The sequence below is a fragment of the Pseudomonas sp. ZY71 genome, from assembly GCF_036542145.1.
Classification (GTDB): domain Bacteria; phylum Pseudomonadota; class Gammaproteobacteria; order Pseudomonadales; family Pseudomonadaceae; genus Aquipseudomonas; species Aquipseudomonas koreensis_A.
Genome location: NZ_CP144274.1, coordinates 4,816,965 through 4,874,635, shown reverse-complemented (window position 1 = coordinate 4,874,635; position 57,671 = coordinate 4,816,965). Strand labels below are relative to the sequence as shown.

General features: G+C 59.5%; 46 protein-coding genes and 1 pseudogene (2 of these 47 cut by a window edge). 32 read left to right on the top strand and 15 right to left on the bottom strand.

Going from position 1 to position 57,671, the window contains the following annotated elements; translation table 11 throughout:
* Positions 1-534, top strand: the 3' portion of a protein-coding gene (locus VY732_RS21540) for an IclR family transcriptional regulator (RefSeq protein WP_034155326.1). 270 nt of this gene lie to the left of the window's left edge; only the last 534 of its 804 coding nucleotides appear in the window; the start codon falls outside the window, past its left edge; its stop codon occupies positions 532-534.
* 7 nt (positions 535-541) lie between these two features.
* On the opposite strand, the gene VY732_RS21535 is transcribed toward VY732_RS21540, so the two are convergent.
* Positions 542-1,594 (bottom strand): NAD(P)-dependent alcohol dehydrogenase, encoded by a 1,053-nt coding sequence (locus tag VY732_RS21535; protein WP_331691708.1) that lies wholly within the window; start codon positions 1,592-1,594, stop codon positions 542-544.
* A gap of 192 nt (positions 1,595-1,786) precedes the next feature.
* On the opposite strand from VY732_RS21535, the gene VY732_RS21530 reads away from it, so the two are divergent.
* Positions 1,787-2,677 (top strand): AraC family transcriptional regulator, encoded by an 891-nt coding sequence (locus VY732_RS21530; protein ID WP_123595172.1) that lies wholly within the window; start codon positions 1,787-1,789, stop codon positions 2,675-2,677.
* A gap of 183 nt (positions 2,678-2,860) precedes the next feature.
* Here VY732_RS21530 and VY732_RS21525 read toward each other — a convergent pair whose 3' ends face one another.
* Complete coding sequence (locus tag VY732_RS21525) at positions 2,861-4,525, bottom strand: electron transfer flavoprotein-ubiquinone oxidoreductase (protein WP_137217811.1); 1,665 nt, start codon at positions 4,523-4,525, stop codon at positions 2,861-2,863.
* Positions 4,526-5,077: 552 nt separating this feature from the next.
* Between VY732_RS21525 and VY732_RS21520 the strand changes: the two genes are divergently transcribed.
* From VY732_RS21520 to VY732_RS21475, 10 genes are all read left to right on the top strand, one after another.
* Positions 5,078-5,827 (top strand): electron transfer flavoprotein subunit beta/FixA family protein, encoded by a 750-nt coding sequence (locus VY732_RS21520; protein ID WP_007908338.1) that lies wholly within the window; start codon positions 5,078-5,080, stop codon positions 5,825-5,827.
* Positions 5,828-5,829: 2 nt separating this feature from the next.
* Complete coding sequence (locus VY732_RS21515) at positions 5,830-6,759, top strand: electron transfer flavoprotein subunit alpha/FixB family protein (protein WP_007908340.1); 930 nt, start codon at positions 5,830-5,832, stop codon at positions 6,757-6,759.
* Between the two features lie 81 nt (positions 6,760-6,840).
* Complete coding sequence (locus tag VY732_RS21510) at positions 6,841-7,662, top strand: substrate-binding periplasmic protein (RefSeq protein ID WP_331691706.1); 822 nt, start codon at positions 6,841-6,843, stop codon at positions 7,660-7,662.
* A gap of 9 nt (positions 7,663-7,671) precedes the next feature.
* Positions 7,672-8,028 carry a DUF4398 domain-containing protein gene (locus tag VY732_RS21505; protein ID WP_331691705.1) on the top strand — a complete coding sequence of 119 codons (357 nt, stop codon included), beginning with the start codon at positions 7,672-7,674 and terminating at the stop codon, positions 8,026-8,028.
* Complete coding sequence (locus VY732_RS21500; protein WP_116030472.1) at positions 8,025-8,837, top strand: OmpA family protein; 813 nt, start codon at positions 8,025-8,027, stop codon at positions 8,835-8,837. Before VY732_RS21505 ends, VY732_RS21500 begins: the two co-directional genes overlap by 4 nt.
* Positions 8,838-9,039: 202 nt before the next feature.
* A complete protein-coding gene (locus VY732_RS21495) occupies positions 9,040-10,479 on the top strand; it encodes an aminotransferase-like domain-containing protein (RefSeq protein ID WP_007908347.1) in 1,440 nt (479 codons plus the stop codon).
* Positions 10,480-10,557: 78 nt separating this feature from the next.
* Positions 10,558-11,028: a translation initiation factor 2 gene (locus tag VY732_RS21490; RefSeq protein ID WP_077574044.1), complete on the top strand. Its 471-nt coding sequence runs from the start codon at positions 10,558-10,560 to the stop codon at positions 11,026-11,028.
* 166 nt (positions 11,029-11,194) lie between these two features.
* Positions 11,195-11,449, top strand: coding sequence for a YkgJ family cysteine cluster protein (locus VY732_RS21485; protein ID WP_331691704.1), 255 nt, complete (start codon positions 11,195-11,197; stop codon positions 11,447-11,449).
* Between the two features lie 41 nt (positions 11,450-11,490).
* The gene (locus VY732_RS21480) at positions 11,491-12,096 is read left to right on the top strand and encodes an START domain-containing protein (RefSeq protein WP_123595180.1); all 606 of its coding nucleotides are present in this window, start codon (positions 11,491-11,493) and stop codon (positions 12,094-12,096) included.
* A gap of 314 nt (positions 12,097-12,410) precedes the next feature.
* Positions 12,411-14,504: an LTA synthase family protein gene (locus VY732_RS21475; protein ID WP_034155318.1), complete on the top strand. Its 2,094-nt coding sequence runs from the start codon at positions 12,411-12,413 to the stop codon at positions 14,502-14,504.
* A 75-nt stretch (positions 14,505-14,579) separates the two neighbouring features.
* Here VY732_RS21475 and VY732_RS21470 read toward each other — a convergent pair whose 3' ends face one another.
* Positions 14,580-14,738, bottom strand: a complete 159-nt coding sequence (locus tag VY732_RS21470; protein WP_169432680.1) for a DUF3309 family protein — start codon at positions 14,736-14,738, stop codon at positions 14,580-14,582.
* Positions 14,739-15,039: 301 nt separating this feature from the next.
* Between VY732_RS21470 and VY732_RS21465 the strand changes: the two genes are divergently transcribed.
* From VY732_RS21465 to csrA, 3 genes are all read left to right on the top strand, one after another.
* Entirely contained in the window at positions 15,040-15,855 is an 816-nt protein-coding gene (locus VY732_RS21465) for an SDR family oxidoreductase (RefSeq protein WP_331691703.1), read from the top strand.
* A gap of 63 nt (positions 15,856-15,918) precedes the next feature.
* Positions 15,919-16,251, top strand: a complete 333-nt coding sequence (locus VY732_RS21460; RefSeq protein ID WP_008088571.1) for a YnfA family protein — start codon at positions 15,919-15,921, stop codon at positions 16,249-16,251.
* Between the two features lie 135 nt (positions 16,252-16,386).
* A complete protein-coding gene (gene csrA / locus VY732_RS21455; protein ID WP_077574041.1) occupies positions 16,387-16,572 on the top strand; it encodes a carbon storage regulator CsrA in 186 nt (61 codons plus the stop codon).
* Between the two features lie 5 nt (positions 16,573-16,577).
* Here the strand turns inward: csrA and VY732_RS21450 are convergent, their stop codons facing one another.
* From VY732_RS21450 to VY732_RS21435, 4 genes are all read right to left on the bottom strand, one after another.
* The gene (locus VY732_RS21450; protein WP_003192759.1) at positions 16,578-16,805 is read right to left on the bottom strand and encodes a YheU family protein; all 228 of its coding nucleotides are present in this window, start codon (positions 16,803-16,805) and stop codon (positions 16,578-16,580) included.
* A 185-nt stretch (positions 16,806-16,990) separates the two neighbouring features.
* Positions 16,991-18,181 (bottom strand): osmoprotectant NAGGN system M42 family peptidase, encoded by a 1,191-nt coding sequence (locus VY732_RS21445; protein ID WP_077574040.1) that lies wholly within the window; start codon positions 18,179-18,181, stop codon positions 16,991-16,993.
* A 175-nt stretch (positions 18,182-18,356) separates the two neighbouring features.
* Positions 18,357-20,105 carry an N-acetylglutaminylglutamine synthetase gene (ngg, locus tag VY732_RS21440; RefSeq protein ID WP_007908368.1) on the bottom strand — a complete coding sequence of 583 codons (1,749 nt, stop codon included), beginning with the start codon at positions 20,103-20,105 and terminating at the stop codon, positions 18,357-18,359.
* 3 nt (positions 20,106-20,108) lie between these two features.
* Positions 20,109-21,881 carry an N-acetylglutaminylglutamine amidotransferase gene (locus VY732_RS21435; RefSeq protein ID WP_331691701.1) on the bottom strand — a complete coding sequence of 591 codons (1,773 nt, stop codon included), beginning with the start codon at positions 21,879-21,881 and terminating at the stop codon, positions 20,109-20,111.
* 363 nt (positions 21,882-22,244) lie between these two features.
* Here VY732_RS21435 and VY732_RS21430 point away from each other — a divergent pair, with 363 nt between their 5' ends.
* Positions 22,245-27,053: an NEL-type E3 ubiquitin ligase domain-containing protein gene (locus tag VY732_RS21430; RefSeq protein ID WP_331691700.1), complete on the top strand. Its 4,809-nt coding sequence runs from the start codon at positions 22,245-22,247 to the stop codon at positions 27,051-27,053.
* A gap of 3 nt (positions 27,054-27,056) precedes the next feature.
* Here VY732_RS21430 and mnmC read toward each other — a convergent pair whose 3' ends face one another.
* Entirely contained in the window at positions 27,057-29,036 is a 1,980-nt protein-coding gene (gene mnmC / locus VY732_RS21425) for a bifunctional tRNA (5-methylaminomethyl-2-thiouridine)(34)-methyltransferase MnmD/FAD-dependent 5-carboxymethylaminomethyl-2-thiouridine(34) oxidoreductase MnmC (protein ID WP_331691699.1), read from the bottom strand.
* A 172-nt stretch (positions 29,037-29,208) separates the two neighbouring features.
* Between mnmC and pap the strand changes: the two genes are divergently transcribed.
* On the top strand, positions 29,209-30,723 hold the full coding sequence (pap, locus tag VY732_RS21420) for a polyphosphate:AMP phosphotransferase (RefSeq protein WP_331691698.1): 1,515 nt from the start codon (positions 29,209-29,211) through the stop codon (positions 30,721-30,723).
* A 103-nt stretch (positions 30,724-30,826) separates the two neighbouring features.
* Positions 30,827-32,010, top strand: a pseudogene (locus VY732_RS21415) (thiolase family protein).
* A gap of 102 nt (positions 32,011-32,112) precedes the next feature.
* On the opposite strand, the gene VY732_RS21410 reads toward VY732_RS21415, so the two are convergent.
* Positions 32,113-32,316, bottom strand: a complete 204-nt coding sequence (locus VY732_RS21410) for a DUF6316 family protein (RefSeq protein ID WP_077574032.1) — start codon at positions 32,314-32,316, stop codon at positions 32,113-32,115.
* A 210-nt stretch (positions 32,317-32,526) separates the two neighbouring features.
* Between VY732_RS21410 and VY732_RS21405 the strand changes: the two genes are divergently transcribed.
* On the top strand, positions 32,527-33,486 hold the full coding sequence (locus VY732_RS21405) for a DMT family transporter (protein ID WP_331691697.1): 960 nt from the start codon (positions 32,527-32,529) through the stop codon (positions 33,484-33,486).
* Between the two features lie 103 nt (positions 33,487-33,589).
* On the opposite strand, the gene VY732_RS21400 is transcribed toward VY732_RS21405, so the two are convergent.
* Positions 33,590-34,984, bottom strand: coding sequence for a class II fumarate hydratase (locus VY732_RS21400; RefSeq protein WP_331691696.1), 1,395 nt, complete (start codon positions 34,982-34,984; stop codon positions 33,590-33,592).
* Positions 34,985-35,177: 193 nt separating this feature from the next.
* Here VY732_RS21400 and VY732_RS21395 point away from each other — a divergent pair, with 193 nt between their 5' ends.
* The 7 genes from VY732_RS21395 to VY732_RS21365 all read left to right on the top strand — a co-directional run bounded on the left by VY732_RS21395 (position 35,178) and on the right by VY732_RS21365 (position 43,008).
* Positions 35,178-35,693 (top strand): DUF2059 domain-containing protein, encoded by a 516-nt coding sequence (locus VY732_RS21395; RefSeq protein WP_064391456.1) that lies wholly within the window; start codon positions 35,178-35,180, stop codon positions 35,691-35,693.
* Positions 35,694-35,705: 12 nt separating this feature from the next.
* Positions 35,706-36,005: a BolA family protein gene (locus VY732_RS21390; RefSeq protein ID WP_064120325.1), complete on the top strand. Its 300-nt coding sequence runs from the start codon at positions 35,706-35,708 to the stop codon at positions 36,003-36,005.
* Positions 36,006-36,107: 102 nt separating this feature from the next.
* The gene (gene trhO, locus VY732_RS21385) at positions 36,108-37,049 is read left to right on the top strand and encodes an oxygen-dependent tRNA uridine(34) hydroxylase TrhO (protein ID WP_095120530.1); all 942 of its coding nucleotides are present in this window, start codon (positions 36,108-36,110) and stop codon (positions 37,047-37,049) included.
* 35 nt (positions 37,050-37,084) lie between these two features.
* Complete coding sequence (locus VY732_RS21380) at positions 37,085-37,687, top strand: DsbA family protein (RefSeq protein WP_186613962.1); 603 nt, start codon at positions 37,085-37,087, stop codon at positions 37,685-37,687.
* A complete protein-coding gene (locus VY732_RS21375) occupies positions 37,680-39,506 on the top strand; it encodes an ABC transporter ATP-binding protein (RefSeq protein ID WP_331691695.1) in 1,827 nt (608 codons plus the stop codon). The genes VY732_RS21380 and VY732_RS21375 overlap by 8 nt, the downstream gene beginning before the upstream one ends.
* Positions 39,507-39,707: 201 nt before the next feature.
* Positions 39,708-42,167: an EAL domain-containing protein gene (locus VY732_RS21370; RefSeq protein WP_331691694.1), complete on the top strand. Its 2,460-nt coding sequence runs from the start codon at positions 39,708-39,710 to the stop codon at positions 42,165-42,167.
* Between the two features lie 79 nt (positions 42,168-42,246).
* Positions 42,247-43,008, top strand: coding sequence for a TenA family transcriptional regulator (locus tag VY732_RS21365; RefSeq protein WP_371042511.1), 762 nt, complete (start codon positions 42,247-42,249; stop codon positions 43,006-43,008).
* Positions 43,009-43,138: 130 nt separating this feature from the next.
* Here VY732_RS21365 and VY732_RS21360 read toward each other — a convergent pair whose 3' ends face one another.
* From VY732_RS21360 to VY732_RS21340, 5 genes are all read right to left on the bottom strand, one after another.
* Positions 43,139-44,065, bottom strand: coding sequence for a GGDEF domain-containing protein (locus tag VY732_RS21360; RefSeq protein ID WP_064391448.1), 927 nt, complete (start codon positions 44,063-44,065; stop codon positions 43,139-43,141).
* 361 nt (positions 44,066-44,426) lie between these two features.
* A complete protein-coding gene (locus tag VY732_RS21355) occupies positions 44,427-45,167 on the bottom strand; it encodes a YciK family oxidoreductase (protein WP_025113079.1) in 741 nt (246 codons plus the stop codon).
* Positions 45,168-45,239: 72 nt separating this feature from the next.
* Complete coding sequence (mupP, locus tag VY732_RS21350; RefSeq protein WP_016986964.1) at positions 45,240-45,911, bottom strand: N-acetylmuramic acid 6-phosphate phosphatase MupP; 672 nt, start codon at positions 45,909-45,911, stop codon at positions 45,240-45,242.
* A gap of 4 nt (positions 45,912-45,915) precedes the next feature.
* Positions 45,916-46,614, bottom strand: coding sequence for a bifunctional 2-polyprenyl-6-hydroxyphenol methylase/3-demethylubiquinol 3-O-methyltransferase UbiG (gene ubiG, locus VY732_RS21345; RefSeq protein ID WP_007908399.1), 699 nt, complete (start codon positions 46,612-46,614; stop codon positions 45,916-45,918).
* A gap of 56 nt (positions 46,615-46,670) precedes the next feature.
* A complete protein-coding gene (locus tag VY732_RS21340) occupies positions 46,671-48,005 on the bottom strand; it encodes a TRZ/ATZ family hydrolase (RefSeq protein ID WP_331691693.1) in 1,335 nt (444 codons plus the stop codon).
* A 108-nt stretch (positions 48,006-48,113) separates the two neighbouring features.
* On the opposite strand from VY732_RS21340, the gene mtnA reads away from it, so the two are divergent.
* From mtnA to VY732_RS21310, 6 genes are all read left to right on the top strand, one after another.
* Positions 48,114-49,190: an S-methyl-5-thioribose-1-phosphate isomerase gene (gene mtnA / locus VY732_RS21335; protein WP_116030490.1), complete on the top strand. Its 1,077-nt coding sequence runs from the start codon at positions 48,114-48,116 to the stop codon at positions 49,188-49,190.
* Between the two features lie 425 nt (positions 49,191-49,615).
* Positions 49,616-52,390: a DNA gyrase subunit A gene (gene gyrA / locus VY732_RS21330; protein WP_123595204.1), complete on the top strand. Its 2,775-nt coding sequence runs from the start codon at positions 49,616-49,618 to the stop codon at positions 52,388-52,390.
* Positions 52,391-52,642: 252 nt separating this feature from the next.
* A complete protein-coding gene (gene serC / locus VY732_RS21325) occupies positions 52,643-53,728 on the top strand; it encodes a 3-phosphoserine/phosphohydroxythreonine transaminase (RefSeq protein ID WP_331691692.1) in 1,086 nt (361 codons plus the stop codon).
* The gene (gene pheA, locus VY732_RS21320) at positions 53,728-54,822 is read left to right on the top strand and encodes a prephenate dehydratase (protein ID WP_007908404.1); all 1,095 of its coding nucleotides are present in this window, start codon (positions 53,728-53,730) and stop codon (positions 54,820-54,822) included. Before serC ends, pheA begins: the two co-directional genes overlap by 1 nt.
* A gap of 13 nt (positions 54,823-54,835) precedes the next feature.
* Positions 54,836-55,948 carry a histidinol-phosphate transaminase gene (gene hisC / locus VY732_RS21315; protein ID WP_137217797.1) on the top strand — a complete coding sequence of 371 codons (1,113 nt, stop codon included), beginning with the start codon at positions 54,836-54,838 and terminating at the stop codon, positions 55,946-55,948.
* A 28-nt stretch (positions 55,949-55,976) separates the two neighbouring features.
* Positions 55,977-57,671 carry the 5' portion of a bifunctional prephenate dehydrogenase/3-phosphoshikimate 1-carboxyvinyltransferase gene (locus tag VY732_RS21310; RefSeq protein ID WP_331691691.1) on the top strand. Its footprint extends 513 nt past the window's final position, so 1,695 of the gene's 2,208 nt are visible here — the first part of the coding sequence; its start codon is at positions 55,977-55,979; its stop codon lies beyond the right edge, outside the window.

The window sequence follows — 57,671 nt, the reverse complement described above, 5'->3', positions numbered from 1 at the left end:
CTGGTGACCTTGGCCGGGCCGTATCTGGACGAGTTGTCGGCGCTGACCGGCGACACCGTGCACTTGGGCATTCGTGAAGGCGATGAAGTGCTGTATCTGCTGAAGAACCCGGGACGCAATGGCCCGGAAATGCGCTCGCGGGTCGGCCATCGCATGCCGCTGGCGCGCACCGGTATCGGTAAGGCGTTGATGCTCGATGATTCGCCGAAAGATTGGCAACGTCTGTACGACATCAGTCTGCCGGCAGGTGGGAAAAGTCAGTTCTGGCCGCAGCATCCCCAGCAGTCGTGGGAACAGCTGGAGCAGCGCATGACCGAATACGTCGCCGGTGGCTACGCCTTCGATCTGGAGGACAACGAACCGTCGATCCGCTGCGTGGCGGCGCCGATTCGCGATGCGAGCAAGGGCATCGTGGCGGCGATCAGTATCGCCAGTACCGTGCCGTACATGCCGCTGGAAAAAATGGCCGAGCTGATTCCCCTGATCAAAGGGGTCACAGCTCGGCTTTCGGCGGAGCTCGGCTTGAAGGTATAAGGCAGATTTAAACCTTGAGCGTCGCCATGTCGATGACGAAACGGTACTTCACGTCGCCGGCAATCATCCGGGCGTAAGCCTCGTTGATCTGGCGGATGTCGAGCATTTCGATGTCGCAGGTGATGTTGTGTTCGGCGCAGAAATCCAGCACTTCCTGGGTTTCGGCGACGCCACCGATCAACGAGCCGGCCAACACGCGGCGGCTCATCACCAGTTTGCCGGCGTGCACTGGTGGATCAATCGGCTCGATCAGACCGACCAGAATGTGCACGCCGTCGAAGCGCAGGGTGTCGAGGTACGGATTCAGATCGTGCTGCACCGGGATGGTGTCGAGCAGGAAGTCGAAGTAACCGGCAGCCGCTTTCATTTGTTCGGCGTCGGTGGAGACGATCACGTGATCGGCGCCTTGACGACGACCTTCTTCTGCCTTGCTCGCCGAGCGGGTGAACAGTGTGACTTCAGCGCCCATGGCCTTGGCGAATTTGATGCCCATGTGGCCCAGACCACCCATGCCGAGAATCCCGACTTTGTCGCCCGCTTTTACACCGTAATGCTTGAGTGGCGAGTAGGTGGTGATGCCGGCGCAGAGGATCGGCGCGGCGCTGGCCAGTGCGAGTGTTTCCGGAATACGCACGACGAAGTGTTCGCTGACGACGATGCTGTCGGAATAACCGCCCATGGTGTTGCTGCCATCGACCCGATCCGGGGTGGCGTAGGTCATGGTCGGGCCTTCGAGGCAATATTGCTCAAGGTTCGACTGGCAGGCTTCACAGGTGCGGCAAGAGTCGACCATGCAGCCAACCCCGACCAGATCGCCTACTTTATGTTGGGTGACATTCGCACCGATCGCGGTGACTTTTCCGACGATCTCGTGGCCGGGCATCAACGGGTAAACGGCAATGCCCCATTCGTTGCGCGCCTGGTGGATGTCGGAGTGGCAGACGCCACAGTAGAGAATCTCGATGGCAACGTCGTCGGCGCGCGGGCTGCGACGTTCGAATTTCATCGGGGCGAGGGGGGTGGTGGCCGATTGGGCGGCATAACCGATGGCGGTGTACATGTGAAACCTCGCAAAAGCAGGAACAAGTGAGGCGGCGCATTTTGGGCGCCGACTGCCGGTCCGGCCATGACGATTCCTCCGGGTCTCATGCCTAATCCTCCGGCATGCGGGTTTGATCCGTCGAATTGGCAAAAGGATCTGCGATGATGCTTTCATCCCCTGTTTCCGTGATTTTTTGTGAAGAACAATTCGATGCAATTAACCCGTCATCTTGATGCCAATGCGCGGCTGGTTTCGCTGATCGAACCGCTGGCGCTGCGCGATGGTTATTCCCCGACCGGGTTGCCCGGTGTGCAAGTGTTGCGCGCCAGTTGCGACGTCGCCCGTGGCCCGCACATTTACGAGCCGAGCCTGATGATCATCGCCCAAGGCAGCAAATTGGCGTTTCTCGGGCCACGCACCATGGAATACGGCGCCGGGCATTACCTGATTCAGGCGCTGCCGGTGCCGTTCGAGTGCGAGACGTTTGCCTTGCCGGATGCGCCGTTGCTCGGTGTGTCGGTGGCGATTGATCGGGTGTTGCTCGGTGAACTGGTGTTGGCCATGGGGCTGGCGCCGGGGCGGCATATTCCAGCGCAGACGCCGGAGTCGATGACCTCGGTGGTGCTTGACGATGGCATGCGCGGTTGTGTCGAGCGCTTGCTGAGTTGCCTGCACGATCCGCTGGAATGCCAGATTCTCGGGCCGGCGCGGGTGCGTGAATTATTGTTCGTCGCGTTGCGCGGGCCACAAGCGGATGTGTTGCGCGCGTTGGTGGAGCAGCAGGGGCAATTCGCGCGGGTGGCGGCGTCGATCAGTCATCTGCATGCGCATTACACCGAGCCATTGAACGTGGAGACGCTGGCCGGTTGCGCGAACATGAGCGTGTCGACCTTTCATGAGCATTTCAAGCGCAGCACGCTATTGTCGCCGGTGCAGTATCTGAAACGTTTGCGCTTGTTGAAGGCGCAGACGTTGCTGGTGGCGGAAGGGCTGGGTGTGGCGCAGGTGGCGCATCGGGTGGGGTATCAGAGTACGTCGCAGTTCAGCCGCGAATATAAGCGTTACTTTGAGCGTAGTCCTGGAGACGAGCGCGCCGCCTGATCCGACGAAGATCCCCTGTAGGAGTGAGCCTGCTCGCGATAGCGGTGTGTCAGTCAGCATCATCGTCAACTGACACACCGCTATCGCGAGCAGGCTCACTCCTACAGGGTTCGGCGGTGTTGCAGGAATTTTGGGCAACAAAAAGGCCCCCGAATCGGGAGCCTTGTTGTTCAGCGGTTCGACTTACATATTCGGATAAGTCGGGCCGCCAGCGCCTTCCGGCGTGACCCAGGTGATGTTCTGCGAAGGGTCCTTGATGTCACAGGTCTTGCAGTGCACGCAGTTCTGCGCATTGATCTGGAAGCGCTTCTCGCCGTCTTCCTTGGTGATCACTTCGTACACACCGGCCGGGCAGTAGCGCTGCGCCGGTTCGTCGTACAGCGGCAGGTTCTTGCTGATCGGGATGCTCGGGTCGGTCAGCTTCAGGTGGCACGGTTGTTCTTCTTCATGGTTGGTACCGGAGATGAACACCGAGCTGAGCTTGTCGAAGCTGAGTTTGCCGTCTGGTTTCGGATAGTCGATCTTCTTGCAGTCCGCGGCGAGCTTGAGGCAAGCGTAATCCGGCTTGGTGTCGTGCAGGGTGAACGGCAGTTTGCCGCCGAAGATGTTCTGATCCAGCCAGTTGAAACCGCCGCCGACGATGGCGCCGAACTTGTGGATCGCCGGGCCGAAGTTACGGCTGGCGAACAGTTCGTCGTAGAGCCAGCTCTTCTTGAACGCGTCGACGTAAGTGGTCAGCTCTTCAGTGCCGTCCTTTTCCGCGAACAGTGCGTCAGCCACCGATTCAGCGGCGAGCATGCCGGACTTCATCGCAGTGTGGCTGCCTTTGATCTTGGCGAAGTTCAGGGTGCCGAGGTCGCAACCGATCAGCGCGCCGCCCTTGAAGACCATTTTCGGCAGCGAGTTCAGGCCACCTTTGCAGATCGCGCGGGCGCCGTAGCTGATGCGCTTGCCGCCTTCCAGGTACTGAGCCAACACCGGGTGGTGCTTGAGGCGCTGGAACTCGTCGAACGGCGACAGATAGGTGTTGCTGTAGGAAAGATCGACGATCAGACCGACCACCACCTGGTTGTTTTCCAGGTGATAGAGGAACGAGCCACCGGTGTTCTCGGTGCCCATGATGTCCAGCGGCCAACCGGCGGTGTGTACCACCAGGCCTGGCTGGTGCTTGGCCGGGTCGATTTCCCAGATTTCTTTCAGGCCGATGCCGTAGTGCTGAGCGTCGGCCTCGCTGTCGAGGTTGTAGCGCTTGATCAGTTGCTTGCCGATGTGGCCACGGCAGCCTTCGGCGAACAGCGTGTATTTGCCACGCAGTTCCATGCCCGGGGTGTACAGGCCTTCTTTCGGGTTGCCTTCGCGGTCGACGCCGAGATCACCGGTAATGATCCCGCGCACCACGCCTTGTTCGTCGATCAGCGCTTCCTGAGCGGCGAAGCCTGGGTAGATTTCTACGCCAAGGTTCTCGGCTTGCTGAGCGAGCCAGCGGCACAGGTTGCCGAGGGAAATGATGTAGTTGCCTTCGTTGTGCATGGTCTTGGGCACAAAGAAGTCTGGAATTTTTTGCGCGTTTTCGGCGTTTTTCAGCACGAAAATATCGTCGCGGGTGACTGGCGTGTTCAGCGGCGCGCCGAGTTCTTTCCAGTCCGGGAACAGTTCGTTCAGAGCGCGTGGTTCGAACACGGCACCGGAGAGGATGTGTGCGCCGACTTCGGAGCCTTTTTCGACCACGCAGACGCTGATTTCCTTACCGGCTTCGGCGGCCTTCTGCTTCAGACGGCAGGCGGCGGACAGGCCAGCGGGGCCGGCACCGACGATGACCACGTCGAATTCCATGTATTCGCGTTCCACAGGCTATCTCCTACTCAAGGCTCAACAGTTTTTTTTCTAATTTGGAGGTTTGATGTCGCATCCGCTATTCCTTTACGTTAACGTCAAGGGGGAATATTGGAGAACAGACCTTTCTCTCTAGGCGGCGCATTATATCTACACCACTCCTAGCGTCCAATACAAACGTTTGTTTGAATCGGCTCCAGCCCAGAGAAATCAAAGAAGCGCGGCTTATGAATGGTCATTTTGCTGTATTGACCGGAATAGGCGTTCCGGTCAAGATACGGGCGGTTTTGCGCTCGTCGTAGGCAGACTGGCGGTTTCAAGAGCACGTCTAAAGACAGGGCACAGGCGGTTGAGAGTGATGCGCAGCGCAGTCTGGCGCGCAGTTTACACAGCGTGAGGATCAATGACTTGTCGGTCACCACTGACGAACGGTCGCACCCCCTTCACATCGTGCAATCACTTCGCACCCCGGTCGGCGTTTTTAGAGGTGCCCTTTTAGCCTGATGAGCATCAACCGCCAGGTTCGCCTAGGCGACTTTCTTTTCACCGGAGAGTAACGAGGAATCCATGAAGGTTCTTGTAGCTGTCAAACGCGTTGTGGATTACAACGTCAAGGTTCGCGTCAAGGCGGACAATTCCGGCGTCGATCTCGCCAACGTCAAGATGTCGATGAACCCGTTCTGCGAAATCGCAGTGGAAGAAGCCGTACGCCTGAAAGAGAAAGGTGTTGCGACTGAAATCGTCGTCGTCTCCATCGGCCCGACCACCGCTCAGGAGCAGTTGCGTACCGCACTGGCTCTGGGTGCCGACCGTGCCATCCTCGTCGAATCCGCTGAAGATCTGACCTCGCTCGCCGTGGCCAAGCTGCTCAAGGCTGTGGTCGACAAGGAACAGCCGCAGTTGGTGATCCTCGGCAAACAGGCCATCGACAGCGACAACAACCAGACCGGCCAGATGCTCGCTGCACTGAGCGGCTACGGTCAGGGCACGTTCGCCTCGAAAGTCGAAGTCTCGGGCGACAGCGTTGCCGTAACTCGCGAAATCGACGGCGGCGCGCAGACTGTTTCCCTGAAACTGCCAGCGATCGTCACCACCGACCTGCGTTTGAACGAGCCGCGTTATGCGTCCCTGCCAAACATCATGAAAGCCAAGAAGAAGCCTCTCGAAGTGCTGACTCCGGACGCTTTGGGCGTTTCCACCGCCTCTACCAACAAGACCCTGAAAGTCGAAGCGCCGGCTGCACGCAGCGCAGGCATCAAGGTCAAGTCGGTGGCTGAACTGGTCGAGAAACTGAAAAACGAAGCGAAGGTAATCTGATCATGACTATCTTGGTAATCGCTGAACACGACAACAAAGTGCTGGCCCCGGCCACGCTGAACACCGTGGCTGCTGCGGCCAAAATCGGCGGCGACATCCACGTTCTGGTTGCTGGCCAAGGCGCTGGCGCCGTGGCTGAAGCCGCTGCGAAAATCGCAGGCGTGAGCAAAGTCCTCAACGCTGACAACGCCGCTTACGCGCATCAGTTGCCGGAAAACGTTGCTCCGCTGGTTGCAGAGCTTGGCGCTGGCTACAGCCACATCCTGGCTGCCGCTACCTCCAACGGCAAAAACATCCTGCCGCGCGTTGCTGCGCAGTTGGACGTTGACCAGATCTCCGAGATCATCTCGGTTGAAAGCGCTGATACCTTCAAACGTCCGATCTACGCCGGTAACGCCATCGCTACCGTGCAGTCCACCGCTGCGATCAAAGTGATCACCGTGCGTGCCACCGGTTTCGACCCGGTTGCTGCTGAAGGTGGTTCGGCTGCTGTTGAAGCTGTTGGTGCTGCGCACGACGCTGGCACTTCGAGCTTCGTGGGTGAAGAACTGGCCAAGTCCGATCGTCCGGAACTGACCGCTGCCAAGATCGTCGTTTCCGGCGGCCGCGGCATGCAGAACGGCGACAACTTCAAACATCTGTACGCCCTGGCCGACAAGCTCGGCGCTGCTGTCGGTGCTTCGCGCGCTGCGGTCGACGCAGGTTTCGTACCGAACGACATGCAGGTCGGTCAGACCGGCAAGATCGTTGCGCCACAGCTGTACATCGCCGTCGGTATCTCCGGCGCGATCCAGCATCTGGCCGGCATGAAAGACTCCAAAGTGATCGTTGCGATCAACAAGGACGAAGAAGCGCCGATCTTCCAGGTGGCCGATTACGGTCTCGTGGCGGATCTGTTCGAAGCCGTACCTGAGCTGGAGAAGCTGGTCTAATCCAGCGGCTTCACTTATAAAGAGCCCGGCCTGTTGGTCGGGCTTTTTTTTGTCTTGGATTTGAGTGGGGAGCGTTTTGCCATGGATCTGCGCTGCGGATGGTTGTTGGGTTTGGCCCTGTTGCCCGGTTTGGCCATGGCCGCTGGCAAATGCGAGCGCCTCGTCGTCACCGGTAGCCCGGATGCACCGCCGTATCTGTGGCAGGACCCGCAGAATCCCAAGCAGTTGATCGGTGCCAGCGCCGACCTGTTGCAGCAAGTGGCCAAAGATCTCGGCATCAAGGTCGAGTTGCTCTACGCCGGCAAACGCTCGCAAGCCCTCGACGAAGTGCGCAGTGGGCGCATGGACATGCTGGCCGATGCGCCGTTGACATTTACTGAGCTGGAAAACCTCGACTACATCTATCCGCCGCTGCTGCAAAACGACTACCTGGTGTGGACGCGCAAAGGCTCGACCCTGGTCTACGGCGAAGCCAAAGACTTGCACGGCCACGCAGGTGCGCTGTCAGAAAAGTCTCGAATCACCCAGGCATTCGGCACTTTCGCCGAGCAGAATCTGACCCTGACCAAGACAGCCAACCTCACTCAAGCCTTTCAGAAACTGCTCCTCGGTGAGGTGGAATATGTACTCGCCGGCCGTTACTCAGGCATGGCCGCCGCGCAGGCATTGGGCATGGCCAATGACTTGCTGGCGTTCGAGCAACCGATCGACCGCCCGGGTCTGTTTCTCGCGGTTTCGCATAACTCGGCGTGCAACGATCCGTGGTTGCGCGGACAGCTAGCCAAAAAGATGACAGAATTGCCCGCGTCCGGACTGACGGAAGCCGCGCTGCAACGCAATATCGAGCGCTGGAAGGCGCAGCAGCAACAGCCGCAACCACCTGTCAGTGCCCCAAAACAGTAGGGATTCTTAGTGAGTATTCGACCTCTTTTCGCGGCTGTGGCCGTTCTGGCTCTGGCCGGTTGCGCGACCGATCCGGCACCCAATGAGCAAATGCGCCTGACCGAGCAAGCCATCACCCAGGCCAAGGCTGTTGGCGCTACCGCCGACGAAGTGCCGGAAATGAAACTGGCCGAAACCAAATACAACCGCGCCAAAGGCAGCATGGCGGACGAGTCCTACCGCAACGCGCGCATGCGTGCGGAACAGGCCGAACTGGATGCGCGTCTGGCCGAAGCCAAAGTGCTGACGCAAAAAAGTGAAGAACAGGTGAATGTGCTCAACACCCGCATCGTCCGTCTGCGCAAGCAACTGGGAGATGCCCAATGAGTCTCAAGTCCAAAGCTGTCGGCGGCCTGATCCTCGCCGCTTGTGCCAGTCTGTACGGCTGCGCCGGTCAGCACAGCGAATCCGCTCTGCAAGAAGCCAGCGCCGACTTCCAGAAGGTCAAGGAAGACTCCAACGTGCTGCGCATCGCGCCGAAAGACGTGATCCGCGCCGGTGAGTCGCTGGCCCGTGCCGATCGTCTTTCGACCTATTGGGGCAGCGGTTCCGACGTCGTGCATTACGCTTACCTGAGCCAGCGTTACAGCGAAATCGCCCGCGAGCACACCAATCAAGTGCTCAACGAAGAGCGCGCGGCCAAGCTCGAACTGGACCGCCAGCGCCTGCAACTGGCTCTGCGTGAATCGAAACTGTTGAGCGTGCAGCAGCAGGGCAAATGGCTGGAAGAACAGATCGTTGCACTGGCCACCACGCAGACCGACCGAGGTCTGGTGATGACCCTCGGTGATGTGCTGTTCGATACCGGTGAAGCGGAGCTGAAAAACTCGGCCAACCGTGTCGTGCTGAAGATCGTGCAGTTCCTGCAACTGAACCCGAAACGCGTGGTGCGCATCGAGGGCTACACCGACAGCACCGGCGGCAAACAGGAAAACCTCAAGCTGTCTCGTGACCGCGCGCAATCGGTCGCCGACGTGTTGATGGATCTGGGCATCGACGACAAACGCATTCAGGTCGAAGGTTACGGCGACGAATACCCGGTGGACGCCAACGCTTCCGAGCGCGGACGAGCACAGAATCGTCGGGTTGAGATTGTCTTCTCTGATGAAAAAGGCCAGCTCGGCGCCGCCCGTTAAGGGTTGCGTCTCTGGAAAGCCCGGGCTGTCATGCAGTGCCGGGCTTTTTTACGTCTGTCGAATGGCTCGCAAATCAGTACAGTCAGGGGCAGACACCGCACTGTATGGTCGAGTAATGTAGCAACTGTCCCAGTACACTTCCAAACTGTTCCGGTATTGTTTCACACAAGAATAAAATGCCCGTGAAATCGAGTGCTGCGTCATGACCAATCTCTTGCTCTACCAACGTATTGCTCAGCAACTGGCCGAAGACATCCGCCGTGGTGTCTATCAACCGGGGGAGCGCGTGCCTTCGGTGCGCAAGATGAGTTCGCAGCTCAACGTCAGCCATGCGACGGTGTTGCAGGCTTACGCCAATCTTGAAGATCAGGGGCTGATTCGCGCACGGCCACAGTCCGGTTATTACGTACACCAAACGCCTGCGCTCACCGCGCCGACGCCGGACATTGCCCGGGTCGAACGGCCGGGGCTGGTCACTCGCAGCAGCATCATTCAACAGGTGCTGGTCGAATCACGCCGTGAAGGTGTGTTCCCGCTGGGTGCGGCTGTGCCCAGCGTGGATTACTTGCCGGTACGCGCACTGCATCAGCAACTGGCCAAGGTCACTCGTTTCCATAGCCCGCGCGCCTTCAGCTACATGTTCAGCCCCGGTTTTGAACCGCTGCGCCGGCAAGTGGCAATCCGTATGCGCGATGCCGGCGTGGTGGTCGATCCGTCGGAAGTGGTGATCACCCACGGTTGCGTCGATGCCTTGCAGATGTCGTTGCGCGTGCTGACCCGTCCGGGTGATTTGATTGCTGCTGAGTCGCCGACCTATTACGGTCTGCTGCAACTGGCTGACCTACTCGGCCTGAAAGTCATCGAGATTCCCAGCGATCCTGCCACCGGCATGAGCCTCGAAGCCTTGCAACTGGCGGCCAACCAATGGTCGATCAAAGCGCTGGTGCTGACTACGCGCCTGAGCAATCCGCTGGGCGGCACCATGCCCGAAGAGCGGCAGAAACAGTTGCTGCGTCTGGCCTCGGATTTCGATATCCAGATCGTCGAAGACGATATCTATGGCGAACTGATGTTCGAGCAAGGCAAAACCAAAGCGCTCAAGGCTTATGACCGGCTGGATCGGGTGATCTACTGTTCGAGTTTCTCCAAGACCCTGTCACCCGGCGTACGCATCGGCTGGATGATCGCCGGCAAGTACCAGCAGGAAATCCAGCGCTTGCAGACCTTCAGCACACACTCGGCGTGCAGCGTGACGCAGATGGCGATTGCCGCTTATCTGGAAAACGGCGGATATGACCGGCATTTACGGTACATCCGCCAGGAATACCGGAAAAACCTCAGTGCCTTCCAGTTGGCGGTGCAGCAGTACTTCCCCGAAGGCACGCAAATGACCCGGCCCACGGGCGGTTTCATCCTCTGGGTGAGCCTGCCGGGGAGGGTGAACACACAGGAATTGCATGTCCGCGCGTTGCAGCAGGGCATCAGCATTGCGCCGGGACTGATCTTCAGTAATACCGAGCAGTTCAACCACTGTATCCGCCTTAACTGCGGGATTCCGTGGAACCGCGAGGCGGAGCGCGCGCTGATGACCTTAGGCATGCTGGCGACGCAACTGTGTCAGGAAACCGCTGGCGGATTCTGAACGAGCGCTGGCTGATGCTTGTCTTGTGGCGCCCAACAAGCGAGCATATGGCCCTCTGCCGTTAGTGTCGTTGGGTCCATGAAAGCGATTTTTCCTGCCGCTTGGGTTTTGTTGGGTTTGCTGATGATCGGTCATGCGCCTGGAGCCGTGGCCGCTGCGGTTCAGGACAAACCGGCCGCAACGAGTCCCGCTAAAAAAAACACGCCTGCGCCAAAGGCCGCTCCGGCGAAGAAACCCCAGCAAAAAATCATCAAGAAGCGCAAGCCGATCGCCTCCAAATCGAAACCCGCCAGCGAAGTGGTGAAAACCAGATTGCCGTCGGCCAGACTCGATCTGAGCCTGCCCAAGGACATGGTCCAGGAGCTGAAGCCCAAGGGCACGGTTGAGTTGCCCAAGCGCGAGCCGATCCTGCCGCAGATGTTTGGCGAGAAAAACAACGGATTCCAGCTCAACGGCCGCCTGCTCAGCAACGAAATGCAGTTGCAACTGCGCAACGAAGAGCGTCGTGAAGTCGAAGGCGCAGCGCTGGATTTTGAGTTCAAGCAGTAAACCCCGGCCCATCTGTGACCCGCAGACCAGACGCTTTGTCGGAGACTGGTCAGTCACATTCAGTTATCGCTAAAAACCCCGGTTCAGGGAATTTAAAACAGCCGTTTTAGCGGTTACTCTGTCCGCGTCCCTTTTACACATCGCCCGTCGCGAGGAAACGTTCGTCATGAAATGCCGTGAAGGCTGTGGCGCTTGCTGCATTGCCCCTTCCATCAGTTCGCCGATTCCCGGCATGCCTGATGGCAAACCTGCTGGCGAACGTTGCGTGCAACTCTCGGTCGAAAACCTGTGCAGAATTTTCGGCCGCCCGGAGCGCCCGGCAGTCTGTTCGGGCTTTGCTGCGGATGTCGAAGTCTGCGGCAGCAGCTCGGAAGAAGCGATCAGGCTGATCGGCTGGTGGGAGCAGATGACGGCGGCGTGATGTGTCAAACGAACGGAACTTCAACAATAAGGAATAAGACTATGGGTTCGCTGCATCGTATCGCTGTGTTGTGTGGTTTGACCGCTGTGCTGGCCACGTCCGTCGCTCAGGCTGAAGACTGGAAAGTCGCCAAGAACGAGGACGGCATCAAGGTGTCCCTCAGTGAAGTGCCGGGTTCGGACTACAAGTCCTACCAGGGCGTTGCGCTGATGAAGACCACCGTCGCCAAACTGCGCGCACTGCAGGAAGACGTTTCCGGCGCCTGTGCCTGGATTCACGAGTGCAAGACCCAGAAACTGCTCAAGCACGAAGGCGATCAGAGCTGGACTTACACCCAGTTCAACACGCCTTGGCCAGTCACCCCGCGTGATTCTGTGCTGAAAGTCACCACTGTCGAAGGCGCCGATGGCAGCCTGACCCGTAACCTCGAAGGTCTGCCGAAGTACATCCCGGAAGAGAAAGGCTTTGTCCGTGTAGCGCAGGTCAAAGGCTTCTGGAAGTTCGTGCCCAAAGGTGATCAGGTTGAAGTGACCTACCAGGTGCACACCGAGCCAGGTGGCAGCGTGCCGTCGATGATTGCCAACAAGTTTGTTGTCGATGCGCCGTTCAACACCCTCAAGGCTTTGAAAGAACGCGCCGAGAAGTAATCTCGCGCTCAAACAAAACGCCCCGACCGATTCGGGGCGTTTTGTTTTGTATCTATATTGTGTTTCCAGATATGCGTTGCACGAAATTTTCACAAAGTGTTCAAGACAATTCGCCCGCGCTGTTTGCACGCTGTCCCGGTTTGCCGCTGCGCTAAATGAAAGTGTCTGGCGGTGGGGCAGTAATCAATGGCAATGGTGCGGGTGATCGTGCAACATTTGCGCACCGCGCAAGCCCCGGGGTCTGGAATGACCAATAGAGGGCATGGCGCCGCTGTCTTTTTGCAACTTCAACTTCCAATGGGTCCTAAAACGACATGGCAAACCCGGACGCCCTGAATCAGCAGCGATCTTCTGCTCGCCTGCTGCAACCGACCGTCAAATCGCATCTGGCCTACACGCTGCTTTGCGCGCTGGTCATGATGGTGATGTTTTCCGTGCTGCGCCTCGCGCTGCTGGTCTACAACCGCGAGATGATCCTCGACACCCCGGCCTCGACTTTCCTCGAAGCCTTCGCCAACGGCCTGCGTTTCGACCTGCGCCTGGTGGTTTACGTGTGCATTCCGCTGGTGCTGGCACTGTTCAGTGCACGCGCCATGGCCGCGCGCGGCTTCTTCCGCCTGTGGCTGACCATAGCCTCGAGCATCGCGCTGTTCCTCGGCTTGATGGAAATGGACTTCTACCGCGAGTTTCACCAGCGCCTCAATGGTCTGGTCTTCCAGTATGTGAAGGAAGACCCGAAAACCGTGATGAGCATGCTCTGGTACGGTTTCCCGGTGGTGCGTTATCTGCTGGCATGGGTCATCGGCACCGTCATTCTGACCCTCGCGTTCAAAGGCGCCGACCGTGCCACCCGTCCACGCGGACCTTTCAGCGGCGGCAGCGTCAGCAGCCGTCAAGTCGCGCCGTGGTACACCCGTCTTGCGGTGTTCGTGGTCTGCTTGCTGATCTGCGTGGTTGCCGCTCGTGGCACTCTGCGTCAAGGCCCGCCGATGCGTTGGGGTGACGTGTACACCACTGATTCCAACTTCGCCAACCAGCTCGGCCTCAACGGCACGCTGTCGCTGATCGCGGCCGCCAAGGACCGCATGGGCGAAGACCGCGACAACATCTGGAAAGGCACACTGCCGCAAGAACAAGCGCAGAAAGTCGTGCGCGATATGTTGCTGATGCCGGATGACAAACTGGTCGATGCCGATATCGCCGCCGTGCGCCGTGAATACACGCCGCCGGCCGACAAGACCCTGCCGATCAAGAACGTCGTCGTGATCCTGATGGAAAGCATGGCCGGTCACTCGGTCGGTGCGTTGGGCGCGCCGGGCAACATCACGCCTTATCTGGACAAACTGTCGAAGGAAGGCCTGCTGTTCGATCGCTTCTTCTCCAACGGTACGCACACCCACCAGGGCATGTTCGCGACCATGGCCTGCTTCCCCAACCTGCCGGGTTTCGAATACCTGATGCAGACCCCGGAAGGCAGCCACAAACTGTCCGGCCTGCCGCAGCTGCTCAGCGCCCGCAACTACGACGACGTGTACGTCTACAACGGCGATTTCGCCTGGGACAACCAGTCGGGCTTTTTCAGCAATCAGGGCATGACCAACTTCGTTGGCCGTAACGACTTCGTCAACCCGGTGTTCTCCGATCCGACCTGGGGCGTGTCCGACCAGGACATGTTCGACCGTGGCCTGCAGGAGCTCAAGGCGCGCGAAAACGGCAAGCCGTTCTACGCGCTGCTGCAAACCCTGTCCAACCACACGCCGTACGCCTTGCCGACGCCATTGCCGGTTGAGCGTGTGACTGACCGTGGCAGCCTCAACGAACACTTGACCGCCATGCGTTACGCCGACTGGGCACTGGGTCAGTTCTTCGAGAAGGCGCGCAAAGAGCCGTACTTCAAGGAAACGCTGTTCGTCATCGTTGGCGACCACGGTTTCGGCAACGAGCGCCAGATCACCGAAATGGACCTGGGTCGCTTCAACGTGCCGATGCTGATGATCGCGCCGGGCATCCAGGAGAAGTTCGGTACCCGTGACCACACCGTGGGCACGCAGATCGACATCGTGCCGACCATCATGGGGCGTCTGGGTGGCGAAGTGCGCCATCAGTGCTGGGGCCGTGACTTGCTCAACCTGCCGGAAGGCGACACCGGTTTCGGTGTGATCAAGCCGTCGGGCAGCGAGCAGACCACAGCCATCGTCACTGCCGACCAGATTCTGGTCCTGCCGAAAGACAAGGAAATGGGTCCGAAGATCTGGCAATACCAATTGGGTGCCAATCCACATGCCGAGATCGTTCCGAATGCACCGCGCACGGCCGAGTTGAAACTCAAACTCGAGGCGTTCCTGCAAACGGCGACCAAGAGCCTGATGGACAACACTGCCGGTGTAATCAACGGCAAGCCGGACTGATCGCGCAGCGATCATAAAATCCGTGCAATAAAAAAGAGGCCCTGAACAGGGCCTCTTTTTATTGCGCTTGAATCGTTATATCCGACCGAGTAACAGCAGGACCAACAGCACCACCAACACCACGCCGATAATGCCCGAAGGACCGTAACCCCAACTTCTGGAGTGCGGGAAGACCGGCAGACCACCGATCAGCAACAGGATCAGGATAATGATTAGAATTGTGCCCATGTCGATTTCCTTGTTGATAGTGTTCGAGAAGTCTTGGTATTCAAGGGCGACTGGAGACTAAGTAATTCCAGACGGCTTACAAATTCCGACCTGTGCGCATGAAAGAAAATTCAATGTTTTTTTAATGTATTTGGATCGCAGACTTATTTCCTTTTTTCCTCTCGTCTAGTTCAGAACTCAGACCATTTTCGGGAATCCAACGCGCCACGGTTTGCCCTCACCATTCAGCAATCTGATGGAGCGTGGGCGCGCGCCGATCCTTCGCTACACTCGGCGCATCTTCCCCGGAACAACAAGGCTGTCTGCTATGCAAAATCGCATGATGATCACTGGTGCGGGCTCGGGCCTGGGTCGCGAAATCGCGCTGCGCTGGGCGCGTGAAGGCTGGCAACTGGCCTTGTCGGACGTCAGCGAACCCGGCCTGCAGGAAACCCTGAAAATGGTCCGCGAGGCGGGTGGCGACGGCTTCATTCAGCGCTGCGATGTGCGTGATTACAGCCAGCTCACCGCGTTCGCTCAGGCGTGCGAAGAGAAGCTGGGTGGCATCGACATCATCGTCAATAACGCCGGTGTTGCCTCGGGCGGTTTCTTCAGCGAATTGTCGCTGGAAGACTGGGACTGGCAGATCGCGATCAACCTGATGGGCGTGGTCAAGGGTTGCAAAGCGTTTCTGCCGCTGCTTGAACAAAGCAAAGGCAAAATCATCAACATCGCCTCCATGGCCGCATTGATGCAGGGCCCGGCGATGAGTAATTACAACGTGGCCAAGGCTGGCGTGGTAGCACTTTCGGAAAGCCTGTTGATTGAACTGGCGCAACAGGAAGTCGGCGTGCACGTGGTCTGCCCGTCATTCTTCCAGACCAATCTGCTCGACTCTTTCCGTGGCCCGACCCCGGCGATGAAAGCGCAGGTGGGCAAGTTGCTGGAAAGTTCGCCGATCACGGCGGCGGACATCGCCGACTACATCTATCAGCAAGTGGCAGCCGGCGAGTTCATGATCCTGCCCCACGAACAAGGGCGCATGGCTTGGGCGATCAAGCAGAAAAACCCGCAACTGCTCTATAACGAAATGACTTCCATGGCCGAGAAAATGCGCGCCAAGGCGAAACAGAACAACGGCTGAGCTTGCCCGTAACAGACGGCGTCGTTAGGGTGGCCGCAATGGTCACCCTGTCGAGACGCATCAATGCTCAATTACTTGTGGTTCTTCCTCGCGGCGCTGTTTGAAATCGCCGGTTGCTTCGCCTTCTTCATGTGGCTGCGCCAGGGCAAAAGTGCTCTGTGGGTGATTCCTGCGCTGCTCAGTCTGACCTTGTTCGCGTTGTTGTTGACTCGCGTCGAAGCCAATTATGCCGGGCGCGCCTACGCCGCGTACGGCGGGATCTACATCGTCGCGTCGATTGGCTGGCTGATGGTGGTCGAGCGGGTGCGTCCATTGGGTTCGGACTGGATCGGCGTGGCACTGTGCGTGATCGGCGCCAGCGTGATTCTGTTCGGGCCGCGATTTTCTGCGGCGTGAGGGTTGCTTGTCGGAAACGTCTGACGGCTTGATGCGAGCATGGCTGTAAGGCAAAACTGATTTGCCCGCCATGCATTGTAGAGCCGCGGCAAGCCGCGCATCTTCAGGGCTCGCTAACCCTGAAGGACGAATCTCATGCTTGTACTCAGCCGTGTCGTTGGTGAGTTGATTTCAATCGGTGATGACATCACCTTGCGCGTTCTGTCAGTGAACGGCTCCAGCGTGCGCTTTGGCGTCGAGGCCCCGCAAAAGGTCAACGTGCACCGCGCGGAGGTCTATGAGCGGATTCAGCGCAAGCAGGCCACGCAGAAAGTTCGCTGAGGATTTCAGTCGAACAGGTGCTTGGGCACGTCGTGCTTGAGCATCAACTGGCACTGCTCGCTTTCCGGGTCGAAGACGATCAGTGCCTGGCCTTTGGTCAATGCCTGACGCACGCGCAGCACGCGGGTTTCCAGCGGCGTGTCATCGCCGTTGTCGGTGCCGTCGCGGGTGACGAAATCTTCGATCAGGCGGGTGAGGGTGTCGACTTCAAGCGCGTCGTAGGGAATGAGCATGGGCACCTCGGTCAAATCAATGTCGGGATGCTACGGCGATTGCGGGTTGGCTGCCAGTTTTGTGTTGCCTGTACTTACGTCATCGCGAGCAGGCTCACTCCTACAGGGGAACGCATTCCAAATGTGGGAGCGACGGTGCGACGATTCGACCTGCTCGCGAAGGCGATGGTTCTGCCAACAAAGAGTTAACTATCGGAACGCTGCCCCACCAGGCTGTCGACCGACGGCACCCGCGTATCGCTCTCCATCTGCGTGTCATGCTCAATCTGATGACTGAAGCGGTCCAGCGAAGCATTCGCTGGCGCTGCATCGCTGGCGAACACCGGTGGGCTCAAAATGTAAGCCCCGAGCAGTCGGCTCAGTGCCGCCAGACTGTCGATGTGCGTACGCTCATACCCATGCGTCGCATCACAACCAAAAGCCAGCAGGGCAGTGCGGATATCGTGCCCGGCGGTGACCGCCGAATGCGCATCGCTGAAGTAATAGCGGAACAGGTCACGGCGCACCGGCAGTTCGTTTTCACCGGCCAGACGCAACAAATGTCGCGACAGGTGATAGTCATACGGGCCGCCGGAATCCTGCATCGCCACACTCACCGCGTGTTCGCTGGAGTGCTGCCCCGGAGCGACCGGCGCGATGTCGATGCCGACAAACTCACTGACATCCCACGGCAATGCTGCCGCCGCGCCGCTGCCGGTTTCTTCGGTAATGGTGAACAGCGGATGGCAGTCGATCATCAGTTCCTGACCGCTGTCGACGATGGCTTTGAGTGCCGCCAGCAGCGCGGCAACTCCGGCCTTGTCATCGAGGTGGCGGGCGCTGATGTGGCCGCTTTCGGTAAACTCCGGCAGCGGATCGAACGCCACCACGTCACCGATGCTGATACCCAGCGAATCGCAATCGGCCTTGGTCGCACAGTAGGCGTCCAGACGCAGTTCGACGTGATCCCAGCTGATAGGCATTTCATCGACGGCAGTGTTGAACGCATGTCCGGACGCCATCAGCGGCAACACGCTGCCGCGAATCACACCGTTGTCGGTAAACAGGCTGACGCGGCTGCCCTCGGCAAAACGGCTCGACCAGCAGCCGACCGGGGCGAGGGTCAGTCGCCCGTTGTCCTTGATTGCACGAACCGCTGCACCGATGGTGTCGAGGTGCGCCGAGACCGCGCGGTCGGGGCTGTTTTTCTTGCCCTTGAGCGTGGCGCGAATGGTGCCGCGCCGGGTCATTTCAAACGGAATGCCAAGTTCTTCCAGACGCTCGGCGACGTAGCGCACGATGGTGTCGGTGAACCCGGTGGGGCTGGGAATGGCGAGCATTTCCAGGAGGACTTTTTGCAGGTAGTTGAGATCCGGTTCGGGGATTTGCGTGGTCATGGAAACTCCTGATGGGTTGAGCACACCGATGGTTTCGATGAGGAAATATGGGTAGTGGATTTAAGGGCCTCTTCGCGAGCAGGTCGAATCGTCGCACCGTCGCTCCCACATTTGGAATTCATTCCCCTGTGGGAGCGAGCCTGCTCGCGAAGGCGTCAGCCCGTACAAAGCAGATTCAAGAGACAACCGGCTGACTGTGCGGAAACAACAAATCAACAAATCGCTCCGCCGTCGGCTGCGGCTCATGGTTGGCCAGCCCGGCACGTTCGTTGGCCTCGATAAACACGTACTCCGGCTGATCCGCCGCCGGCACCATCAAGTCGAGGCCAACCATCGGAATATCCAGCGCCCGCGCCGCCCGCACCGCGGCATCGACCAGCGTCGGATGGAGAATCGCTGTGACATCTTCCAGCGTGCCGCCGGTGTGCAGATTCGCCGTGCGCCGCACAAACAGATGCTCACCCGCCGGCAAAATGCTGCTGTAGTCGTAACCCGCGGCATGCAAGGTGCGCTGGGTTTCGTGGTCCAGCGGAATCTTGCTTTCGCCGCTGGTGGCTGCTTGCCTGCGACGACTCTGCGCTTCGATCAACGCGCCCACCGAATGCTGACCATCGCCGACCACTTCCGCCGGTTTGCGAATCGCCGCCGCGACCACTTCAAAGCCAATCACCAGAATCCGCAGATCAAGCCCTTCGTGAAAGCTTTCCAGCAGCACGCGGCTATCAAATTGCTTCGCTGTTTCGATGGCTTGCTGCACCTCTTCGATGCTCTGCAAATCCACCGCCACGCCTTGACCCTGTTCACCGTCGAGCGGCTTGACCACCACTCGTTGATGCTCATCGAGGAAGGCCAGATTGTCGTCGGCATTACCGGCCAGTTGCTGCGACGGCAGGTTCAGCCCGGCGCCTTTGAGCACTTTGTGCGTCAGGCTTTTGTCCTGGCACAGGCTCATGCTGATCGCGCTGGTCAGGTCGCTCAACGATTCGCGGCAACGCACGCGGCGCCCGCCGTGGCTAAGGGTGAACAGCCCGGCATCGGCGTCATCCACTTGCACATCGATGCCGCGTCGATGGGCTTCTTCTACGATGATCCGCGCATACGGATTGAACTGTGCCTCCGGCCCCGGGCCGAGAAACAGCGGCTGATTGATACCGTTCTTGCGCTTGATGGCAAAGGTCGACAGGTTGCGGAAACCGAGCTTGGCATAGAGGTTTTTCGCCTGACGGTTGTCGTGCAATACCGACAGGTCGAGATAGCTAAGGCCGCGACTCATGAAGTGCTCGATCAGGTGCCGCACCAGCACTTCGCCGACACCCGGTCGCGAGCACTGCGGATCAACCGCCAGGCACCACAGGCTGCTGCCGTTTTCCGGGTCGTTGAAGGCTTTTTGATGGTTCAGGCCCATGACGCTGCCGATCACCGCGCCGCTGTCTTCATCCTCGGCGAGCCAATACACCGGGCCGCCCTGATGGTGCGGAGTCAGCCGCGTGGCATCGATCGGCAACATGCCGCGTGCCTGATACAACTGATTGATCGCCTGCCAGTCCGCCTCACTTTGCGCGCGGCGGATACGAAAGCCGCGAAACACTCGAGTCGCCTGCCGGTAGTCGCTGAACCACAGGCGCAAGGTGTCGGATGGATCAAGGAACAATTGCGTCGGCTCCAGGCCGAGAATCTGCTGCGGTGCTGCAACGTACAAAGCGATATCGCGCTCGCCGGGCTGCTCTTTGAGCAGCTCCTGCGCCAGAGACGCAGGATCGGGAAAGGTGTGGCCGATCAGCAACCGGCCCCAGCCGCAATGCAGCGCAATCGGCTCGGCGGCCAGCGTGCTGCCGTCTTCGGCCAGGCGCGCCTGCAAGCGTTCATAAGACGGTGTCTGACCGCGTAGCAGCCGTTGGTTGATGGCCGTGGCGTGGGGTTTCATCGATCAGATTCCTTGTTCACTGAGCCACAGGTTCAGGGCTGCCAGTTGCCACAGCTTCGAACCGCGCAACGGCGTCAACTGGCCTTGCGGATCGGTCAGCAACTTGTCGAGCATGGCCGGGTTGAACAGGCCGCGATCCTGACTTGGATCAAGCAGCAGTTCGCGCACCCAGTTCAGCGTATCGCCCTGCAAGTGCTTGAGACCAGGCACCGGGAAGTAGCCTTTTTTGCGGTCGATCACTTCACTTGGAATCACTCGACGCGCGGCTTCTTTCAAGACTTGTTTGCCGCCATCGGGCAGCTTGAATTGGCCCGGCACTCGCGCCGAGAGTTCGACCAGTCGATAGTCGAGAAACGGCGTGCGCGCCTCCAGACCCCAGGCCATGGTCATGTTGTCGACGCGTTTGACCGGGTCGTCGACCAGCATCACCGTGCTGTCCAGACGCAGAGCTTTGTCGACGGCAGCATCAGCACCGGGCTGGGCGAAATGTTCTTTGACGAAGTCGCCGGCAGCGTCATTCGCAGTCAGCCATTTCGGCTGCACGGTGGCGGCGTAGTCGTCATAACTGCGGTCGAAAAACGCGTTGCGATAGGCCGCATACGGATCGGCTGCGCCATCGACTTGCGGGTACCAGTGATAACCGGCGAACAGCTCATCCGCACCCTGGCCGCTCTGTACCACCTTGCAGTGCTTGGCCACTTCGCGCGACAACAGATAGAACGCGATGCAGTCATGGCTGACCATCGGCTCGCTCATCGCACGGAACGCGGCGGGCAGTTGCTCGATGATCTCTTTCTCGTCGATACGCAACTGATGGTGTTGGGTGCCGTAGTGTTTGGCGATCAGATCGGAATACTGAAACTCGTCACCGCGCTCACCGCCGGCATCCTGGAAACCGATGGAGAAGGTCGACAGGTTCTCCACGCCGACTTCACGCAATAGGCCGACGAGCATGCTCGAATCGACACCGCCGGACAGCAGCACGCCGACATCCACCGCCGCACGTTGACGAATTGCCACCGCTTCGCGAGTGCTGTCGAGGACGCGGTCGACCCAGTCTTCCAGCTTCAGGTTTTTCTCGTCTTCGTGCGGGCCGTAGGGCAGGGTCCACCAGGTTTTCTGCTCGGTGGTGCCATCGGCTTCAACGCGCATCCAGGTCGCCGGTGGCAGTTTTTCAATGCCGGCCAGCAGGGTGCGCGGCGCCGGGACCACGGCATGGAAATTCAAGTAGTGATTGAGCGCCACCGGGTCGAGAATCGGGTTGATGTCGCCGCCCTTGAGCAACGCCGGCAACGCCGAGGCAAAGCGCAAACGCTGACCCGTGCGCGACAGGTACAACGGCTTCACGCCGAGACGGTCGCGGGCGATGAACAGGCGTTGGGCGTCGCGTTCCCAGATGGCAAAGGCGAACATGCCATTGAGCTTCGGCAGCAACGCTTCGCCCCAGGCGTGATAGCCCTTGAGCAGTACTTCGGTGTCGCCACCGGAATAGAAGGCATAACCCAGCGCTTCGAGTTCGGCACGCAGTTCCGGGAAGTTGTAGATCGCGCCGTTGAAGGCCAGGGACAGGCCCAGTTGGCTGTCGATCATCGGCTGCGCCGAGCCGTCCGACAGGTCCATGATTTTCAGGCGCCGATGACCTAGGGCAATCGGCCCTTGGGCATGGAAGCCCCACGCGTCGGGGCCGCGAGGGGCCAGGTGATGGGTGATTCTCTCGATCGCTGCAAGGTCTGCAGGTTGTTGATCAAAACGTAACTCGCCAGCTAATCCGCACATAAAATCCTTACCGGTTTTTCCGTTGGGGAGGGGTCAAGCAGTACCTCGCCAGAAGGGCGGGTACTCAGAAACTGACCAGACTCGGTAGGGGGAGTTTTAGATCGATAAGTTATAAAGAGGCGACTCTGCCTTTTGCGCGACAGTTATGAGGGCTGATCGGAAGACGCGGTCTTTGCGCGCGCCGATGCGTTTTTCTGCGTCAGCGCTTCACGGGCACGGTAATGCTCGCCGGGTGGTGCAAGGCTATTTTATTCATGACAAAAAGTGCTTGATTGGCCTGGATTACCCACAGGATTTTGAGTTGTTAATCACTGCGCGTCACCGCTAACGTCAAAGGCTCAACCGCAATAAAGGACTATTGCAATGCTCGCCCAAGACAACAAACCTGCTCAGGCTCAAGGGGCCATCCTGAGCACTTTATTCGACGCAACCGGCGACCTCGACACCGCTGAAACTCTGGAAAAAACGCTCCCGGCGTATTTGCTCCAGGCGTCGGCCACCAGCCTGGCAAGGCTGGATGAAATCAACCGTGAACTTTACGCCCGGCAACTCAAGGTCAATAAGGAGCTCGCCCGGCTAAAACCGTTGGCCGACTTCTGTATCAGCGAACTCAACGCGGCACTGAACCAAAAATGGCCGGCGCTTTATGACGCAGGTGTGGATGTGGTCAGTCTGCCGGGTGTTGATTGTGGCTGCGAAACGACTGCGACCGATCAGGCCGGGATAGACCTCGTCAAACACGCCTCGCAAACGCTTTTGCAGGCTGCCATGCAAAACTTCACCGAAGACGAGGAGCAGGCTGACGCGTTTCCCGATGGCAGTCAGGTGCGCCTGAAAAGCGCGCCGCAGGGTGTGAGCGGCTTGACCCCAGCGGCGTTTGCTTCGTTTTGCCGGCAACTGGATCTGGGCCAGAAATACCAGGAGCATCTGCAGCAAGTGTTCGGCCTGTGTGATGAAAGCGGCAAAATCGTGGCGACCAGTGCCATGACCCGTGATATCGCCGCGTTGAAACAGTCGTTATTGGAACTCGATGCGCACCTGGCCGTGCTCAAAGGCGATATCACAGCGGCAGGCTTGCGCATGTTGCAGGACCTGGTGATGGCCGAGGGCGTGGCGTCGACGCAATCCCTGCGGTACGGCAAAGAACCGCTGATCATGCAGGGCATCAAGCTACTCGACAGCTGCGTGTGGGGCGTCGTCGTTTTTTCCACACGCTCCGTGGAACAACACCCTGAGGACGGATGCATGGTGTACATGGCCGGCGAGCCTGAGCGGGCCGTGTACGAATACCCGAGTTTCAATGCATTCAAGGGCTACCTGGTGCAACAACTGAAAAGCGCGGATTATCGGGACTACTTTGCCCGCAGCCTCGACGAAGATGACAAGGCGGATTTCTTCCAGACGCTCGCTGAAAAAGGCGATCTGGGTCTGGTCAAACAATGGCCGATCAGCGTGCCGCTCTTCGATTTCATGGTGCAAAGCCATGTCGGCAAGTTGCAGATCGACGCACGCAAACTGGCAGTGCCTACTGCTGATATCGATGAAGAGACGCGCCGCAAGCGTCTGCTCGATTTCATTCAGCGCGGAGTGAATATTGCCTCGGTGGCCGGGCTCTTCGTGCCGGTGCTCGGACAATTGATGATGGGCGTCGCGGTGGGGCAATTGCTTGGCGAAGTGTACGAAGGTGTCGAAGACTGGCAGCGCGGTGATCATCAGCAAGCCCTGTCGCATCTGCTCAGCGTGGTCGAGAACATCGCGTTGATGGGCGTCTTCGCCGGCGGGCAAAAAGTGTTGGGGACACTGGGTCGCAAACTGCTGCGCACGCACCCGCAGTTCTTTGGGGAATTCACTGCCATTCTCAATCACGCCGGTAAAGCGCGCCTGTGGAAGCCCGATCTCGCGCCCTACGAGCATTCTCTCCCGGCAGGGTTCACCATCGATGCCGGCTCCAAGGAGTTTTATCAGATTGGCGCGAAAACCTTTGGCAAGGTTGACCATCGTGTGTTCGCCGGCCGCTACGATATCGACGCTAACCTGTGGCGTCTGGAGCACGCCGAACGAACGCAAGCCTATACCCCGGAACTGGTCCGGCACGTCGAAGGCGGTTGGCGGCTACCCGGCGAAGAGCCGGAGGAATGGGGCAGCTCCGCGTACGCACTCAAACGCATCGATCCGCACTTGCGCGAATTCGTCGACAGCGACCTGGACATGATGCGTCGACTCAGCGACACCTCGCATCAGACCGTGCTCGACACCTTCAACGACAATCTGAGCCTGCCTGTGCGCCTGCGCGATACCGTCGAGCGTGTACGCATCGGGCTCCAGTTGCGGGAGTTGACCGTGGAGCTGGAAAACGGCGAGACCCATTCCGGGCAATCTGGCGAGACGCTGATGCATGCCTTGCCGAAACTGCCGGGCTGGCCCACCGACCGCTATATCGAGGTGGTCGGAGAAGAAGGGGCCGTCGAAGCAACCTATCCGGCGAACAGTACGATCGACGAAACGCTGGGTGTGGTTGTTACCCGGGACCAATTGTTGCAAACGGTTATCGATGGTCTGTACCAAAACGAGGTCGATGCATTGCTTGGCGGCAAAGTCGCAAGAAGCACAGAGGAACGCGCACTGGCGAAAAAGCTGGGTGCGGCGCTCAGGTCCGATTATCGCGCGGTGTTCGAGCGTCTGTATCAACGCTACGACGAGAGTCAGGCGGATGAGCTGCTCAATTTGCGCAAGGTTTTCGCCGACATCCCGGCACGCTATGGACAACGCCTGATCGACCGCGCACCCAGTGTCGAGCGCCAGCACCTGCGCGCCACCGCACGGGTGCCATTGCGGCTGGGGCAGCGCGCCCGGGCCGCTGCCGCCAAGGTGCGGCTCGACCGTGGGTTGACGGGATTTCACTGGCCACTGCTGGCGAATTCCGATACCGACAAACTGGCCATTCAGTTGCTGCCACGCCTTGGCGGCTGGGATAAAAAACTGCGCCTGGAGGTGCGCGAAAAGGCGTTGACCGGAGCCGTGCTGGAAGCCATCGGCGATGCGTCCGCGACCGCCGACGATACCTGTTACCTGGTGAAATCCGCTCATGGTTATGAAGCATTTGACGGCGACAAAAAATCCCTTGGCAAGGTGGCGTCGGCGCCCGACGCGTTGTACTCCGCCGTCCTGAAGGCGCTCCCGTCACGTCAGCGTGAGGCGAGCGGATTGATCGATGCCGGACAGAGCAGCAGACAGCGCTTGCGCAGCAAATTGCTCGACGCAGGGTTCGAAGAGCGCGAAGCCACCGGGCGCACACTGGTCAACGGCAAGTACGAACCGCCGGGCATCGAGCCGGCCTGCGTGCAAGGCGATCAGGCCCCGGCGACACACCACTCAGGCAAGTTGCTGCGCAAAGTGCGCAAACTCTATCCCCGCCTGGATGACGCGCAGGCCAGTCAATTGCTTGACGAGCTGGGCGACGATCCGCTGAGCCAAGCGATTCGGGTCAAAGCCTTGCGTCAGGATTTGAAAACCCTGCGTGACGTTCTTTTTATCTGGAGTGAAGATGGCGCCGCCCTGAAGGCGATGGGGGGTGATCTGGCCGAAGCACGGCACAGCCGCAAGATGGCGGCCGAACTGATCGAGAAGGCCTTTCGGCGGTTTGACTGGACCGAGGGTGAACAGGGCAAATCGGTCTGCGCCCTCAATCTCGATCGAATGCGCATCGGCAAGCTGCCGAGCATGCCTGCGGGATTGAGCTTTGACCATATCCAGCGTTTGTCGATGAAGGACGTGGAGCAGAATGATGATGTCACGTACTTCCTCAAATCCTTCAAACAGCTTGAGTCGCTGGAACTCGACAACAATAAAATCACCCGGCTCCCCGAAGTGCTGTCGCATATGCCCAACCTCAAGCGATTGAGCCTGGAGGGCAATCAGCTAAAGCTGACCGAGCAGACATTGACGAAGCTGAACCGGCTGCGCACGCTGACGAATCTTGATCTGAACGACAACCCGTTGGGCGCCACTCCGGATGTCAGTCAAATGAGCAAACTGCGTCTGTTGCAACTGCGCCAAACGGGGATTACCGAACTGCCTCAAGGTCTGCAGAACCTCGCCCATATCGAATGGATGAATCTGAGCAAAAACAAAATCAAGGAATTGCCCGATTGGCTGTTTCAAAAACCGCGACGATTTACCCGGACGCTCAACCTGGGGGGCAATCCCTTTTCTGAAACCAGCAAAACGTATCTGGATAACTATCGCAATAACTACGGTATAGGAATGGGTTTCACCGCAGACGACATTGCCCGGCTCCACGAACAGACCGCACGCTCATTATGGCTCACCAAGACGACCGGTGAGGAATGGCTGACGCAGGTGCGGATCTGGCAGGCGTTTCGCGACGATCCCCGTGCCGAAGGCTTGTTCCAGCTACTCGCGCGACTGGGCGATACCGCCGACGGAACGAAGGGCAGCGCTGACATGCAGCGACGGATCTGGGAAGTATTGAAGGCAGCAGAGGCTGATGGCCCTCTGTGCGATGAGTTGCTCGATATGGCCGCCAACCCGATCAATTGCGATGACACAGCGGCGATCAATTTCAGTCATCTTGAAGTTGCTGTTCACGTCGATCATGTCACCAAGGGAGCCGGCGGCAAGGTCACTGCCAAACCGCTGCTCGAACTCGGCCGCAGTCTGTTCCGGCTGCATCGACTGAACGCGATTGCCCACGACCATGCGGTCAAGGTCGGGAAGTTGGATGAAGTCGAGGTGAACCTGGCTTATCGCATCGGGCTGGCGAAGACCCTGGACCTGCCCGGCCAGCCGCAGAACATGCTGCTCGGACCGGAGAGCGGCGTGACCGCCGCTGATCTGGAAAAGGCGCAACACCGGATCGCTACAGATGAACTCTCCCCCCAATGGCTCGAATTCATGCAGCAGCAGACGTTCTGGCGTGACTACCTGAAACGTACGTTTACGCGCCAGTTCTCGCAGATTGAAGAGTCGTTCGCGCCGCGTATGAGTGCCCTGGATGAGCAGGCGGACACACTGCCCAGTGCTGACTATCTGAGTCAGGGGCTTGCCCTCAAACTTCAAAAGGAGCAGGCGCAAGAGGCAGAGTTCAAGCGCCTTACGCAAGAGTCTATCCGCCTGATGGACCTGGGCCTGTGCGTGATGCCAGACATGTGAGATTCACTTGCCGCGAATCAACTGACGCAGGACGAAGCGGTTAGGGTGACAGGCTTCGGCGACACTGCGTGGCAGCGGCAGCGGCTCGTTGTCCAGCCACGCGGCGAGCAATTCGCCTGACAGCGGCGCGGTGATCAGACCGCGAGAGCCGTGGCCGCTGTTGATGTATAAGCCGTCGAGCCAAGGGCAGGCAATGTCCGGCACCTGACGGGCATCCTTGCTCAGGGCGGCATAGGCCTCGAGGAACGCTTCGCGGTCGGCGAGCGGGCCGACAATCGGCAAATAGTCAGGGCTGGTGCAGCGAAAAGCTGCGCGGCCCTGCAGGTTGTCGACCGGCTGTTCGCTGATGTGCAGACGCGCGACCAGGTCGCTGGAGATCTCTTCGAGCATCGCCAGATTGCCCACATGCTCGGCCGTGGTCGGCGTCAGGTCATCGCTGTTGAAATCGAAACTGGCGCCGAGGGTGTGTTCGCCCAAGCGGGCCGGGGCGACGTAACCTTCGGCGCAGACCACGGTGCTCAGCGCTTGGCTTTCTGTTGTTTCGGCGAGACGAGTGATCTGCCCGCGAATGCGTTTTAGCGGCAGTTCGGCACTTTGCGCAAAGCGTTTGATCTCGGCAGCGCCGGCCAGCACCACGACCGGCGCGCTGGCGAGCAAACGTTCACCGTCCAGCGCCTGCCACTGATCATCGACCTTGCGCAGTTGTAGCGCTTCGCTATGGCTGAGCAGTTCGATGTTCGGCTGCGCCGCTTGTGCCTGACACAACGCCCGCGGATGCACCCAGCCACCTTCGGGATAGTACAAACCGCCATGGCTCACGCCGACCCCGGCGCGGACTTGCGCCTGGGGCTGATCCAGCCACTGCAACAGATCTTCGGGAAAGGCTTCAGCCAGTTGTGCGTGGCGCTCGGCTTCCTTGGCATTGAACGCCAGTTGCAGCACGCCGCAATCGTCCCAATCGGTGCCACGTTGCAGGGTTTCCAGCAGGCGCCGGGTGTAACCGAAACCGCTGACGATCAGTTGCGACAACGCCGTGCCGTGGGCAGACAACTTCAGGTACAGCACACCTTGTGGATTGCCGGAGGCTTCCTGCGCCACGGCTGCATGGCGTTCCAGCAACGTGACCTGCCAGCCGCGTGCGGCCAGGCTGGACGCCGTGGCGCATCCGGCCAGACCGGCGCCGATCACCAGCGCACGCCGCTCACCGACAATCGGGGCAGGGCGCGCGAACCACGGCTTGTCCGGCACTGGCGGCGCAACTTCCGCTGGCCAGCCGAGAAATTCGCCACGGAGGATTTCCCACTTGTGGCCGATGCCCGGCGTGCGCTTCATTTTGAACCCGGCAGCGTTGAGCAAACGCCTTACCCAACCGGTGCTGGTGAAGGTACTGATAGTCGAGCCTGGCGCTGCCAGTCGCGCCAGTTCGACGAACAGTTCGGCGGTCCACATGTCGGGGTTTTTCGCCGGGGCGAAACCGTCGAGAAACCATGCGTCGATCTGCGCGTCGAGCTGCGGCAGCTGTTCCAGTGCATCGCCGATAAGCAGCGTCAGTGTTACGCGGCCGTTGGCTAACGTGATGCGCTGAAAACCCTGATGGATCGCTACGTAGTGCGTCAGCAACTGATCGGCCAACGGCTTGAGTTCCGGCCACAGGGCCAGCGCACGTTTCAGATCGGCAGGGCTCAGCGGGTATTTTTCGACGCTGACGAAATGCAGCCGCGCACCGGCCACCGCATGCTGCTCGAACAACTGCCAGGCGCAGAGAAAATTCAGTCCGGTGCCAAAACCGGTTTCGCCGATGACCAGCCGCCCATCCGCCGGCAGCGCGGTAAAACGTTCGGCCAAACGGTTCTGTTCAAGGAACACGTAACGGGTTTCATCCAGACCTGATTGGTCGGAAAAATACACGTCATCGAACACCCGCGAACGCGGGCGTCCCTGGTCATCCCAGTCGAGTTGGGCGTGGGGCAATACAGGTTTCATGGCAGGCTCGGCAACGACAAGGCGGCCATTCTAGCCGATCGCGCAGGGGCTGCTTGATCCATGGCAAGGCTTGCGGTCACTGACTCACGGACAATCCGCCACCTGCGGGAATTTCTGCGCCGCTGCTATGCCCAATCCGCTAGTCTTGCTGAATCCTGGAAGGAGCCGTCCCATGTTTGAATCCGCTGAAATCGGTCACGCCATCGACAAAGACACCTTTGATGCGGCCGTCCCGGCATTGCGTGAAGCCTTGCTCGAAGCTCAGTTTGAATTGCAGCAGCAGAAGCGTTTCCCAGTGATCATCCTGATCAACGGTATTGAAGGTGCGGGCAAGGGCGAGACGGTCAAGTTGCTCAACGAGTGGATGGATCCGCGCCTGATCGAAGTGCGCACCTTCGATCAGCAGACTGATGAAGAGTTGTCGCGGCCACCGGCGTGGCGCTACTGGCGGATGCTCCCGGCCAAGGGGCGCATGGGGATCTTCTTCGGTAACTGGTACAGCCAGATGCTCCAGGGGCGGGTGCATGGCTTGTTCAAGGATCCGCGTCTGGATCAGGCAATCGCCGGTGCCGAGCGTTTGGAAAAGATGCTCTGCGATGAAGGCGCGCTGATCTTCAAGTTCTGGTTTCATCTCTCGAAGAAACAGATGAAGGCCCGGCTCAAAGCACTGGCCGATGATCCGCTGCACAGCTGGCGCATCAGCCCGCTGGACTGGCAGCAATCAGAAACCTACGACAAGTTCGTCAAATACGGCGAGCGCGTGCTGCGCCGTACCAGCCGTGATTACGCGCCGTGGCATGTGATTGAAGGCGCCGACGCCAACTACCGCAGCCTGGCGGTCGGCAAGATTCTCCTCGAAGGTTTGCAAAATGCGCTGAAACGTCCGGACGTGCATCCGCACGATGTCAGCGCCGCGCCTTTGGGCACGCCGGTCGATCAGTTGAACCTGCTCGACAGTCTCGACCTGACCCAGCGCCTTGAGAAGAAAGACTACGAAGAGCAACTGATCACCGAGCAGGCGCGCCTGTCCGGGTTGATGCGCGATAAACGCATGCGTCGTCACGCGCTGGTCGCGGTGTTCGAAGGCAATGACGCGGCGGGCAAGGGCGGTGCGATCCGTCGGGTCGCGGCGGCGCTCGATCCACGTCAATACAACATCGTGCCGATTGCCGCGCCGACTGAAGAAGAAAGAGCCCAGCCGTATTTGTGGCGTTTCTGGCGGCACATTCCGGCGCGCGGCAAGTTCACCGTGTTCGACCGTTCCTGGTATGGCCGGGTATTGGTCGAGCGCATCGAAGGTTTCTGCACGCCGGCCGACTGGCTGCGCGCTTATGGCGAGATCAATGATTTCGAGGAGCAACTGGCCGACGCCGGGGTGATCGTGGTCAAGTTCTGGCTGGCCATCGACAAGGACACGCAGATGGAGCGTTTCCAGGCGCGCGAAGAAATCCCCTTCAAGCGCTTCAAGATCACCGAAGACGACTGGCGCAACCGCGACAAGTGGGATGACTACCGCGCCGCCGTGGGCGATATGGTCGACCGCACCAGCTCGGAAATCTCGCCGTGGACGCTGGTCGAGGCCAATGACAAGCGCTGGGCGCGGGTGAAAGTGTTGCGCACGATCAACCGCGCACTGGAAGAAGCCTTCGAGAAATCCGACAAGCGCGCGAAGAAACACAAGGACTGAAGCGATGGGCACGCATACGCGGGGTGAATGATTGTCGCGGTCGGTAATCGGGTGGACTTATGCTCAGGTCCACTCTCAACCGACCACAACAATGAGGTATGCCATGCGTGAAGTGGTGATCGTCGACAGCGTGCGGACTGGCCTGGCCAAATCCTTTCGCGGCAAGTTCAACCAGACCCGTCCCGATGACATGGCGGCTCATTGCGTCAACGCGCTGCTTGAGCGCAACGACATCGACCCGGCCAGCGTCGAGGATTGCATCGTCGGTGCCGGCTCCAACGAGGGTGCGCAGGGTTACAACATCGGCCGCAATGTGGCGGTGCTGTCGCGTCTGGGCACCGGCACCGCCGGCATGACCCTCAACCGTTTCTGCTCGTCGGGTTTGCAGGCGATTGCGATTGCCGCCAACCAGATTGCCTCGGGTTGCAGCGACATCATCGTGGCCGGCGGCGTCGAGTCGATCAGCCTGACGATGAAAAGTGTCAACACCGATCACCTGATCAACCCTGTGCTCAAGCAGCAGTCGCCGGGTATTTATTACACGATGGGCCAGACCGCCGAAGTGGTCGCGCGACGTTATGGCGTCAGTCGTGAAGCGCAGGATCGTTACTCCCTGCAAAGTCAGATTCGCACTGCGGCGGCGCAGGCCGCCGGGTTGTTCAACGATGAAATCGTGCCGATGGCGGTCAAGTATCGCGTCGAGGACAAGAACAGCGGTGAAGTGCAGATTCTCGACGGCGTCGTCGACCGCGACGACTGCAACCGCCCGGACACCACCTATGAAAGTCTCGCTGGACTAAAACCGGTATTCGCCGAGGACGGTTCGGTAACGGCGGGCAACTCGTCGCAACTGTCCGACGGTGCGTCGATGACACTGGTGATGAGCCTGGAGAAAGCCTTGCAACTGGGGCTCAAGCCGAAAGCGTTTTTCCGTGGTTTCACCGTGGCCGGTTGCGAACCGGACGAGATGGGCATCGGCCCGGTGTTCTCGGTGCCGAAACTGCTCAAGGCCAAGGGCTTGCAGGTGGCGGATATCGACTTGTGGGAGCTGAACGAGGCGTTTGCTTCGCAGTGCCTGTACAGCCGCGACCGGCTGGAGATCGACAACGATAAGTACAACGTCAATGGCGGCTCGATTTCGATTGGTCACCCGTTCGGCATGACCGGGTCGCGGCAGGTCGGGCATCTGGTGCGGGAGTTGCAGCGGCGTAATTTGCGTTATGGGATCGTGACGATGTGTGTGGGCGGGGGATGGGCGCGACCGGGTTGTTTGAGGCGGTGCGTTAAGGCAGGAAGAGTTTTGTAGACGGGTGGATTGCTATCGCGAGCAGGCTCACTCCTACAGTTGGAATGCGTTCCCCTGTAGGAGTGAGCCTGCTCGCGATGGCATCAGTTGGGTGTCCGGTTGGAGTCCAGCAGCTGCATCCGCGCGATATAAGCCTTTATTTCCTGCTCAGCCTTCTCGGAATTCTCAAACGGCCCTTCAAGGGTATTCTCCCGAGTGCTGAAAAACAGTTCGCCATTGACCCGGCACACCCGGTCGCTGCGAAAATGCATTTCGGGGGCGCTGTCGCGGGCGCGCATTCCTAACATGATCGGTCTCCTCGGCTGATGTGCTGGAAGGGATCCAATGAGCTTATGCCTGAAGCACTTGGCTCGCCCGGCCAGCCGATCAACGGCGCCGCGTCAATTTAATGCTGCGACCTGCACAGTTTCATTCGCGTCCTGGCCTTAACTGTCCCTGTGTGCCGACCCAGGGCGCGCCTAGAATGAGCGCACTTGTCAGCAGGCTTTGGGGTTTCCATGCACATTTCATCCGGTCGCTGGGTCTACGGTCTGTTCCTGGCGCTGCTGACCGCGTTTCTGTGGGGCATCCTGCCGATCAAACTCAAACAGGTCTTGCTGGTGATGGACCCGATCACGGTGACCTGGTTTCGTCTGCTGGTGTCCGGCGGCTGCCTGTTCATCTATCTGGCGGCGGTGAAGCGCCTGCCGAGCCTTAAAGTGCTCGGGCCCAAGGGCGGCTGGCTGGTGCTGATGGCGGTGCTCGGGCTGGTCGGCAACTACGTGTTGTACCTGATGGGCCTCAATTTGCTCAGCCCCGGCACCGCACAACTGGTGGTGCAAATGGGTCCGATCATGTTGCTGATCGCCAGTCTGTTTGTGTTCAAGGAACGCTTCAGTATCGGTCAGGGCATTGGTCTGGCGGTGCTATTGATCGGTTTTGTGCTGTTCTTCAATCAGCGCTTGGCCGAGCTGCTGACCTCGCTGTCGGATTACACCGCAGGGGTTTTGCTGGTGCTGTTGGCGTCGACGGTGTGGACCTTCTATGCGCTGGGCCAGAAGCAATTGCTGACGGTGTGGAATTCGCTGCAGGTGATGATGGTGATCTATCTGTTCTGTGCGCTGTTGCTGACGCCGTGGGTGCATCCGCTCGAAGCGCTGAACTTGAGTCCGCTGCAGGGCTGGCTGCTGCTGGCGTGCTGCATGAATACGCTGATTGCCTATGGCGCATTTGCTGAGGCACTGGCGCATTGGGAGGCATCGCGGGTCAGCGCGACGTTGGCGATCACGCCGTTGGTGACGTTTGGCGCGGTGGCGATTGCAGCCGGGGTCTGGCCGGAGTATGTGCATGCCGAGCAGATCAATGGGTTGGGTTATGGCGGCGCGGTGCTGGTGGTGTTGGGTTCGGCGCTGGTGGCGTTGGGGCCATCGTTGATTGCCGGGTTGAAGGCGCGGCGAGTGAAGATGGCGGCAGGCTAACCGCGTCAGGGCCATCGCGAGCAGGCTCACTCCTACATTTGGAACGCATTCCCTTGTAGGAGTGAGCCTGCTCGCGATGACTTATTAAGAAACGCTACAAATCTCAGCCCTTGGCGCCAGCCTCGATCATATTCTCCGGCCGCACCCACGCATCAAACTCTTCATCGGTCAGATACCCCAGCGCCAACGCCGCCTCACGCAAGGTCAGTCCTTCGCTGTAGGCCTTCTTGGCAATCTCCGCCGACTTGTCATAGCCGATGTGCGGGTTCAGCGCCGTCACCAGCATCAACCCACGCTCAAGATGTCGCGCCATGACCTCGGCATCCGGCTCTAGCCCGGCAATGCAGTGCTGCTGGAAGTTGCTGCAGCCATCGGCCAGCAGACGAATCGATTGCAGCAGGTTATGGATGATCACCGGTTTGAACACGTTCAACTGCAAGTGGCCCTGACTCGCGGCAATGCCGATGGTCACGTCGTTGCCCAGTACCTGACAGGCGAGCATCGACAATGCCTCGCACTGGGTCGGATTGACCTTGCCCGGCATGATCGAGCTGCCTGGCTCATTCGCCGGCAGGCGTACTTCGGCAAAACCTGCGCGTGGGCCGGAGCCGAGCAGACGCAGGTCGTTGGCGATTTTCATCAGCGCCACGGCGAGGGTTTTCAGCGCGCCGGAAAGACTGGTCAGCGGCTCGTGGCCGGCGAGGGCGGCGAACTTGTTCGGCGCGGTGACGAAGGGCAGTCCGGACAGCGCCGCCAGTTCTGCGGCAATCGCTTCACCAAAACCGTGCGGCGAATTCAGCCCGGTACCGACCGCGGTGCCGCCCTGCGCCAGTTCACACACCGCTGGCAGTGCGGCGCGGATCGCGCGTTCGGCGTAATCCAGCTGTGCGATGAAACCCGACAGCTCCTGACCGAAGGTGATCGGCGTCGCGTCCATCATGTGCGTACGCCCGGTTTTCACCAGTTTCATGTGCCGCGCCGCCAGTTCGGCGAGGCCGCCGGACAGCTCGGCAATCGCCGGCAGCAGCTGTTCCTGCACGGCCTGGGCGGTGGCGATGCTCATGGCGGTGGGGAAGCAGTCGTTGGAGCTTTGCGAGCGGTTGACGTGGTCGTTCGGGTGCACCGGCGTCTTGCCGCCGCGCGGGTTGCCGGCCAGTTCATTGGCGCGACCGGCGATCACCTCGTTGACGTTCATGTTGCTCTGGGTGCCGCTGCCGGTCTGCCAGACCACCAGCGGGAATTGGTCGTCGTGCTGGCCATCGAGGACTTCGTCGGCGGCCTGTTCGATCAGGCGGGCGATATCGGCGGGCAGGTCGCCGTTGCGGTCATTGACGCGGGCGGCGGCTTTCTTGATCAGGGCCAGAGCGTACAATACCGGCAGCGGCATGCGTTCCTGACCAATGGCGAAGTTGATCAGCGAGCGTTGCGTCTGAGCACCCCAGTAAGCGTCGTCCGGGACTTCGATCTGGCCCAGGCTGTCGGTTTCGATACGGCTCATCGTGCACACTCCTGTTGGTCTGTTTGCGCAGTTTAGGCCGGCTTCGGCCGTGGTGGTTCCATCGAGCCGATTGTTGACCGGTAAAACCCGGGCAATCAAGCGCGGCAAGGCTCGGGGGTTGAGCGACGAGGTTTTTTAGGCGCAGAATGGTCGCCCTTGGGGTTTGACCTCGCTTTGCTTAAAAGGAAACTCGATGACTCGTCTTCGTGCCATCTGCACCGCGGTTGCACTGGTTTGCGCCAGCGGCCAGGTGCTTGCCGATACCGCCAGCCACAACGCCAGTGCCGAAGCTTTCCTGACCCTGGCGCACGCTGACAAGCTGGGCACTCCGGTGTACATGCAAGTGCAGCAAATGTTCGCTCAGCGTTTTGAACAGACCAAAGCCCCGGAAGCCAAGAAAGCCGTACTGGAAACCTACCAGGCCAAGGCCAACGCCGCGCTGGACCAAGCCATTGGCTGGAACAAGCTGAAGCCGGACATGGTCAAGCTCTACACCACTAATTTCAGCGAATCCGAGCTGAAAGACCTGGTCGCGTTCTACCAGTCGCCACTGGGCAAGAAAGTCCTGGAAAAAATGCCGCAGCTGACTCAGCAATCGGCCCAGATGACCCAGGCCAAACTGGAAAGTGCCGTACCTGTGGTCAACAAGCTGCTCGACGACATGACCAAAGAGCTGGCCCCTGCAGCTGCGCCGGCCAAGAAGAAGTAAGCGGAGTTCGTGATGACCATGCAACAACGCATCGAATCGACGCTGGCCCTGCTTCAGCCTGAGCACTTGCAAGTGCTGGATGAAAGCCATATGCACAGTCGCGGGTTACAGACGCACTTCAAGGCAGTGGTGGTCAGCGCGCAGTTCGACGGCCTGAACCGGGTCAAGCGCCACCAGAAAGTCTACGGCACGCTCGGCGAGCTGATGGGCGAGTTCCATGCGTTGGCGCTGCACACCTACACCCCGCAGGAATGGGCAGAGATCGACGCCGCCCCGGCGTCGCCGACCTGTGCCGGCGGCAGCAAGCATTAAGCTTCGGTTTTTTGCTAGAATCCGCAACGCGCCGCTTACCCGGCGCGTTTTTTTTTGAATCCGGTTCACCCTTTGCGAGGGTAGCCACCTGGAGAAATACCCATGACACAACCGATTGTCGTGGCGGCACTGTATAAGTTCGTCACCCTCGAAGATTACGTTGACCTGCGCGAGCCCCTGCTGCAAGCGATGGTCGACAACCAGATCAAAGGCACCCTGCTGATCGCCGAAGAAGGCATCAACGGCACGGTCTCCGGCAGCCGCGAAGGCATTGATGGCCTGCTCGCCTGGCTGAAGAACGACCCACGCATGATCGACATCGATCACAAAGAGTCGTACTGCGACGAGCAGCCGTTCTATCGCACCAAGGTCAAATTGAAGAAAGAGATCGTCACCCTCGGTGTCGAAGGCGTCGACCCGAACAAAAAAGTCGGCACTTACGTTGATCCGCAAGACTGGAACGCGTTGATCAGCGACCCCGAAGTGCTGTTGATCGACACGCGCAACGATTACGAAGTGTCGATCGGCACCTTCGAAGGCGCCATCGATCCGAAAACCACCAGTTTTCGCGAATTCCCCGACTACATCAAAGAACACTTCAACCCGGCCGTGCACAAGAAGGTCGCGATGTTCTGCACCGGTGGCATTCGCTGCGAGAAAGCCTCGAGCTACATGCTCAGCGAAGGCTACGAAGAGGTTTACCACCTCAAGGGTGGCATCCTGAAGTACCTTGAAGAGGTGCCGCAGGAAGAAACCAAATGGCAGGGCGACTGCTTCGTGTTCGACAACCGCGTGACCGTGCGTCACGACCTCAGCGAAGGCGACTACGATCAATGTCATGCCTGCCGCACACCGGTCAGTGTTGAAGATCGCGCCTCCGAGCATTACGTCGCTGGCATCAGCTGCCCGCATTGCTGGGACAAGCTGAGCGAGAAGACCCGCCGCAGCGCCATCGATCGGCAGAAGCAGATCGAACTGGCCAAGGCGCGCAACATGCCGCACCCGATCGGCTACAACTACAAGCAAGCATCCACCGAGGCTTAACCATGTCTGCGCGCCTGCTCTATGTGATGGATCCGATGTGTTCGTGGTGCTGGGGATTTGCTCCGGTGGCCAAGGCATTGGTCGAGCAGGCGCAAGCAGCCGGGGTGGAGTTGCATCTGGTGGTCGGCGGTTTGCGCACCGGCAGCGGTTCGGCGCTGGAGCCGACCACGCGTCGCTACATTCTTGAGCATTGGCAAGCGGTCACCGAGGCTACGGGCCAGCCGTTCAAGTTTGACGGCGCGTTGCCCGACGGTTTCGTCTACGACACCGAACCGGCCTGCCGCGCAATCGTCACCGCGCGCAGCCTGGCGCCGGATTGCGCGTGGACACTGGTCGGTCTGATCCAGCAGGCGTTTTACGCTGAAGGGCGCGATGTCACCCAGGCCAGCGTGCTGGTTGAGCTGGCAGAAAAGGCCGGCGTGCCGCGCATCGAGTTCGCTGCATTGTTTGATCATGCCGATCAACATAAAGCGACTCAGGCCGATTTCAGTTGGGTGCAGGATCTTGGCATCGCCGGTTTCCCGACCTTGCTCGCCGAACGCAACGGCCAACTGGCACTGCTGACCAACGGCTATCAACCGCTCAGTGAACTGTCGCCGTTACTGGGTCGATGGCTGGAGCGTGCGGCCTGTGTCTGATCTGGCCGATGACACGCCAGCCGTAAAGCGTGTCGACCGACTGAGCTGGGCAGAAGTCCGGCGACTGGCACTCACTCACAAAAAATCCCTGTGGATCGCCAACGGCGTGGCTGTGCTGGCGACGTTGTGCAGCGTGCCGATTCCGTTGCTCCTGCCGTTGCTGGTCGATGAAGTCCTGCTCGGCCACGGCGATGCAGCGCTGAAAGTCATGAACCATGTGCTGCCGACAACGTGGCAGCAAGCGGCGGGTTACATCGGCTTGATGTTGTTGGTCACCCTGACGTTGCGATGTGGCTCGCTGTGCTTTGGCGTGTTGCAGTCGCGGCTGTTCGCACGGCTGGCCAAAGACATCGTCTACCGCATTCGCGTACGCCTGATCGAACGCCTCAAGCGGATTTCCCTCGGCGAATACGAAAGCCTCGGCAGCGGCACGGTGACGACGCACTTGGTCACCGATCTGGATACCCTCGACAAATTCGTTGGCGAAACCCTCAGTCGCTTTCTGGTGGCGATGCTCACACTGGTCGGCACCGCGAGCATCCTGATGTGGATGCACTGGAAGCTGGCGCTGCTGATTCTGCTGTTCAACCCGCTTGTGATCTACGCCACGGTGCAGTTGGGCAAACGCGTGAAACACCTGAAGAAACTCGAGAACGACAGTACCTCGCGCTTCACTCAGGCGTTGAGCGAAACCCTCGATGCGATTCAGGAAATCCGTGCCGGCAACCGTCAGGGCTTCTTTCTCGGGCGGCTCGGTCTGCGTGCGCAGGAAGTGCGCAATTACGCGGTCAACTCGCAGTGGAAAACCGACGCTTCCAACCGCGCCAGCGGCTTGCTCTTTCAGTTCGGCATCGACATCTTCCGCGCGGCGGCGATGCTCACGGTGTTGTTCTCCGACCTGTCGATCGGCCAGATGCTCGCGGTGTTCAGTTACCTGTGGTTCATGATCGGCCCGGTCGAACAGTTGCTCAATCTGCAATACGCCTATTACGCGGCGGGCGGGGCGTTGACGCGGATCAACGAACTGCTGGCGCGCGCCGATGAGCCGCAATATCCCGGCGGCGTCGATCCGTTCAAGGGCCGTGACACCGTCGGCATTCAGGTGCAAGGCCTTAGCTTTGGCTACGGCGATGAACTGGTGCTGGATCAACTGAATCTGTCGATTGCTCCCGGTGAAAAAGTCGCTATTGTCGGCGCCAGCGGCGGTGGCAAAAGTACCCTCGTGCAATTGCTCCTCGGGCTGTATACGCCAGTGTCCGGCACCATCCGTTTCGGCGGCTCGACCCAGCAGGAGATCGGCCTGGAAACGGTGCGGGAAAACGTTGCCGTGGTGCTGCAACACCCGGCACTGTTCAACGATACCGTGCGCGCCAACCTGACCATGGGCCGCACTCGCAGCGACGAAGCCTGCTGGCAGGCGCTGGAAATCGCTCAGCTCGAAGCGACCATCCGTGCTTTGCCCAATGGCCTGGACAGTATCGTCGGCCGCTCCGGCGTGCGCTTGTCGGGCGGTCAACGGCAACGCCTGGCCATCGCGCGGATGATCCTCGCCGAGCCGAAAGTCGTCATCCTCGACGAAGCCACTTCGGCCCTCGACGCCGCCACCGAATACAACCTGCATCAGGCCATGGCGCGTTTCCTCAATGGCCGCACCACGCTGATCATTGCTCACCGACTGTCGGCGGTGAAACAGGCTGATCGCGTGCTGGTGTTCGATGGCGGTCAGGTCGCTGAAGACGGCGATCACCAGCAGCTGATCGCCGATGGCGGTCTGTATGCCAAGCTCTATGGTCACCTGCAGCAGATCCAGCGCCCTTGAGTTTCGTTCCGGTTTCTGTGCTTAGTGCTTGAATTGCATTGAGTAAAATCAACCGGAACGCTCCAGCAGACCAGCCATTTGCACAATCGACCCAGAGGACGGCAGAGCTGTCCCTTTGACTTGGCGAAAATTAGCCTAGGCTGAGCTGTCAGGAGCGGGATTTTCCGGTGTTCATCTGGCAGTGCTTGCGCAAGGGATCTCATGAAGCAAAAGCGGACTCTCGGAACGCCACGGTTGTTGGGCATCGTCTGGCCATTTATTGCCGTCGTGTTATTTCAAGCGTTATTGGGCGGCGTGAGTCTTTACGTGCTCTCGGCCGTTCGCGGTTATGTCGCTGGTGAAAGCCTTTGGTCCAAAGGCCAGAAAGACGCGATCTATTACCTCAATCTGTACGCCGACAGTCGCGACGAGGCAATTCTCCTCAAATACCGCAACGCGATTGCCGTGCCACAGGGCGGGCATCAGTTGCGTCTGGCGCTGGATCATCAGCCGCCGGATCTGACCGCAGCGCGTGAAGGTATTCTCAAGGGCGGCAACCACCCGGATGACGTCTCCAGCCTGATCTGGCTGTACCTCAACTTCCGCCATTTCAGTTATCTGGAAACTGCCATTGATCGTTGGACGGTCGGTGACGCCTATCTGGTCGAACTGGATGACGTAGCGCAGGAGATGCACCGCAGCATCTCGCAGAACACCGCCAACAGTGCCGATGTCCAGCGCTGGAAGGCGCGGATCTTCGCTATCAACGATGGTGTGACGCCGGCCGCGAAAGCCTTCAGCGATGCCTTGGGCGAAGGTTCGCGGATGATCATGCGTCTGCTGCTGTTCACCAACCTGGCCACGGCACTTGGGCTGATCGTACTGGCCTTGTGGCGCACACACAAATTGCTCAAGCAGCGCCACGCTTTTGCCGAGGCGCTGCAACTGGAGAAGGATCGGGCGCACGTCACGCTGCATTCGATCGGCGATGGCGTCATCACCACCGATGTCAGCGGCGCCATTGATTACATGAACCCGGCCGCCGAAGCCATGACCCACTGGAAGGCTGAGCAGGCGGCCGGCCTGCCGCTGGCCGCGCTGTTCAACTTGCTCGACGACAACGCTCAGGCCGAAGGCCTGACGCTGATCGAGCACATTCTCAGCGGCAAACTCAGTGGCGGCAGCGAGCATTCGAAACTGATCCAGCGCCTGGATGGCACGACATTGTCGGTGACGCTAGTCGGCGCGCCGATCCGCAATGCCGGCAAGGTCAGCGGCACGGTGCTGGTATTGCACGACATGACTCAGGAGCGGCAATACATCGCCAATCTGTCGTGGCAGGCGACCCATGATGCGCTGACCGGGCTGGCCAATCGTCGCGAGTTCGAATACCGGCTGGAGCAGGCACTGCACAACCTCACGCGCCATTCCGGTCGGCATGCGCTGATGTTCCTCGACCTCGATCAATTCAAACTGGTCAACGACACCTGTGGTCACGCCGCCGGCGATGAGTTGTTGCGGCACATTTGTACGCTGCTGCAATCGGGGCTGCGCGAGGGCGATACGCTGGCACGACTTGGCGGCGATGAGTTCGGCATTCTGCTGGAGAACTGCGCGCCGGACGCGGCGGAGAAGATTGCCGAGGCGCTGCGCCAGACTGTGCAGAATCTGCATTTTGTCTGGAAGGGGCGGCCGTTCCTGACCACGGTGAGCATTGGTCTGGTGCATATCACGCAGACCCCGACCACCCTTGAATCCTCATTACGCGCCGCCGATATGGCCTGTTACATGGCCAAGGAGAAGGGCCGCAACCGGGTGCAGGTCTACCACGCCGACGATTCCGAGCTGTCGCTGCGCTTTGGTGAAATGGCTTGGGTGCAACGTCTGCACATGGCGCTGGAAGAAGACCGCTTTTGTCTCTACGCCCAGGAAATCGCCCCGCTCAAGCCGGGCGACAACAAGGGTGGGCACATCGAGATTCTGCTGCGACTGCATGATGAAGCCGGGCGGATGATTCTGCCGGACAGTTTCATTCCTGCTGCCGAGCGTTATGGTTTGATGAGTCAACTGGATCGTTGGGTAGTTCAGAACGTATTCAAGGTTATTGCTCAATGTATTGCGCAAGAACATCAAGAGCCTTTAGCAATGTGTGCGATTAATCTGTCAGGCATTACTATAGGAGATGACGCGTTTTTGCACTTTCTGCGCGAGCAGTTTGTTAACTACGCAATACCGCCTGAAATGATTTGTTTTGAAATTACAGAAACCAGTGCAATTGCAAATCTCGGCAGTGCAATAAGATTTATTAATGAACTCAAAGGCTTAGGTTGCTACTTTTCGTTGGATGACTTTTGCGCCGGAATGTCTTCATTCGCTTATCTGAAACATTTGCCTGTAGACTTCCTGAAGATCGACGGGAGTTTCGTAAAGGATATGCTGGACGACCCGATTAACCGCGCAATGGTCGAAGTGATCAATCACATCGGGCATGTCATGGGTAAGCAGACAATTGCCGAGTTTGTTGAAACAACCCAGATCGAGCAGGCATTGCTTGAAATTGGTGTGGATTACGCTCAGGGTTATGTTATAGAACGCCCACAGTTGTTTACCTGTGACAGTTTGCAAAGTCGGCCCGCCAGACCGCAACCGCTGTTATTCAAAGCGCCTGGCACGTTCCGTTGAAGTCTCTCGCCGATCCTTACAATCACAAATCAAAAGGAGCCGAACAGTGATCGACACATTCAACCGAACCGGACCACTCATGGAAGCTGCAAGTTATCCAGCCTGGGCGCAACAGCTCATACAGGATTGCAGCGAGAGCAAGCGCCGGGTTGTCGAACATGAACTTTACCTGCGCATGCGTGATAACAAGCTCAGCGCCAGAACCATGCGTCAGTACCTGATCGGGGGCTGGCCGGTGGTTGAGCAGTTTGCGTTGTACATGGCGCAGAACCTCACCAAAACCAGATTTGCCCGTCACCCGGGCGAAGACATGGCGCGGCGCTGGCTGATGCGCAATATCCGCGTTGAACTCAATCACGCCGATTACTGGGTGCATTGGAGTCGTGCCCATGGCGTCAGCCTGGAAGACCTTCAGGCCCAGCATGTGCCGCCGGAACTGCATGCGCTGAGTCACTGGTGCTGGCACACCAGTTCGGCTGATTCGCTGATTGTGGCCATCGCCGCGACCAACTATGCCATCGAAGGCGCGACCGGGGAGTGGTCGGCGCTCGTCTGCTCCACCGGCGTGTACGCCGCAGCGTTTCCCGAAGAGGATCGCAAACGGGCCATGAAGTGGCTGAAGATGCATGCCCAGTACGACGATGCCCATCCCTGGGAAGCGCTGGAAATCATCTGCACCCTGGCCGGGATGAACCCGAGCAAGGCCTTGCAGACCGAGTTGCGTCAGGCGGTGTGCAAGAGCTACGACTACATGTATCTGTTTCTGGAGCGTTGCATGCAACTGGAAACGTCGGAGCGCTTGTTGGTCAACCGAGAGCGCAGGGCGGTAGTCGAGAGCTGATACACCGCGTAAAAATGTAGGAGTGAGCCTGCTCGCGATAGCGGACTGTCAGTCAACATCAGTGTTGAATGGCAGATCGTCATCGCGAGCAGGCTCACTCCTACAGTGGTTTTGGGGGGGCTGGAAAGGTTTAGCCCGCCATTGCCAGCCGATTCCGGCCTTCACGCTTGGCCACATACAGCGCACTGTCGGCACGGCGCAGCAAGCTGTCGGCCGATTCGCCGGGCAACAACGTCGAACATCCCAGGCTTACAGTCAATTCGATCAACTGCCCGTCCGCATAGTATTCAGCTGCCTGCGTCGCATAACGCAACCGTTCGCCGACCATTGCCGCCGCATCCCGGCTGGTATTGGACAGCAGCACCAGAAACTCTTCGCCTCCGTAACGAAACACCATGTCGACGTTGCGCAGTTGCGCCTTGATTGTCGCGGCGATGGCTTTAAGTACGTCATCGCCGGCGCTGTGACCATGGCTGTCATTGACCCGTTTGAAGTGATCGATGTCGAGCATCAACACCGAGAGCGGCTGCACATGCCGACGCGACATGTCGATCTCGCGCTGCAAGGTCTGCTCCATGGCGATGCGGTTGCCGGCGCCGGTCAGCGGATCACGCAGGGCGCTCTGCGTGGCGGCGCGGTAGAGCAGGGCATTGCGCATCGGGTACAGCAGCGACGACAACAGCGATTCAAGGTTGCCCTGATCCAGTTCGTTGAAGCGCTGGTTGCGGCGGAATATCAGTTCGCCCATGTGCTCGCCTTCGTGGCTCAGGCTATAGCTGATCGAGTGGTGGCCGCGAGTACCGAACTCCAGGCGCAAATCACTGCCCTGGTGCACATAACTGAGCGCGTCCAGCGGCACGAGGCGCTGAACTTCGCGGAAAAACAGACCGAGGATGCGTTGCGGCTCAAGGCTGGTCTGCAGTTGCAGGCTCATTTGCTGGCGCAGTTGCGCCAGGCTGGCCGGTCGCTCCAGAAGGGGAGGCAGTTGACCAAAGCCCAGGCGTTGCAATTTGGCACTGTCAAAGTCAATTGCATTGGTCTGGGAGGGTGATTTCATATGGCGTGAACCCTTAGCGGTAAGTCCGTCTTACAGGCTGGGTGAGAGCGGCTATGGGCTGCGCGTCATACTGATCCATCAGTCCCGTAGGACGTTTGGCGTAAGTCTAGTCTGCCGGATGACGATTAGTCAGCTATCGAAATCGGCTTCGCCCCATTGCCTTCACGCGGCTTGCTTTGAGGGAAATTAGAGCGAAAGTCGTGCCATTCAGTTCGGTTTTATTTAAACCGTTTGTAATCAATGGCTTGGCTTTGAAGGTAAGAGACTGGTGCTGGAAAATTGACTGGATTGTGACGCTCTCGGGCGGCAAATGCATGCCGCGACAGGAATCTGCCGCGGCAACAAATGCGACGTATGGCAGTTATTGCGCGTTGAACGCCTGACCGTTGATGCCGGTGCTGTCAGGGCCCATCAGGTACAGGTAGACCGGCATGATTTCTTCCGGTGTCGGATTGTTCAGTGGGTTTTCGCCCGGATAGGCTTGTGCGCGCATGCTGGTGCGGGTGCCGCCCGGGTTGATGCTGTTGGAGCGCACCGGCGCGACGCCGTCGACTTCATCGGCCAGGGTTTGCATCAGACCTTCGGTGGCGAACTTCGACACGCCATAGGCGCCCCAGTACGCCCGACCCTTGCGGCCGACGCTGCTGGAAGTGAACACCACCGAGGCGTCTTGTGACAGCTTGAGCAGCGGCAGCAGGGTGCTGGTCAGCATGAACATGGCGTTGACGTTGACCTGCATGACGCGCATGAAGTTTTCGCCGGACAACTGCTCGATCGGCGTGCGTGGGCCGATGATCGAAGCGTTGTGCAGCAAACCGTCGAGGTGGCCGAACTCGGTCTCGATCATCGCGGCCAGCTCATCGTACTGATGGGGCAGGGCGGTTTCCAGATTGAACGGAATCACCGCCGGTTGCGGATGGCCTGCCGCTTCGATTTCGTCGTAGACCTGGGTCAGATTGGCTTCGGTTTTGCCCAGCAGCAATACCGTAGCGCCATGAGCGGCGTAGGTTTTCGCCGCAGCCGCACCAATGCCACGACCGGCACCGGTGACCAGAATGACCCGATCCTTGAGCAATTCGGGACGAGCGGAGTAATCAAACATAAAAACCTCATCAAGTCAGATCATTCCCACGCTCTGCGTGGGAATGCAGCCAGTGACGCTCTGCGTCAGGTCTCAGCAACTGCAAAGCGCGCTATCGAGCACCTTGCGCAACTCCGACGGATGATCCACCACCACGTCCGCCCCCCAATGCCGCGGGTTGTCGTCCGGGTGAATGTAGCCAAATGTCACCGCCGCCGTTTTTGTACCGGCGTCACGCCCGGATTCGATATCACGCAAATCATCGCCGACAAACAGAACCGTCGCCGGATCCAGATCAAGCATTTTGCATGCAAGGATCAACGGTTCCGGATCCGGCTTGCTGTTTTTCACGTGATCCGGGCAGATCAGCAGTGCCGAACGCTCGGCCAGCCCCAGTTGTTGCATGATCGGCTCGGCAAAGCGCAGCGGCTTGTTGGTGACCACGCCCCAGATCAAATTGGCCTTTTCGATGTCGGCGAGCAGTTCACCCATACCGTCGAACAGCTTGCTGTGCACCGCGCAACCGACCAGATAGCGCTCGAGGAACTCCAGACGCAGTTCTTCGAAGCCCGGCGACTCGGGGTCCATCGAGAACGTCACCGCAACCATGGCCTTGGCGCCGCCGGAGATCTCGTCGCGGATGTGCTTGTCGTTGATCGGCGGCAAGCCACGATCGGCGCGCATCGCCTGGCAGATGGCAATGAAGTCCGGCGCCGTGTCGAGCAAGGTGCCGTCCATGTCGAAGAGAACTGCTCTGATGGCCATCGGCTTACTCCTCGCGCAGGGTCTGGATCATGTAGTTGACGTCAACGTCGTTGGCCAGCTTGTAGTGCTTGGTCAGCGGGTTGTAGGTCAGGCCGATGATGTCCTTGACGGTCAGGCCGGCCATGCGGCTCCAGGCACCGAGCTCGGACGGGCGGATGAATTTCTTGAAGTCGTGAGTGCCGCGCGGCAGCAGCTTCATGATGTATTCGGCGCCGATGATGGCGAACAGGTACGCCTTCGGGTTGCGGTTGATGGTCGAGAAGAACACCTGGCCACCGGGCTTGACCATGCGGAAGCAGGCGCGAATCACCGACGACGGATCAGGCACGTGCTCGAGCATTTCCAGGCAAGTGACCACGTCGAACTGCTCAGGCATTTCTTCGGCCAGGGCTTCGGCGGTGATCTGGCGGTATTCGACGCTGACGCCGGATTCCAGCTGATGCAATTGCGCGACCGCCAGTGGCGCTTCGCCCATGTCGATGCCCATTACGGTGGCGCCACGCTGGGCCATGGCTTCGCTGAGGATGCCGCCGCCGCAGCCGACGTCGAGGACTTTCTTGCCGGCCAGATTAACCCGCTCGTCAATCCAGTTGACCCGCAGCGGGTTGATGTCGTGCAGCGGTTTGAATTCGCTTTCGCGGTCCCACCAGCGATGGGCCAGGGCTTCGAATTTGGCGATTTCGGCGTGGTCGACGTTACTCATGTTAAATCCTCTGAAACTTGAAAAAGGCTGTAGCCCTGGCGTTCGCGCCGGGGTGTTTACGATTCGGTGTGGCCGCTGATGCGCTGGCCCCAGGCCCGGGCGGTGACGCCCAGCTGTTCTTCGTCGAGTCGGGTCAGGCGGCGGTCGTCGAGCAATTGTTTGCCGGCGACCCACAGGTGTTTCACGCAATCGCGACCGGTGGCATATATAAGTTGCGAAACCGGGTCGTACACCGGTTGCTGCGCCAGGCCGGACAGGTCGAAAGCGACGATGTCGGCGGCTTTGCCGATTTCCAGCGAGCCAACCTGTGCTTCGATTCCCAGTGCGCGCGCGCCATTCAGGGTGGCCATGCGCAGCGCCCGATGGGCGTCCAGCGCGGTGGCGGAGCCGGCGACGGCTTTGGCCAGCAGGGCGGCGGTGCGGGTTTCGCCGAGCAGATCGAGATCGTTATTGCTGGCGGCGCCATCGGTGCCGACCGCGACATTTACCCCAGCCTGCCACAAACGCTCGACCGGGCAGAAGCCGCTGGCGAGTTTCAGGTTGGATTCCGGGCAATGGATCACGCTGGTGTTGCTTTCTACCAGCAACGCCAGGTCATCCTCGCTGATCTGGGTCATGTGCACGGCCTGGAAGCGCGGGCCGAGCAGGCCGAGACGGCCGAGGCGAGCGAGCGGACGTTCGCCGCGCTGCTCCAGTGACTGCTGAACTTCGAAAGCGGTTTCGTGCACGTGCATATGGATCGAGGCGTCCAGCTCCTCGGCAATCACACGGATTTTCTCCAGGTTTTCGTCGCCGACGGTGTACGGTGCATGAGGGCCGAAAGTGATCTTGATGCGTTCGTGGTGCTTGAGATCGCCGAACAGTTCGACGCCCTGACGAATGGCTTCATCTGCACTGCTGGCGCCCGGAATCGGGAAATCAAGGATCGGAATCGCGATTTGCGCGCGAATGCCGCTGATATGCACGCGTTCGCTGGCGACTTTCGGAAAGAAATACATGTCCGAGAAACAAGTGATGCCGCCCTTGATCTGCTCGGCGATGGCCAGATCGGTGCCATCACGGACAAAATCTTCGCTGACCCATTTCGCTTCGGCCGGCCAGATGTGGTTTTCCAGCCAGGTCATCAGCGGCAGATCATCGGCCAGGCCACGGAACAGTGTCATCGCCGCGTGACCATGAGCGTTGATCAGGCCGGGGGCGAGCAGCACGTCCGGCAGTTCGCGGATTTCCGTGGCGTTACACTTCAATGCTTCGGCGCGCGGGCCGATAAACACGATGCGACCGTCGCGGATGCCCAGGCCGTGCTCTTTGAGCACAACGCCTGCAGGTTCGACGGGTACCAGCCAGGTCGGCAGCAATAATAAGTCGAGCGCAATGGCAGGTTTCGGCATCGAGGGTCGGTTCCAGTGCTTTTGTAAAGGATGGCGAAGTATACCCGAGCGTCTTCGCGGGGGGATCGCTATAATCGGCGGCTTTTGTTCATGAGTGCGGGGTGTAGGATGCGCGATCGACTGTTGGCTGCGGAAAAAGTGAAGGCCATCGATTGGCGTAACGGCGCGCTGCACCTGCTGGATCAGCGTATTTTGCCGTTCGAGGAAACCTGGATTGCCTACACCAGCGCCGCTGGCGTGGCAGAAGCGATTCGCTCGATGGTGGTGCGCGGTGCGCCGGCCATTGGCATCAGTGCGGCCTATGGCATCGTCCTCGCGGCGCGTGCGCGGATCGCTGAGGGCGGCGATTGGTACGCGGCGCTGGAAGAGGATTTCGCCTTGCTGGCGGATTCTCGTCCGACCGCGGTCAATCTGTTCTGGGCCCTGGGGCGCATGCACGATCGCCTCGACCGCCTGAAGGAAAACGCCGATCCGCTGGCGGCGCTCGAAGCCGAAGCCATCGCCATTCACGAAAGCGACCGCGAAGCCAACCTGACCATGGCGCAACTCGGCGTTGATCTGATCCGCAAGCATCAGGGCAATGCCCAGGCGATTCTGACCCACTGCAATACTGGCGCGCTGGCCACTGGCGGTTTCGGCACCGCGCTGGGGGTGATTCGTGCGGCTTATCTGGAAGGCATGGTCGAGCGTGTTTACGCCGACGAAACCCGTCCATGGCTGCAGGGCTCGCGCCTGACTGCGTGGGAGCTGGCCAATGAGGGCATCCCGGTGACGCTGAATGCCGACTCTGCGGCCGCCCACATCATGAAAACCAAAGGCGTGACCTGGGTGATCGTTGGTGCGGACCGCATCACCGCCAACGGTGACGTGGCCAACAAGATCGGCACCTATCAACTGGCGGTCAACGCCATGCACCACGGTGTGCGCTTCATGGTGGTGGCGCCGAGTTCGACCATTGACATGAATCTGGCCAGCGGTGACGACATCCCGATCGAAGAACGTAATGGTGCCGAGTTGCTGGAAGTTGGCGGCAAGCGTGTCGGCGCGGACGTTGAAGCGTTCAACCCGGTGTTTGACGTGACCCCGGCGGACCTGATCGATGCGATCGTCACCGAAAAGGGCATCGTCGAGCGCCCGGATACCGCGAAAATGGCCCAGTTGATGTGCCGCAAGCGCCTGCATTAACAGGCTTGAATCCCGCGTCGACCTCTTCGCGAGCAAGCTCGCTCCCACAGGTTTTGTGATCACCACAGACCAATGTGGGATCGAGCCTGCTCGCGAAGGGGCCCTAAATGTCAATAAACATCCCCAAACCAAGCCTGAATTCTGCATTCAAAGAAGCTCTGAGCCTCTCTCGTCCCCGTTAAGCCTGTCACCGGTCAACTAACTATGCTCCATGCGCATCAGGGGGATAGGTGCGTGACGGCCTTTGTGATAACATCCGGCGTTTTCCGAGGCAGCTCCACGGAGCTGTCTTTACTGCGCAAATCCACTCTTCAGATTGTTGATTTGTCGTAAGTCGGCGCATGGCACTCGGCCTGCCTCGACGAGCTTCGTTGGTCCCATATGGATATGACGAAGTTTCACCAGAAAAAGGAATCAGGCTTCTCATGGGCGAACTGGCCAAAGAAATCCTCCCGGTCAATATCGAAGACGAGCTGAAACAGTCCTACCTCGACTACGCGATGAGCGTGATCGTCGGCCGTGCACTGCCGGATGCGCGCGATGGCCTCAAGCCCGTGCACCGTCGCGTACTGTTCGCGATGAGCGAGCTGGGCAATGATTTCAACAAGCCGTACAAGAAATCTGCCCGTGTTGTCGGCGACGTGATCGGTAAGTATCACCCGCACGGTGATACCGCGGTGTACGACACCATCGTTCGTATGGCTCAGCCTTTCTCCTTGCGCTACCTGCTGGTAGACGGTCAGGGCAACTTCGGTTCGGTCGACGGCGACAACGCTGCGGCCATGCGATACACCGAAGTGCGCATGACCAAGCTGGCGCACGAACTGTTGGCTGACCTGCACAAAGAAACCGTGGACTGGGTGCCGAACTACGACGGCACCGAAATGATCCCGGCGGTCATGCCGACCCGTATTCCCAACCTGCTGGTCAACGGTTCCAGCGGTATCGCCGTGGGCATGGCGACCAACATTCCGCCGCACAACCTCGGTGAAGTCATCGACGGTTGCCTGGCACTCATCGACAACCCTGAGCTGACCGTCGATGAACTGATGCAGTACATCCCCGGTCCGGACTTCCCGACCGCCGCGATCATCAATGGTCGCGCCGGCATCATCGAAGCCTACCGCACCGGTCGCGGGCGTATTTACATGCGCGCTCGTTCGATCATTGAAGACATCGACAAGGTCGGTGGTCGTCAGCAGATCGTCATCACCGAACTCCCTTACCAGCTGAACAAGGCGCGTCTGATCGAGAAGATCGCCGAGCTGGTCAAAGAGAAGAAGCTGGAAGGCATCACCGAACTGCGCGACGAGTCCGACAAGGACGGTATGCGCGTCGTGATCGAACTGCGTCGCGGCGAAGTGCCTGAGGTCATTCTCAACAATCTCTACGCCCAGACCCAGCTGCAATCGGTTTTCGGCATCAACATCGTTGCGCTGATCGATGGCCGCCCACGCATCCTGAACCTCAAGGATCTGCTGGAAGCCTTCGTCCGTCACCGTCGCGAAGTCGTCACCCGCCGTACCGTGTTCGAACTGCGCAAGGCGCGTGAGCGTGGCCACATTCTCGAAGGCCAGGCCGTTGCCCTGTCGAACATCGACCCGGTTATCGCCCTGATCAAAGCTTCGCCGACCCCTTCGGAAGCGAAAGAAGCGCTGATCAGCACGCCGTGGGAATCCTCGGCCGTGGTCGCGATGGTTGAGCGTGCCGGTGCCGATTCGTGCCGTCCGGAAAACCTCGATCCGCAATACGGTCTGCGCGAAGGCAAGTACTTCCTGTCGCCAGAACAGGCACAAGCCATTCTGGAACTGCGCCTGCACCGTCTGACCGGCCTGGAACACGAAAAACTGCTGGCCGAGTATCAAGAGATCCTCAACCAGATTGGCGAGCTGATCCGTATCCTCAACAGCGCTGTGCGCCTGATGGAAGTGATCCGCGAAGAGCTGGAAGTGATCCGCGCCGAATACGGCGACGTGCGTCGCACCGAAATTCTCGATGCCCGTCTCGACCTGACCCTGGGTGACATGATCCCGGAAGAAGAGCGCGTCGTGACCATTTCCCACGGTGGCTATGCCAAGACCCAGCCATTGGCTGCGTACCAGGCTCAGCGTCGTGGCGGTAAAGGCAAGTCGGCGACCGGCGTCAAGGATGAGGACTACATTGCTCACCTGCTGGTTGCCAACAGCCACACCACGCTGCTGCTGTTCTCCAGCAAGGGCAAGGTGTACTGGCTGAAGACCTACGAGATCCCGGAAGCGTCCCGCGCCGCCCGTGGTCGTCCGCTGGTCAACCTTCTGCCATTGAGCGAAGGCGAGTACATCACCACCATGCTGCCGGTCGATCTCGAAGCCATGAAGCGTCAGGCTGATGAAGAAGAAGCCGAAGGCGCCGAGGCTGATGTAGAAGAGATCGAAAACAGCAACGAGACCGATGAAGAACGTCGCGCTCGCATCAAGGCTGCCGACCGCAAGAAGGCCCCGTTCATCTTCATGTCGACCGCCAACGGTACTGTGAAGAAGACTCCGTTGGTGGCATTCAGCCGCCAGCGCAGCGTCGGCCTGATCGCGCTGGAGCTGGACGAGGGCGACATCCTGATCTCCGCTGCCATCACTGATGGTGAGCAGGAAATCATGCTGTTCTCCGACGGCGGCAAAGTGACTCGCTTCAAAGAATCCGAAGTTCGCGCCATGGGCCGTACCGCCCGCGGTGTGCGTGGTATGCGTCTGCCAGAAGGGCAGAAGCTGATTTCCATGCTGATTCCGGAAGAAGGCAGCGAAATCCTCACCGCTTCCGAGCGCGGCTACGGCAAGCGCACGGCGATCACCGAGTTCCCTGAATACAAGCGTGGCGGTCAGGGCGTGATCGCCATGGTCAGCAACGAGCGTAACGGCCGTCTGGTCGGCGCGGTTCAGGTGCAGGACGGTGAAGAAATCATGCTGATCTCCGATCAGGGCACCCTGGTGCGTACCCGTGTCGACGAAGTGTCGAGCCTGGGTCGTAACACTCAAGGTGTCACGCTGATCAAGCTGGCCAAAGATGAAACCCTGGTCGGGCTGGAGCGGGTTCAGGAGCCTTCGGAAGTCGAAGGTGAAGAGCTTGAAGGTGAAGAGGGCGAGGAATTCGAAGGCATTGTCGTAAACGACGATGCCGGTGAAGACCAGCAACTCGACGCCGCAGCAGACGAAGAACCGCAAGAATAAGCGGACAAACGAGGGGGCGGATGAAAATTCGCCCCCTTGTTATTTGTCCGGTATGAAATTTCGTCAGGCAAGGAGATTCCCCTGTAGGAGTGAGCCTGCTCGCGATAGCGGTGTGTCAGTCAGCGAATGTTTATCTGATACACCGCTATCGCGAGCAGGCTCACTCCTACACTGGAAAGCGTTTCATCGCTGTTCCTGTGTCGACGGTCGATACGATTTAATGCGTGATATCAAATCAGAGCGAGATTGGATGTGAGCAAGCGAGCCTTTAACTTCTGCGCCGGTCCTGCGGCGCTTCCTGAAGCTGTCCTGCAACGTGCCCAGGGTGAACTCCTTGATTGGCACGGCAAGGGTCTGTCGGTCATGGAAATGAGCCATCGCAGCGATGAGTTCGTGTCCATCGCCACCCAGGCCGAGCAGGATCTGCGTGACCTGCTGAATATCCCGTCGAACTACAAAGTGCTGTTTCTGCAAGGCGGCGCCAGCCAGCAGTTTGCGCAGATTCCACTGAACCTGCTGCCTGAAGGCGGTTCTGCCGACTACATCGATACCGGTATCTGGTCGCAGAAGGCCATCGAAGAAGCTTCGCGCTACGGTCACGTCAACGTTGCCGCCACCGCCAAGCCTTACGACTATTTCGCGATCCCGGGCCAGAACGAGTGGAAGCTGTCGAAAGACGCTGCTTACGTTCACTACGCGCCGAACGAAACCATCGGCGGTCTGGAATTCCAGTGGATCCCGGAAACCGGCGACGTGCCGCTGGTAGCTGACATGTCTTCGGACATTCTGTCGCGTCCAGTCGACATCTCGCGTTTCGGCATGATCTACGCCGGCGCGCAGAAAAACATCGGCCCGAGCGGCATCGTCGTCAACATCATCCGCGAAGACTTGCTCGGCAAAGCACGTTCGCTGTGCCCGACCATGCTCGACTATAAAGTCGCGGCGGATAACGGCTCGATGTACAACACCCCGCCGACCCTGGCCTGGTATCTGTCCGGCCTGGTGTTCCAGTGGCTGAAAGAGCAGGGCGGCGTTGAAGCCATCGCCAAACTGAATGACGTCAAGCAGCGCACACTGTACGACTTCATCGACGCCAGCGGCCTCTACAGCAACCCGATCAACAAGTCGGATCGCTCGTGGATGAACGTGCCGTTCCGTCTGGCCGATGATCGTCTCGACAAGCCGTTCCTCGTCGGTGCCGAGGAGCGCGGCCTGCTCAATCTGAAGGGCCACCGCTCCGTGGGCGGCATGCGCGCCTCCATCTACAACGCTGTCGACATCACCGCGGTTAATGCGCTGGTGGCGTACATGGCTGAATTCGAGAAGGAACACGGCTGATGTCCGAGCAAGAACTCAAGGCACTGCGCGTTCGCATTGACGCTCTGGACACTAAAGTCATGGAGCTGATCAGTGAGCGTGCGCGTTGCGCCCAGGAAGTCGCGCGAGTAAAGATGGCCTCGCTGGCCGAAGGCGAAGTGCCGGTGTTCTATCGTCCTGAGCGTGAAGCTCAGGTGCTCAAACGCGTGATGGAGCGCAATCAGGGGCCGCTGGGCAACGAAGAGATGGCGCGGTTGTTCCGCGAAATCATGTCGTCGTGCCTGGCACTGGAGCAGCCGCTGAAAGTGGCTTACCTCGGCCCTGAAGGCACCTTCACTCAAGCAGCGGCCATGAAGCACTTCGGTCATGCGGTGATCAGCAAGCCAATGGCGGCGATCGACGAAGTGTTCCGTGAAGTGGCGGCTGGTGCGGTGAATTTTGGCGTGGTGCCGGTGGAAAACTCCACCGAAGGCGCGGTCAACCACACGCTGGACAGCTTCCTCGAACACGACATGGTGATCTGTGGCGAAGTCGAGCTGCGTATTCACCATCACCTGTTGGTCGGTGAAAACACCAAGACCGACAGCATCAGTCGCATCTACTCCCACGCGCAGTCGCTGGCTCAGTGCCGCAAGTGGCTGGACGCGCATTACCCGAATGTCGAGCGCGTGGCGGTTTCCAGCAATGCCGAAGCGGCCAAGCGGGTTAAAGGCGAGTGGAACTCGGCGGCGATCGCCGGTGACATGGCGGCAGGGCTGTACGGCCTGACCCGTCTGGCCGAGAAGATCGAAGACCGTCCGGACAACTCGACGCGCTTCCTGATGATCGGTAACCAGGAAGTGCCGCCGACCGGCGACGACAAGACTTCGATCATCGTGTCGATGAGCAACAAGCCTGGCGCGCTCCACGAGCTGCTGGTGCCGTTCCACGACAACGGGATCGACCTGACCCGTATCGAAACGCGTCCGTCGCGCAGCGGCAAATGGACCTACGTGTTCTTCATCGACTTTGTCGGCCACCACCGTGATCCGTTGATCAAGGGTGTGCTGGAAAAGATCAGTCAGGAAGCAGTAGCACTCAAAGTGCTGGGTTCCTACCCGAAAGCAGTTCTCTAAGGGGCGGTAGCAAATGAGTGGCAACTTCCTCGCTCTGGCACAGCCGGGCGTGCAACAACTTTCGCCGTACGTTCCGGGCAAGCCTGTGGACGAACTGGCGCGCGAGCTGGATCTGGATCCGGCAAAAATCGTCAAACTGGCGAGCAACGAAAACCCGTTGGGTGCCAGCCCGAAAGCCTTGGCGGCAATCCGTGAAGAACTGGCCGAACTGACCCGTTATCCGGATGGAAACGGCTTCGCGCTGAAGTCGCTGCTGGCCGAACAATGCCGCGTAGACCTGAATCAGGTCACCTTGGGTAACGGTTCCAACGACATTCTTGAACTGGTTGCGCGCGCCTATCTGGCGCCGGGCCTGAATGCGGTGTTCAGTGAGCACGCTTTCGCTGTGTACCCGATCGCCACTCAGGCAGTTGGCGCGCAAGCCAAAGTAGTGCCGGCCAAGGATTGGGGGCACGACCTGCCGGCGATGCTCGCGGCCATCGATGCCAATACCCGCGTGGTGTTCATCGCCAACCCGAACAACCCGACCGGCACCTGGTTCGGCGCGGAAGCGCTGGACGAGTTCCTGCAGGATGTTCCGGAGCACGTGCTGGTGGTGCTCGACGAGGCGTACATCGAATACGCCGAAGGCAGCGATCTGCCGGACGGACTGGATTTCCTCGCCGCTTACCCGAATCTGCTGGTCTCGCGCACCTTCTCCAAGGCCTATGGTCTGGCGGCATTGCGCGTTGGCTACGGCCTGTCGACTCCGGTTGTCGCCGATGTGCTGAACCGTGTTCGCCAGCCATTCAACGTTAACAGTCTCGCCCTCGCGGCAGCCTGTGCGGCGCTGAAGGATGAGGAATATCTGGCGCAAAGCCGTCAACTCAACGAGGCGGGCATGCAGCAGTTGCAGGCCGGTTTCCGTGAGTTGGGCTTGAGCTGGATCGAATCCAAAGGCAACTTCATCTGCGTCGATCTCGCTCAAGTCGCGGCCCCGGTGTTTCAGGGCTTGCTGCGCGAAGGCGTGATCGTGCGTCCGGTGGCCAACTACGGCATGCCGAACCACCTGCGAGTGACCATCGGTCTGCCGGCGGAAAACAGCCGCTTCCTCGAAGCGCTGCGCAAGGTTCTGGCTCGTGGGTGATGTCACTGCACTGCAATCTGCTGCACCTATGATCAGTCGCCTTGTGGTGGTCGGTCTGGGGTTGATCGGTGGTTCGTTTGCCAAAGGCTTGCGTGAAAGCGGTATCTGCCGCGAAGTGGTCGGGGTCGATCTCGACCCGCAGTCGCGCAAGCTGGCGGTTGAGTTGGGCGTTGTGGATCGCTGTGAAGATGACTTGGCGGCAGCCTGTCAGGGCGCTGACGTGATTCAGTTGGCAGTGCCGATTCTGGCCATGGAAAAAGTGCTCGCGCGTCTGGCGGGCATGGATCTGGGGCAGGCGATTCTGACTGATGTCGGCAGCGCCAAAGGCAATGTCGTGCGCGCAGCCACCGAAGCATTTGGCGCCATGCCGCCGCGTTTCGTGCCGGGCCATCCGATTGCCGGTTCCGAGCAGAGCGGGGTGGAAGCCTCCAATGCCGAACTGTTCCGTCGCCACAAAGTGATTCTCACGCCGCTTGAGCAAACCGATCCGGCGGCGCTGGCTGTGGTCGATCGGCTGTGGCGCGAATTGGGCGCCGATGTCGAGCACATGCAGGTCGAACGTCACGATGAAGTGCTGGCCGCGACCAGTCATCTGCCGCATCTGCTGGCCTTCGGTCTGGTCGATTCGTTGGCCAAGCGCAATGAAAATCTTGAGATCTTCCGTTACGCTGCGGGCGGTTTCCGCGATTTCACAAGAATCGCCGGAAGCGACCCGGTGATGTGGCACGACATCTTCCTCGCCAACCGCGAGGCTGTCCTGCGCACACTCGATACATTTCGCAGCGACCTCGACGCCTTGCGCGACGCGGTCGATGCAGGGGATGGGCACCAATTGTTGGGCGTTTTCACTCGCGCCCGGGTTGCCCGCGAGCATTTCAGTAAAATCCTGGCCCGCAGGGCCTATGTGGACGCTATGAATTCCAACGATCTGATCTTCCTGGCTCAACCTGGTGGCCGCCTGTCCGGTCGGATTCGCGTACCGGGTGACAAATCGATTTCCCACCGCTCGATCATGCTCGGCTCGCTGGCCGAAGGCGTCACCGAGGTCGAAGGCTTCCTTGAGGGCGAAGATGCTCTGGCAACCTTGCAGGCATTCCGCGACATGGGCGTGGTCATCGAAGGCCCGCATCACGGCCGCGTGACCATCCACGGTGTCGGCCTGCATGGCCTGAAGCCGGCACCGGGCCCGATCTATCTGGGCAATTCCGGTACCTCGATGCGTCTGCTGTCCGGCCTGTTGGCTGCGCAGAACTTCGACAGTGTTTTGACTGGCGATGCGTCGTTGTCCAAGCGCCCGATGAATCGCGTAGCCAATCCGCTGCGTGAAATGGGCGCCGTGATCGAAACTGCTGCCGAAGGTCGTCCACCGATGACCATTCGTGGCGGTCACAAACTCAAAGGCCTGACCTACACCATGCCGATGGCCAGTGCTCAGGTGAAGTCCTGCCTGTTGCTCGCCGGTCTGTACGCTGAAGGCAAGACCACCGTGACCGAGCCGGCTCCGACTCGCGACCACACCGAGCGCATGCTGCGTGGTTTCGGTTATCCGGTCAGCGTTGAAGGCGCTACGGCTTCGGTCGAATCCGGCGGCAAGCTGGCGGCGACTCACATTGAAGTTCCAGGCGACATCTCGTCGTCGGCGTTCTTCCTTGTAGCGGCCTCGATCGCTGAAGGTTCGGAGCTGGTGCTTGAGCACGTCGGCATCAACCCGACCCGTACCGGC

What these genes read in the sequence shown, in the direction of transcription:
- pheA (WP_007908404.1), top strand. Translation starts at nt 53,728, where the DNA reads ATGTCCGAGCAAGAACTCAAGGCACTGCGCGTTCGCATTGACGCTCTG.
- VY732_RS21380 (WP_186613962.1), top strand. Translation starts at nt 37,085, where the DNA reads ATGTGTTCGTGGTGCTGGGGATTTGCTCCGGTGGCCAAGGCATTGGTC.
- VY732_RS21535 (WP_331691708.1), bottom strand. Translation starts at nt 1,594, where the DNA reads ATGTACACCGCCATCGGTTATGCCGCCCAATCGGCCACCACCCCCCTC.
- VY732_RS21520 (WP_007908338.1), top strand. Translation starts at nt 5,078, where the DNA reads ATGAAGGTTCTTGTAGCTGTCAAACGCGTTGTGGATTACAACGTCAAG.
- mtnA (WP_116030490.1), top strand. Translation starts at nt 48,114, where the DNA reads ATGCGCGATCGACTGTTGGCTGCGGAAAAAGTGAAGGCCATCGATTGG.
- VY732_RS21495 (WP_007908347.1), top strand. Translation starts at nt 9,040, where the DNA reads ATGACCAATCTCTTGCTCTACCAACGTATTGCTCAGCAACTGGCCGAA.
- ubiG (WP_007908399.1), bottom strand. Translation starts at nt 46,614, where the DNA reads ATGAGTAACGTCGACCACGCCGAAATCGCCAAATTCGAAGCCCTGGCC.
- VY732_RS21530 (WP_123595172.1), top strand. Translation starts at nt 1,787, where the DNA reads ATGCAATTAACCCGTCATCTTGATGCCAATGCGCGGCTGGTTTCGCTG.
- VY732_RS21450 (WP_003192759.1), bottom strand. Translation starts at nt 16,805, where the DNA reads ATGCTCATTCCCTACGACGCGCTTGAAGTCGACACCCTCACCCGCCTG.
- VY732_RS21515 (WP_007908340.1), top strand. Translation starts at nt 5,830, where the DNA reads ATGACTATCTTGGTAATCGCTGAACACGACAACAAAGTGCTGGCCCCG.
- VY732_RS21395 (WP_064391456.1), top strand. Translation starts at nt 35,178, where the DNA reads ATGACTCGTCTTCGTGCCATCTGCACCGCGGTTGCACTGGTTTGCGCC.
- VY732_RS21410 (WP_077574032.1), bottom strand. Translation starts at nt 32,316, where the DNA reads ATGTTAGGAATGCGCGCCCGCGACAGCGCCCCCGAAATGCATTTTCGC.
- VY732_RS21475 (WP_034155318.1), top strand. Translation starts at nt 12,411, where the DNA reads ATGGCAAACCCGGACGCCCTGAATCAGCAGCGATCTTCTGCTCGCCTG.
- VY732_RS21465 (WP_331691703.1), top strand. Translation starts at nt 15,040, where the DNA reads ATGCAAAATCGCATGATGATCACTGGTGCGGGCTCGGGCCTGGGTCGC.
- pap (WP_331691698.1), top strand. Translation starts at nt 29,209, where the DNA reads ATGTTTGAATCCGCTGAAATCGGTCACGCCATCGACAAAGACACCTTT.
- VY732_RS21435 (WP_331691701.1), bottom strand. Translation starts at nt 21,881, where the DNA reads ATGTGCGGATTAGCTGGCGAGTTACGTTTTGATCAACAACCTGCAGAC.
- VY732_RS21445 (WP_077574040.1), bottom strand. Translation starts at nt 18,181, where the DNA reads ATGACCACGCAAATCCCCGAACCGGATCTCAACTACCTGCAAAAAGTC.
- VY732_RS21480 (WP_123595180.1), top strand. Translation starts at nt 11,491, where the DNA reads ATGGGTTCGCTGCATCGTATCGCTGTGTTGTGTGGTTTGACCGCTGTG.
- VY732_RS21390 (WP_064120325.1), top strand. Translation starts at nt 35,706, where the DNA reads ATGACCATGCAACAACGCATCGAATCGACGCTGGCCCTGCTTCAGCCT.
- VY732_RS21490 (WP_077574044.1), top strand. Translation starts at nt 10,558, where the DNA reads ATGAAAGCGATTTTTCCTGCCGCTTGGGTTTTGTTGGGTTTGCTGATG.
- VY732_RS21430 (WP_331691700.1), top strand. Translation starts at nt 22,245, where the DNA reads ATGCTCGCCCAAGACAACAAACCTGCTCAGGCTCAAGGGGCCATCCTG.
- hisC (WP_137217797.1), top strand. Translation starts at nt 54,836, where the DNA reads ATGAGTGGCAACTTCCTCGCTCTGGCACAGCCGGGCGTGCAACAACTT.
- mupP (WP_016986964.1), bottom strand. Translation starts at nt 45,911, where the DNA reads ATGGCCATCAGAGCAGTTCTCTTCGACATGGACGGCACCTTGCTCGAC.
- ngg (WP_007908368.1), bottom strand. Translation starts at nt 20,105, where the DNA reads ATGAAACCCCACGCCACGGCCATCAACCAACGGCTGCTACGCGGTCAG.
- VY732_RS21360 (WP_064391448.1), bottom strand. Translation starts at nt 44,065, where the DNA reads ATGAAATCACCCTCCCAGACCAATGCAATTGACTTTGACAGTGCCAAA.
- VY732_RS21500 (WP_116030472.1), top strand. Translation starts at nt 8,025, where the DNA reads ATGAGTCTCAAGTCCAAAGCTGTCGGCGGCCTGATCCTCGCCGCTTGT.
- VY732_RS21485 (WP_331691704.1), top strand. Translation starts at nt 11,195, where the DNA reads ATGAAATGCCGTGAAGGCTGTGGCGCTTGCTGCATTGCCCCTTCCATC.
- mnmC (WP_331691699.1), bottom strand. Translation starts at nt 29,036, where the DNA reads ATGAAACCTGTATTGCCCCACGCCCAACTCGACTGGGATGACCAGGGA.
- VY732_RS21365 (WP_371042511.1), top strand. Translation starts at nt 42,247, where the DNA reads ATGGAAGCTGCAAGTTATCCAGCCTGGGCGCAACAGCTCATACAGGAT.
- VY732_RS21400 (WP_331691696.1), bottom strand. Translation starts at nt 34,984, where the DNA reads ATGAGCCGTATCGAAACCGACAGCCTGGGCCAGATCGAAGTCCCGGAC.
- VY732_RS21405 (WP_331691697.1), top strand. Translation starts at nt 32,527, where the DNA reads ATGCACATTTCATCCGGTCGCTGGGTCTACGGTCTGTTCCTGGCGCTG.
- VY732_RS21355 (WP_025113079.1), bottom strand. Translation starts at nt 45,167, where the DNA reads ATGTTTGATTACTCCGCTCGTCCCGAATTGCTCAAGGATCGGGTCATT.
- trhO (WP_095120530.1), top strand. Translation starts at nt 36,108, where the DNA reads ATGACACAACCGATTGTCGTGGCGGCACTGTATAAGTTCGTCACCCTC.
- VY732_RS21510 (WP_331691706.1), top strand. Translation starts at nt 6,841, where the DNA reads ATGGATCTGCGCTGCGGATGGTTGTTGGGTTTGGCCCTGTTGCCCGGT.
- gyrA (WP_123595204.1), top strand. Translation starts at nt 49,616, where the DNA reads ATGGGCGAACTGGCCAAAGAAATCCTCCCGGTCAATATCGAAGACGAG.
- VY732_RS21370 (WP_331691694.1), top strand. Translation starts at nt 39,708, where the DNA reads ATGAAGCAAAAGCGGACTCTCGGAACGCCACGGTTGTTGGGCATCGTC.
- csrA (WP_077574041.1), top strand. Translation starts at nt 16,387, where the DNA reads ATGCTTGTACTCAGCCGTGTCGTTGGTGAGTTGATTTCAATCGGTGAT.
- VY732_RS21460 (WP_008088571.1), top strand. Translation starts at nt 15,919, where the DNA reads ATGCTCAATTACTTGTGGTTCTTCCTCGCGGCGCTGTTTGAAATCGCC.
- VY732_RS21340 (WP_331691693.1), bottom strand. Translation starts at nt 48,005, where the DNA reads ATGCCGAAACCTGCCATTGCGCTCGACTTATTATTGCTGCCGACCTGG.